The 55435-nt window shown below is 62.9% G+C and carries 56 protein-coding genes and 1 tRNA gene (2 of these 57 running past the window's edge); 24 read left to right on the forward strand and 33 right to left on the reverse strand.

Going from position 1 to position 55435, the window contains the following annotated elements; genetic code table 11:
• A protein-coding gene (groL, locus tag NKK50_RS20060; protein ID WP_023687238.1) for a chaperonin GroEL crosses the window boundary here: on the reverse strand, window positions 1-1088 show its 5' portion. The gene continues 541 nt to the left of window position 1, outside the view; only the first 1088 of its 1629 coding nucleotides appear in the window; the start codon lies at window positions 1086-1088; its stop codon lies beyond the left edge, outside the window.
• 64 nt (window positions 1089-1152) lie between these two features.
• Window positions 1153-1515 (reverse strand): co-chaperone GroES, encoded by a 363-nt coding sequence (locus NKK50_RS20065; RefSeq protein WP_023834437.1) that lies wholly within the window; start codon window positions 1513-1515, stop codon window positions 1153-1155.
• A 246-nt stretch (window positions 1516-1761) separates the two neighbouring features.
• Between NKK50_RS20065 and NKK50_RS20070 the strand changes: the two genes are divergently transcribed.
• Both NKK50_RS20070 and NKK50_RS20075 read left to right on the forward strand, forming a co-directional pair.
• On the forward strand, window positions 1762-2025 hold the full coding sequence (locus tag NKK50_RS20070; RefSeq protein ID WP_023670169.1) for a hypothetical protein: 264 nt from the start codon (window positions 1762-1764) through the stop codon (window positions 2023-2025).
• A complete protein-coding gene (locus NKK50_RS20075; protein ID WP_023670170.1) occupies window positions 2022-2288 on the forward strand; it encodes a DUF1488 family protein in 267 nt (88 codons plus the stop codon). The genes NKK50_RS20070 and NKK50_RS20075 overlap by 4 nt, the downstream gene beginning before the upstream one ends.
• 43 nt (window positions 2289-2331) lie before the next feature.
• On the opposite strand, the gene NKK50_RS20080 is transcribed toward NKK50_RS20075, so the two are convergent.
• Window positions 2332-2523 (reverse strand): hypothetical protein, encoded by a 192-nt coding sequence (locus NKK50_RS20080; RefSeq protein WP_023670171.1) that lies wholly within the window; start codon window positions 2521-2523, stop codon window positions 2332-2334.
• Between the two features lie 51 nt (window positions 2524-2574).
• Window positions 2575-2739 (reverse strand): hypothetical protein, encoded by a 165-nt coding sequence (locus NKK50_RS20085; RefSeq protein WP_245265722.1) that lies wholly within the window; start codon window positions 2737-2739, stop codon window positions 2575-2577.
• 217 nt (window positions 2740-2956) lie between these two features.
• On the opposite strand from NKK50_RS20085, the gene NKK50_RS20090 reads away from it, so the two are divergent.
• Window positions 2957-3364: a DUF3168 domain-containing protein gene (locus tag NKK50_RS20090; RefSeq protein ID WP_023670173.1), complete on the forward strand. Its 408-nt coding sequence runs from the start codon at window positions 2957-2959 to the stop codon at window positions 3362-3364.
• A gap of 6 nt (window positions 3365-3370) precedes the next feature.
• Here the strand turns inward: NKK50_RS20090 and NKK50_RS20095 are convergent, their stop codons facing one another.
• Entirely contained in the window at window positions 3371-3757 is a 387-nt protein-coding gene (locus NKK50_RS20095) for an ester cyclase (RefSeq protein WP_023743734.1), read from the reverse strand.
• A 279-nt stretch (window positions 3758-4036) separates the two neighbouring features.
• Between NKK50_RS20095 and NKK50_RS20100 the strand changes: the two genes are divergently transcribed.
• From NKK50_RS20100 to NKK50_RS20135, 8 genes are all read left to right on the forward strand, one after another.
• Window positions 4037-4297, forward strand: a complete 261-nt coding sequence (locus NKK50_RS20100; RefSeq protein ID WP_023670174.1) for a hypothetical protein — start codon at window positions 4037-4039, stop codon at window positions 4295-4297.
• Between the two features lie 81 nt (window positions 4298-4378).
• On the forward strand, window positions 4379-5044 hold the full coding sequence (locus tag NKK50_RS20105) for a response regulator transcription factor (protein ID WP_023670175.1): 666 nt from the start codon (window positions 4379-4381) through the stop codon (window positions 5042-5044).
• On the forward strand, window positions 5028-6446 hold the full coding sequence (locus tag NKK50_RS20110; protein ID WP_023754803.1) for an ATP-binding protein: 1419 nt from the start codon (window positions 5028-5030) through the stop codon (window positions 6444-6446). The genes NKK50_RS20105 and NKK50_RS20110 overlap by 17 nt, the downstream gene beginning before the upstream one ends.
• A 174-nt stretch (window positions 6447-6620) precedes the next feature.
• Entirely contained in the window at window positions 6621-7064 is a 444-nt protein-coding gene (locus tag NKK50_RS20115) for an RT0821/Lpp0805 family surface protein (RefSeq protein ID WP_023687241.1), read from the forward strand.
• A gap of 85 nt (window positions 7065-7149) precedes the next feature.
• On the forward strand, window positions 7150-8304 hold the full coding sequence (gene ccmI, locus NKK50_RS20120; RefSeq protein ID WP_352543806.1) for a c-type cytochrome biogenesis protein CcmI: 1155 nt from the start codon (window positions 7150-7152) through the stop codon (window positions 8302-8304).
• A 3-nt stretch (window positions 8305-8307) separates the two neighbouring features.
• Complete coding sequence (ccmE, locus tag NKK50_RS20125) at window positions 8308-8751, forward strand: cytochrome c maturation protein CcmE (RefSeq protein ID WP_023705431.1); 444 nt, start codon at window positions 8308-8310, stop codon at window positions 8749-8751.
• Window positions 8751-10742: a heme lyase CcmF/NrfE family subunit gene (locus NKK50_RS20130; protein WP_023705430.1), complete on the forward strand. Its 1992-nt coding sequence runs from the start codon at window positions 8751-8753 to the stop codon at window positions 10740-10742. Before ccmE ends, NKK50_RS20130 begins: the two co-directional genes overlap by 1 nt.
• Window positions 10739-11203, forward strand: a complete 465-nt coding sequence (locus NKK50_RS20135) for a cytochrome c-type biogenesis protein (protein ID WP_023670181.1) — start codon at window positions 10739-10741, stop codon at window positions 11201-11203. The genes NKK50_RS20130 and NKK50_RS20135 overlap by 4 nt, the downstream gene beginning before the upstream one ends.
• Here the strand turns inward: NKK50_RS20135 and NKK50_RS20140 are convergent.
• Together NKK50_RS20140 and NKK50_RS20145 are read right to left on the reverse strand one after the other, a co-directional pair.
• A complete protein-coding gene (locus tag NKK50_RS20140) occupies window positions 11200-11508 on the reverse strand; it encodes a type II toxin-antitoxin system RelE/ParE family toxin (RefSeq protein ID WP_023670182.1) in 309 nt (102 codons plus the stop codon). The two genes, NKK50_RS20135 and NKK50_RS20140, sit on opposite strands and share 4 nt — an antisense overlap.
• Entirely contained in the window at window positions 11505-11774 is a 270-nt protein-coding gene (locus NKK50_RS20145) for a CopG family ribbon-helix-helix protein (protein ID WP_023670183.1), read from the reverse strand. Before NKK50_RS20145 ends, NKK50_RS20140 begins: the two co-directional genes overlap by 4 nt.
• A gap of 191 nt (window positions 11775-11965) precedes the next feature.
• Between NKK50_RS20145 and NKK50_RS20150 the strand changes: the two genes are divergently transcribed.
• The 5 genes from NKK50_RS20150 to NKK50_RS20170 all read left to right on the forward strand — a co-directional run bounded on the left by NKK50_RS20150 (window position 11966) and on the right by NKK50_RS20170 (window position 19535).
• Window positions 11966-13519, forward strand: coding sequence for a Do family serine endopeptidase (locus tag NKK50_RS20150; RefSeq protein ID WP_023670184.1), 1554 nt, complete (start codon window positions 11966-11968; stop codon window positions 13517-13519).
• 254 nt (window positions 13520-13773) lie between these two features.
• The gene (locus NKK50_RS20155) at window positions 13774-14448 is read left to right on the forward strand and encodes a response regulator transcription factor (RefSeq protein WP_023670185.1); all 675 of its coding nucleotides are present in this window, start codon (window positions 13774-13776) and stop codon (window positions 14446-14448) included.
• 107 nt (window positions 14449-14555) lie between these two features.
• Window positions 14556-16031, forward strand: coding sequence for a sensor histidine kinase (locus NKK50_RS20160; protein ID WP_352543807.1), 1476 nt, complete (start codon window positions 14556-14558; stop codon window positions 16029-16031).
• An 11-nt stretch (window positions 16032-16042) separates the two neighbouring features.
• The gene (locus NKK50_RS20165; RefSeq protein ID WP_023816449.1) at window positions 16043-18997 is read left to right on the forward strand and encodes a bifunctional [glutamine synthetase] adenylyltransferase/[glutamine synthetase]-adenylyl-L-tyrosine phosphorylase; all 2955 of its coding nucleotides are present in this window, start codon (window positions 16043-16045) and stop codon (window positions 18995-18997) included.
• Between the two features lie 64 nt (window positions 18998-19061).
• Window positions 19062-19535, forward strand: a complete 474-nt coding sequence (locus NKK50_RS20170; protein ID WP_023754798.1) for an EF-hand domain-containing protein — start codon at window positions 19062-19064, stop codon at window positions 19533-19535.
• Between the two features lie 103 nt (window positions 19536-19638).
• Here NKK50_RS20170 and NKK50_RS20175 read toward each other — a convergent pair whose 3' ends face one another.
• Both NKK50_RS20175 and pepN read right to left on the reverse strand, forming a co-directional pair.
• Window positions 19639-21960, reverse strand: coding sequence for a PAS domain-containing sensor histidine kinase (locus NKK50_RS20175; RefSeq protein ID WP_023670189.1), 2322 nt, complete (start codon window positions 21958-21960; stop codon window positions 19639-19641).
• Window positions 21961-22270: 310 nt separating this feature from the next.
• Complete coding sequence (pepN, locus tag NKK50_RS20180; RefSeq protein ID WP_023834431.1) at window positions 22271-24910, reverse strand: aminopeptidase N; 2640 nt, start codon at window positions 24908-24910, stop codon at window positions 22271-22273.
• 37 nt (window positions 24911-24947) lie between these two features.
• Here pepN and NKK50_RS20185 point away from each other — a divergent pair, with 37 nt between their 5' ends.
• Together NKK50_RS20185 and NKK50_RS20190 are read left to right on the forward strand one after the other, a co-directional pair.
• A complete protein-coding gene (locus tag NKK50_RS20185; RefSeq protein ID WP_155922471.1) occupies window positions 24948-25160 on the forward strand; it encodes a hypothetical protein in 213 nt (70 codons plus the stop codon).
• A gap of 170 nt (window positions 25161-25330) precedes the next feature.
• The gene (locus NKK50_RS20190; RefSeq protein WP_245274179.1) at window positions 25331-26233 is read left to right on the forward strand and encodes a DMT family transporter; all 903 of its coding nucleotides are present in this window, start codon (window positions 25331-25333) and stop codon (window positions 26231-26233) included.
• 19 nt (window positions 26234-26252) lie between these two features.
• Here NKK50_RS20190 and NKK50_RS20195 read toward each other — a convergent pair whose 3' ends face one another.
• The 3 genes from NKK50_RS20195 to NKK50_RS20205 form a co-directional block, all read right to left on the reverse strand.
• On the reverse strand, window positions 26253-27065 hold the full coding sequence (locus NKK50_RS20195; RefSeq protein WP_023834429.1) for a helix-turn-helix domain-containing protein: 813 nt from the start codon (window positions 27063-27065) through the stop codon (window positions 26253-26255).
• Window positions 27066-27290: 225 nt separating this feature from the next.
• Window positions 27291-28169 carry a uracil-DNA glycosylase gene (locus NKK50_RS20200; RefSeq protein ID WP_023670194.1) on the reverse strand — a complete coding sequence of 293 codons (879 nt, stop codon included), beginning with the start codon at window positions 28167-28169 and terminating at the stop codon, window positions 27291-27293.
• A gap of 141 nt (window positions 28170-28310) precedes the next feature.
• Window positions 28311-28865 (reverse strand): hypothetical protein, encoded by a 555-nt coding sequence (locus NKK50_RS20205; RefSeq protein ID WP_032889263.1) that lies wholly within the window; start codon window positions 28863-28865, stop codon window positions 28311-28313.
• Between the two features lie 302 nt (window positions 28866-29167).
• On the opposite strand from NKK50_RS20205, the gene NKK50_RS20210 reads away from it, so the two are divergent.
• The gene (locus NKK50_RS20210; RefSeq protein WP_023727629.1) at window positions 29168-30847 is read left to right on the forward strand and encodes an electron transfer flavoprotein-ubiquinone oxidoreductase; all 1680 of its coding nucleotides are present in this window, start codon (window positions 29168-29170) and stop codon (window positions 30845-30847) included.
• 143 nt (window positions 30848-30990) lie between these two features.
• Entirely contained in the window at window positions 30991-31590 is a 600-nt protein-coding gene (locus tag NKK50_RS20215) for a DUF922 domain-containing protein (protein ID WP_023692824.1), read from the forward strand.
• 25 nt (window positions 31591-31615) lie between these two features.
• Here the strand turns inward: NKK50_RS20215 and NKK50_RS20220 are convergent, their stop codons facing one another.
• From NKK50_RS20220 to NKK50_RS20240, 5 genes are all read right to left on the reverse strand, one after another.
• Window positions 31616-32629: an endonuclease/exonuclease/phosphatase family protein gene (locus NKK50_RS20220; RefSeq protein WP_155923585.1), complete on the reverse strand. Its 1014-nt coding sequence runs from the start codon at window positions 32627-32629 to the stop codon at window positions 31616-31618.
• Window positions 32630-32768: 139 nt separating this feature from the next.
• The gene (locus NKK50_RS20225) at window positions 32769-34229 is read right to left on the reverse strand and encodes an AMP nucleosidase (protein WP_023731828.1); all 1461 of its coding nucleotides are present in this window, start codon (window positions 34227-34229) and stop codon (window positions 32769-32771) included.
• Window positions 34230-34506: 277 nt separating this feature from the next.
• Window positions 34507-34701, reverse strand: coding sequence for a hypothetical protein (locus NKK50_RS20230; protein WP_023670200.1), 195 nt, complete (start codon window positions 34699-34701; stop codon window positions 34507-34509).
• A 39-nt stretch (window positions 34702-34740) separates the two neighbouring features.
• Window positions 34741-34893 (reverse strand): hypothetical protein, encoded by a 153-nt coding sequence (locus NKK50_RS20235; protein ID WP_023670201.1) that lies wholly within the window; start codon window positions 34891-34893, stop codon window positions 34741-34743.
• Between the two features lie 226 nt (window positions 34894-35119).
• Complete coding sequence (locus NKK50_RS20240; protein ID WP_023731827.1) at window positions 35120-35461, reverse strand: DUF2147 domain-containing protein; 342 nt, start codon at window positions 35459-35461, stop codon at window positions 35120-35122.
• 437 nt (window positions 35462-35898) lie between these two features.
• Between NKK50_RS20240 and NKK50_RS20245 the strand changes: the two genes are divergently transcribed.
• Together NKK50_RS20245 and NKK50_RS20250 are read left to right on the forward strand one after the other, a co-directional pair.
• Window positions 35899-36165 (forward strand): SEL1-like repeat protein, encoded by a 267-nt coding sequence (locus NKK50_RS20245; RefSeq protein WP_023747480.1) that lies wholly within the window; start codon window positions 35899-35901, stop codon window positions 36163-36165.
• A 386-nt stretch (window positions 36166-36551) separates the two neighbouring features.
• Window positions 36552-37673, forward strand: a complete 1122-nt coding sequence (locus tag NKK50_RS20250; protein ID WP_023687260.1) for an ABC transporter substrate-binding protein — start codon at window positions 36552-36554, stop codon at window positions 37671-37673.
• Window positions 37674-37739: 66 nt separating this feature from the next.
• Here NKK50_RS20250 and NKK50_RS20255 read toward each other — a convergent pair whose 3' ends face one another.
• The 14 genes from NKK50_RS20255 to NKK50_RS20315 all read right to left on the reverse strand — a co-directional run bounded on the left by NKK50_RS20255 (window position 37740) and on the right by NKK50_RS20315 (window position 49258).
• On the reverse strand, window positions 37740-39701 hold the full coding sequence (locus NKK50_RS20255; protein WP_352543808.1) for an acetyl/propionyl/methylcrotonyl-CoA carboxylase subunit alpha: 1962 nt from the start codon (window positions 39699-39701) through the stop codon (window positions 37740-37742).
• A 49-nt stretch (window positions 39702-39750) separates the two neighbouring features.
• Window positions 39751-40128, reverse strand: a complete 378-nt coding sequence (locus tag NKK50_RS20260; protein ID WP_023834424.1) for a hypothetical protein — start codon at window positions 40126-40128, stop codon at window positions 39751-39753.
• Between the two features lie 45 nt (window positions 40129-40173).
• Window positions 40174-40548, reverse strand: a complete 375-nt coding sequence (locus NKK50_RS20265; protein WP_023670207.1) for a hypothetical protein — start codon at window positions 40546-40548, stop codon at window positions 40174-40176.
• Window positions 40549-40668: 120 nt separating this feature from the next.
• Window positions 40669-40857 carry a macro domain-containing protein gene (locus NKK50_RS31375; RefSeq protein ID WP_502902409.1) on the reverse strand — a complete coding sequence of 63 codons (189 nt, stop codon included), beginning with the start codon at window positions 40855-40857 and terminating at the stop codon, window positions 40669-40671.
• Complete coding sequence (locus NKK50_RS20270) at window positions 40808-41200, reverse strand: macro domain-containing protein (RefSeq protein WP_502902412.1); 393 nt, start codon at window positions 41198-41200, stop codon at window positions 40808-40810. The genes NKK50_RS31375 and NKK50_RS20270 overlap by 50 nt, the downstream gene beginning before the upstream one ends.
• The gene (locus NKK50_RS20275) at window positions 41201-42808 is read right to left on the reverse strand and encodes a carboxyl transferase domain-containing protein (RefSeq protein WP_023834423.1); all 1608 of its coding nucleotides are present in this window, start codon (window positions 42806-42808) and stop codon (window positions 41201-41203) included.
• A gap of 8 nt (window positions 42809-42816) precedes the next feature.
• The gene (locus NKK50_RS20280) at window positions 42817-43722 is read right to left on the reverse strand and encodes a hypothetical protein (protein ID WP_155922473.1); all 906 of its coding nucleotides are present in this window, start codon (window positions 43720-43722) and stop codon (window positions 42817-42819) included.
• Between the two features lie 9 nt (window positions 43723-43731).
• Entirely contained in the window at window positions 43732-44895 is a 1164-nt protein-coding gene (locus tag NKK50_RS20285; protein WP_023805711.1) for an isovaleryl-CoA dehydrogenase, read from the reverse strand.
• Complete coding sequence (locus tag NKK50_RS20290) at window positions 44864-45508, reverse strand: TetR/AcrR family transcriptional regulator (protein ID WP_023834422.1); 645 nt, start codon at window positions 45506-45508, stop codon at window positions 44864-44866. The genes NKK50_RS20285 and NKK50_RS20290 overlap by 32 nt, the downstream gene beginning before the upstream one ends.
• A 69-nt stretch (window positions 45509-45577) precedes the next feature.
• Window positions 45578-45868 (reverse strand): acylphosphatase, encoded by a 291-nt coding sequence (locus NKK50_RS20295; RefSeq protein ID WP_023709796.1) that lies wholly within the window; start codon window positions 45866-45868, stop codon window positions 45578-45580.
• 146 nt (window positions 45869-46014) lie between these two features.
• Window positions 46015-47127, reverse strand: coding sequence for a pyridoxal phosphate-dependent aminotransferase (locus tag NKK50_RS20300; protein WP_023834421.1), 1113 nt, complete (start codon window positions 47125-47127; stop codon window positions 46015-46017).
• Window positions 47128-47338: 211 nt separating this feature from the next.
• Entirely contained in the window at window positions 47339-48532 is a 1194-nt protein-coding gene (locus NKK50_RS20305; protein ID WP_352499560.1) for a porin, read from the reverse strand.
• A gap of 123 nt (window positions 48533-48655) precedes the next feature.
• Window positions 48656-49021 (reverse strand): GIY-YIG nuclease family protein, encoded by a 366-nt coding sequence (locus tag NKK50_RS31380; RefSeq protein WP_502896551.1) that lies wholly within the window; start codon window positions 49019-49021, stop codon window positions 48656-48658.
• Between the two features lie 146 nt (window positions 49022-49167).
• Window positions 49168-49258, reverse strand: a tRNA-Ser gene (locus tag NKK50_RS20315).
• Between the two features lie 464 nt (window positions 49259-49722).
• Here NKK50_RS20315 and NKK50_RS20320 point away from each other — a divergent pair.
• Window positions 49723-50916 (forward strand): porin, encoded by a 1194-nt coding sequence (locus NKK50_RS20320; RefSeq protein WP_352499559.1) that lies wholly within the window; start codon window positions 49723-49725, stop codon window positions 50914-50916.
• Window positions 50917-51156: 240 nt separating this feature from the next.
• Entirely contained in the window at window positions 51157-52233 is a 1077-nt protein-coding gene (locus NKK50_RS20325; protein WP_023835283.1) for a tyrosine-type recombinase/integrase, read from the forward strand.
• A gap of 59 nt (window positions 52234-52292) precedes the next feature.
• Here NKK50_RS20325 and NKK50_RS20330 read toward each other — a convergent pair whose 3' ends face one another.
• Both NKK50_RS20330 and NKK50_RS20335 read right to left on the reverse strand, forming a co-directional pair.
• Window positions 52293-53195 carry an alpha/beta fold hydrolase gene (locus NKK50_RS20330; protein ID WP_023743756.1) on the reverse strand — a complete coding sequence of 301 codons (903 nt, stop codon included), beginning with the start codon at window positions 53193-53195 and terminating at the stop codon, window positions 52293-52295.
• 310 nt (window positions 53196-53505) lie between these two features.
• Window positions 53506-55435: the 3' portion of a lytic transglycosylase domain-containing protein gene (locus NKK50_RS20335; protein ID WP_023743757.1), read on the reverse strand. 104 nt of this gene lie beyond the right edge of the window; the window shows 1930 of its 2034 coding nt (coding positions 105-2034); its start codon lies off the right edge, out of view; its stop codon occupies window positions 53506-53508.

Consider the following 55435-nt stretch of genomic DNA (forward strand, 5'->3'; position numbering starts at 1 on the left):
TCCTTATCGTAATCGGACGTGGTCTCCTCGATCTGGCCCTTGATCTGCGCGATGCGCGCCTGGATGGTCGCCTTGGTGCCGGCGCCGTCGATGATCGTGGTGGTGTCCTTCTCGATCAGTACGCGCTTGGCGCGGCCAAGCATCTCGATGGTGACGTTTTCGAGCTTGATGCCGAGATCCTCGGAAATCATCTGGCCCGATGTCAGCACGGCGATGTCTTCCAGCATCGCCTTGCGGCGATCGCCGAAGCCCGGCGCCTTGACGGCCGCGACCTTGAGGCCGCCGCGCAGCTTGTTGACGACCAGCGTCGCCAGTGCTTCGCCTTCGACGTCTTCCGAGATGATCAGCAACGGCCTGCCGCTCTGCACCACTGCTTCGAGGATCGGCAGCATCGCCTGCAGATTGCCGAGCTTCTTCTCGTGGATGAGCACGTAAGGCTCTTCCAGTTCGACGCGCATCTTGTCGGCATTGGTGACGAAATAGGGTGAGAGATAGCCGCGGTCGAACTGCATGCCTTCGACGACGTCGAGTTCGGTGTCGGCGGTCTTGGCCTCCTCGACGGTGATGACGCCGTCATTGCCGACCTTGTCCATCGCCTTGGCGATCATGGCGCCGACGCTGGCATCGCCATTGGCGGCGATGGTGCCGACCTGCGCGATCTCGGCCGACGACTTGACCTTCTTGGCCTTCGCCTTGATGTCCTTGACCACGGCGGCGACAGCCTGGTCGATGCCACGCTTGAGGTCCATCGGGTTCATGCCCGCGGCAACCAGCTTGGCGCCTTCGCGCAGGATCGATGCGGCCAGCACCGTGGCGGTGGTGGTGCCGTCACCGGCGAGGTCGTTGGTCTTCGAAGCCACTTCGCGCACCATCTGCGCGCCCATGTTCTCGAACTTGTCAGCAAGCTCGATTTCCTTGGCCACCGTCACACCGTCCTTGGTGATGCGCGGCGCGCCATAGGCCTTGTCGATGATGACGTTGCGGCCCTTGGGGCCGAGCGTGACCTTCACCGCATTGGTGAGGATCTCGACGCCGCGCAGCATGCGGTCGCGCGCGTCGGTGGCGAATTTGATTTCCTTGGCAGACATTTTTTTCAATCCCGTTGGTGTGGTGAAGCAAGCGGCTCGCCGGAGCCTGGCAAAGCCAGGCCGGTCAGGCGGCCTTCTTGGCTTTGACGCTCTTCTCGGTGACGACCGTCCCGCTCTTGCCGATATTGGCCGTCTCGCTCTTGTCGATGACGCCCATAATGTCGGCTTCCTTCATGATCAGCAGGTCCTCGCCGTCGATCTTGACCTCGGTGCCCGACCATTTGCCGAACAGGATGAAGTCGCCGGCCTTGACGTCGAGCGGAACAAGCGCGCCGTTTTCGTCGCGTGCGCCCGGCCCAACGGCGATGACTTCGCCTTCCTGCGGCTTTTCCTTGGCATTGTCGGGAATGATGATGCCGCCCTTGGATTTGACATCGCCTTCGGCGCGCCGGATGACGACGCGGTCGTGGAGTGGCCGAAACTTCATGAGAACTTCTTTCTGGGGCCGGCATAGGCGACCGCGCCGTTCTTATAGGCGTATTGGCACTCGATAGATAGGAGTGCCAAAAATTATTCGTGGCCAAAATTAAATATTAAAAAGTATTATGATGTCTGCCGGATTCGAAACGTCGCGAGGCGCCTAGATATTTCGAAAAATTGAATTTCGAGGCCAAAGCGACTATTTATATCGTAAGTTCGATTTCACCATTTCAGGCACGAGGAGATTTAGGCGATGGCCGAAGGCAATCAGAGCATCATGGAAAAAGCTGAAGCCCGCTTCATGGACAAGCAGAAGAAGACGGCCGAGCGCAACAAGGCAACCTCCGACTACATGTCCGAAGCGAGGGCCAGGGAGATCAAGACGGCAAGGCTCAGGGAATTGCGCCTGGCCAAGGAAGAGGCCGACCGCGTCGCGGAAGCCTTGAACCCGACACCGAAGAAGAAGCGGGCTACCGTCAAGAAAGCCGCCGCCGCGCCGAAGGGGGGCACGTCATGAGCCTGACATTCCCCAATCCAAGCCGCTTCTATGACGAGGCCGGCAAGCGCATCCGCTTTGTCGGCCATGACGGCATGTTCCAGATTTCCTTCTCTGTCGCCGCCGATGCCCTCTCGAAGGCGCCATCAGGGACGGCGACCGCGGAAGCCACCTATCTGGCGGCCTTCGATACCGCGTCCAGCTCCATCCATGACATTGCCAGCAAGGCCTACGCCCGCACCCGCAAGAGCATTTATGTGCTCACAGCCGCAGATTTCGGCTAGCGCGCGTTCGTCTTGCAATCAGAGCGGCTGAGATCAGCGTGCGTCAGGACTTGCGGTCGGCTTTTGCCCGCCGCTTGACGTCCCGGCTGTTCAGGCGGTCGGCCATCGCTTCCGCATCGCGCAAATTCATGGCCACCATTACCTGTTGCTTAAGCTCGACAGGCTGCCCGGTGAAGATGTCGAAGATAGTCCAGCTCTCGGGCTCGTCCATGCGCAACGCGTAGCGGTTTGCCATATCGGCATCAGGCCCTTGACATGAAAAATGCCGCCGCCAGGATCAGGATTGTCAGGCCACCACCGACAGCTTCAAGGCCAGGCCGCCATGCATTGAAAGTATCTCGCGCATGCGCAGGGCCACGGTGCTCTTCGACAGGGCGGGTGCTGCCGCAATCGCGACCGGGGGCTTGACGCCAAGCTTTCCAAAGGCCGGCAGCAGCGGTGGCGTTCGCATGAAATGACCTCGAATTGCCGGAGAAAACAGGGCTCCTCATAACACCCTTCTTGAAACTCCCCGCATGCCAAATAGAACCCGGTCCGTGAAAGGGCCATGCCGCCCGATTCGCCGCCTTCCATCAGGCGGATCGTCATCTGGCGCAATCCGTGCAACGCGGTTAGGTTGCGCGCGAAACTGAGGTTGTTCAAAGCGTGACAGGCGAACGGAGACGACGATGACGGCGCCCGGCGATTTGCTGCAAGCCTTGTTCATGAGATTGAAGAGCGATGCCTCGCTGACGGCGCTGCTCGGCGGCGCCGGGTTGCGCGAGCAGGCGGCCGACAGTGCCGCCTTCCCTTATGTGACCTATGGCAGGACCAGCGCATTCGATCTGGACACCGGCGCCGACAATGATGACGACCAGCTCATCACGCTGCATGTCTGGTCGAAGGCGCAAGGCGAGGCCGAGACGCGTCTGATCATGGACAGCATCCGGGCGCGCCTTGACGGCGCCGCTTTCGCCACCGGCTCGCGCGACCAGACCCGCCTGTCCCTGGAGTTCGCCGAGGCCCGCTACGACGAGGACCTGGCGCTCTACCACGGGGTGCTGCGGATACGCGCTCTCACCGAGCAAAGTGATTGAAGCAACCTAGATTTGCGCCTGGATCTCGGCCTTGTCGATGACTGACCACACCTCGAGGATGCGACCCTCTCCGAATTCGTAGAAAACATTCTCAGCGAACGACACGCGCTTGCCGTTCACCGGCAGGCCGAACAGCACGCCCTTGGGATGACAGTCGAAATGCAGGCGCGCCGCCACGCGCGGCGGCTGGCAGACCAGCAGTTCGATGTTGAAGCGGAGGTCGGGTATCGCCTCGAAATCGCCTTCGAGCATACGGCGATAACCCGACAGGCCGAGCATTTCGCCATTGTGCTGCACCTCGTCGCCGACAAAGTCTCCAAGTTTCGCCCAGTCCTGGGCATTCAGGCAAGCGATATAGCCCCGGTAAAGGTCGGCAAGGTGTTTATCCGTCATGGCGCACTCCGATGATTTGACGTTTTCCCGCGCTATTTAGGGCGGTCCCAGAATGGTCTCGCCTTGACCTGTTCCCAATCTGGCTGCGAATTGAGAACCTGCGCGCAAACACCATAGCCGCGCAGCCGGTTTTCCGGTTATGAATCCATTGCCCGGTCTGAGGGACTGGGCAGTAGGATCGCATTCATTCGTTGCGCGCGCAGGGGGTATTGCGGGGATGGATTTTCACCCGTTCACCGTTCATTTCACGTTCAGCACAGTTGCGTTACAACGCCGACCATGAAAACGCTTCGCTCTCATGTCAGAACCGCGATACTGGCGCTCACAGCGGCCGGCCTGTTGGCGTCGCAAGCGACGCCGGCAGCCGCGGCGGATTGCTACGCGATCGGCCAGCAGGTTGCCGAGCAGAATGGCGGCACGCTGGCCAAGGCTTCGCAGACGACGCGTGGCGGCCAGGAGGTCTGCGTCATCGTCGTGCTTGTGCCGGGCAAGGACGGCCAGCGTCCGCGCCGCTCCGAGATCGTCGTCCCGGCGAACTGATCCAATCTTCCCCCTTGCAGGGTCGTTTCCCAGACCACCGGAATCGGCCTATAGCTGACCCATCAACAGGCCTGACCGATCATGCGCGTACTCGTCGTCGAAGATGACAAGGATCTCAACCGGCAACTGGCCGACGCGCTGGTCGATGCCGGCTATGTCGTCGACCGCTCCTATGACGGCGAGGAGGGGCATTTCCTCGGCGACACCGAGCCCTACGATGCCGTCGTGCTCGACATAGGCCTGCCGCAGATGGACGGCATCAGCGTCGTCGAGCGCTGGCGCCGCAACGGCCGCAAGATGCCGGTGCTGATCCTGACAGCGCGCGACCGCTGGAGCGACAAGGTGTCGGGCATCGATGCCGGCGCCGACGACTATGTCACCAAGCCGTTCCACATCGAGGAGGTGCTGGCCAGGGTGAGGGCGCTGATCCGCCGCGCCGCCGGCCATGCCTCGTCCGAGCTCACTTGCGGGCCGCTGCGCCTCGACACCAAGGCCTCCAAGGCCGATGTCAACGGCGTGCCGCTGAAGCTGACCTCGCATGAGTTCCGCCTGCTGGCGTATCTGATGCACCATATGGGCGAGGTGGTGTCGCGCACCGAGCTGGTCGAGCATCTCTACGACCAGGATTTCGACCGCGATTCCAACACCATCGAGGTCTTTGTCGGCCGGCTGCGCAAGAAGATGGGCATCGACATGATCGAAACCGTGCGCGGCATGGGCTATCGCATGCGTGAGCCGGAGGCGTAAGGCGGAACCGCTCCCCATACCAGCAAGGAAGCCTTTTTCGGCGCGGCTCTGGCCGCGCTCGCTGGCCTTCCGCGTCATCGGCTTTTCCACGATCTGGGCGATCCTCACCCTGATCGTCATCTTCACTCTGATCACCACGCTCTACCGCCAGGCCAGCGAGCGCGGCTTCGACAGCCTGCTGTCGGCGCATCTGTTCAATCTGATCGGCTCGGTCGGCGTTTCCGAATCCGGCCAGCTCACCGGTGCTCCCGACCTTGGCGACCTGCGCTTCTCGGAGCCGAATTCGGGCTGGTACTGGTCGGTGGAGCCGGCTTCCGAAGGTGTGCACGGCAACCTTCATTCGTCCTCGATGACCACGACGATCCCGTCGCCGACCGTCGCCGAGGTGCCGTTCAATTCGAGCTTCCAGCGCAGCTACTCCACCGACGGTATCGGCGACGAGCAGCTCGAAGTGTTCGAGAGCGAATTCGTGCTCGACGCCAAGAACCGCGCCGCGCGCTTCCGCGTGATGGGCAACAAGACCGAGCTCGAACAGGAGATCGCCACCTTCCAGGGCCGATTGCTGACCTATCTCAGCCTGTTCGGCGTCGGCATGATCGCCATCAATGCGATCGCTATCCTGCTCGGCCTCCAGCCCTTGCGCCGGGTTCGCAACGCGCTTGCCCAGGTGCGCGAAGGCACGGCGCAGCGGCTCGATGGCCGGTTTCCCGCCGAGATCGAGCCGCTCGCCAACGAAACCAATGCGCTGATCGAAAACAACAAGCGCATCGTCGAGCGCTCGCGTACGCAGGTCGGCAACCTTGCCCATTCGCTGAAGACGCCGCTCGCCGTGCTGATCAATGAGGGCCGGGCTCTCGGCGGCGCCAAGGGCCAGCTCATCGCCGACCAGGCGGCGTCGATGCAGAAACAGGTCGACCACTACCTGCAGCGGGCTCGGGTCGCCGCGCAGCGCGACAGCGTCGTCTACCGCACGCCGGTGACCCCGCTGGTGCAGCGCATGGTGCGCGTGCTGCAAAAACTCAAGCCTGATGTCAGCCTGTCGCTTACGCTGCCGGCGGCCGACATCGTCTTTGCTGGCGAGCGCGAGGATTTGGAGGAACTGGTCGGCAACCTCCTCGACAATGCGATGAAATGGGCAAGGAGCACTGTTGCCGTATCCGTCACGCCGGCCGCAGCCGGCCTGTTCGAGCTATCGATCGAGGATGACGGTCCCGGCATCCCCGAGGACAAGGCCCGCGATGTCTTGAAACGCGGCCGGCGCCTCGACGAGACAAAGCCGGGAACCGGGCTCGGACTTGCCATCGTTGCCGACCTCGTCAACGAGTATGGCGGGGCGCTGGCGCTGGAACGCTCCACGATGGGCGGGCTGAAGGCGGTTGTGCGCTTGCGGAGCTTGCAATGATGTACTGCCCAGGGCCAATCGACACGGCCGAATGCCTGTGTTATGGCGGCCCCTCGATTGCGCAAAAGCCGTTAAGAACGGCCAAATTTCCGACAAATATCAATAGTATGATGTCCTGACGCCCCCGATGACGCGGCCCCCAGCGCATCCCGTTCAAGAAAACCGGTTGTTGGCATGAAGATTCGCGTTGCGCTCGTTTCCGCACTGCTCGCTCTTTCCGGCTGCGGAACGCTGGGCAAGGGCAGTGGCCCGGATATCTCCATCACCAACCCGCCCGCGTCGCCTCCTTCAGGGGCCAAAGTCGCGACGACGATCATCTCGGCCATGGCCGGCGGGCTCGTCGGCGGATCGATCGGCAGCGGCCTGAACAGCACCGAGAAGCGCAAGGCGCTCGAGGCGGAATACAAGGCGCTCGAATATACGGCGAGCGGCCAGAAGGTGACGTGGAAGAGCGACAGTTCGGCTCATTCCGGCGAAGTCGTCGCGGCCCAGCCCTACCGCGTCGGCTCGCAGGATTGCCGCCAGTACACCCATACGGTGTTTACCGGCACGGCCGGCCAGACCGCGCGGGGCACCGCATGCCGCAACGCCGACGGCAGCTGGACGCCGCTGACCTGAAGATTGGGCCGGGGCCGGAATCCCGTCAAAGCGTCGCAGCACCCTCATGTTGTGAGAGCAGGGCTCTCGCTCTATTGGAAGAACCATGCTGTTCTGGGTCATAGCCGCACTCCTCACGCTGGGCGCAAGCCTGGCGGTGCTGCGGCCGCTGACCAGCGGCGGCAAGGGCGCTCCGACCAGCAGCGACCATGATCTCGAAGTCTATCGCGACCAATTGGCCGAGCTTGAGCGTGACGCCGCGCGCGGCCTGATTCAGCCGGCCGAAGCCGAGGAGGCGCGCACTGAGATCGCCCGCCGCATCCTTCGCCTGGGAGATGTTGGTCAAGCCAATGTCGGTCAAGCCGATGCACCTGGCGCGCGGCAGCCGTCGAGGGCGGCCAGGTTGATGGCAACATCAGCGGTGCTGGTGGTCCCGCTGCTCAGCTGGGGCCTGTACAGCCAGCTCGGCTCGCCGGATCTGCCGTCGCAGCCGCTCGCCGAACGGCTGGCCAAGAATCCGGCCGATAGTTCGGTCGACGAGTTGGTGGCGCGCGCCGAGGCCCATCTTGCCGCCAACCCTGGCGATGGACGCGGCTGGGACGTGCTCGCCCCGATCTATCTGCGCCTGCAGCGCTTTCCCGATGCCGTGACCGCCTATCGCAATGCCATCCGCCTCGATGGCGACACGGCCGCCCGCGAGGCCGGCCTCGGCGAAGCGATTGCCAATGCGGCCGGCGGCATCGTTTCGGCCGATGCGCAATCCGCTTTCGAACAGGCGCTAAAACTCGACCCGGCAAACGCGAAAGCCTCGTTCTATTTGGCGATGGCGCTGGCCCAGGAAGGCCGCATACCCGAGGCAACCGCGGCGTGGCAGAAAATGCTCGATTCCCTGCCGCAGGATTCACCATGGCGCGGAGCTGTCCAACAGGCGTTAGCCGAGGCTGCCAACCGCAGCGTCGCCTCAGGAGAGCCGGCGAAAGGCCCCGATGCCGCGGCCGTCGACGCCGCCTCGTCGATGGCGCCGCAGGACAGGCAGGCCATGATCGAAACCATGGTCGCCGGCCTCGACGAAAAATTGCGGCAAAAACCGCGCGACACGGAAGGATGGATGCGGCTCATTCGTTCCTATGTTGTGCTGGGCAAGGCCGACCAGGCGCGCGACGCGCTGCATCGCGGTATCGCCGTGTTTGGCGCCGACAGTGAGGAAGCGAAGAAATTCACCGCCTTTGCCGCCTCGCTCGGCCTGACGGCGACGGAGTAGGACATGACGCGCAAGCAGAAGCGATTGTCGGTGATTGTCGGAGGTCTTGCCTTCCTCGGCGCCGCCACCGGGCTGACCTTCTATGCGTTGGGCCAGAAGGCCTCCTATTTCTATATGCCCGCCGATCTGACCACCGCCAGCTTGCAGCCGGGACAGCGCATCAGGCTCGGCGGCCTCGTCGAAAAGGGCACAGTCGTGCGCGGGCAGGGCGCGACGGTTGCGTTCTCGGTCACCGACGCGCACAAATCGGTCAAGGTCAGCTATACCGGCATCCTGCCCGATCTGTTCCGCGAGGAGCAGGGCGTCATCACCGAAGGCAGCTTTGGCGCCGACGGCGTTTTCGTCGCCGACAGCGTGCTGGCCAAGCATGACGAGCGCTACATGCCCAAGGAAGTCGCTGACGGGCTGAAGGCCAAGGGCGTGTGGCAAGAGAGCAAGAGCCAGTAATGGTTGAGACCGGACACTTCGCGCTCGTCCTCGCCTTTGTGCTGTCGCTGGTGCAGACGCTGGTGCCGCTGATCGGCGCCCGTACCGGCAACCAGAGGCTGATGGCTGTCGGCGGTCCCGTCACGGTCACAGGCTTCGCGCTCACGGCGCTATCGTTCGCAGCACTCGCCGGCGCCTATGCAAGTTCCGATTTCTCGGTGGCGAGCGTGTGGGAAAACTCGCATTCGCTGCAGCCGCTGATCTACAAGATCACCGGAACCTGGGGCAATCACGAAGGCTCGATGCTGCTCTGGGTGCTGATCCTGACCTTCTTCGGTGCGCTGGTCGCTGTCTTCGGCTCCAACCTTCCGGCGACGCTGCGCGCCAATGTGCTGGCCGTGCAGGGGGCTATCGGCGCCACCTTCTTCCTGTTCATCCTGGCGACATCCAATCCGTTCACCCGGCTCAATCCGGCGCCGATCGAGGGCCGCGATCTCAACCCGGTCCTGCAGGATCTTGGCCTCGCCATCCATCCGCCGCTGCTCTATCTCGGCTATGTCGGGTTCTCTATCTGCTTTTCCTTCTCGGTCGCCGCCCTCATCGAAGGCCGCATCGATGCCTCCTGGGCGCGCTGGGTGCGGCCGTGGACGCTGGTCGCCTGGATGTTCCTCACCGGCGGCATCGCGATGGGCTCCTACTGGGCCTATTACGAGCTCGGCTGGGGCGGCTTCTGGTTCTGGGATCCGGTCGAAAACGCCTCCTTTATGCCGTGGCTGGCCGGCACGGCTCTTCTGCATTCGGCGATCGTCATGGAGAAGCGTTCGGCGCTCAAGATCTGGACGCTGCTGCTTGCCATCCTCACCTTCTCGCTGTCGCTGCTCGGCACCTTCCTGGTGCGCTCCGGCGTGCTGACCTCGGTGCATGCTTTCGCCACCGATCCGACCCGCGGCATCTTCATCCTGTGCATTTTGACGCTGTTCATCGGCGGCTCGCTGGCCCTGTTTGCGCTGCGCGCCTCGCGGCTGACGGCCGGCGGCCTGTTCCACCCGATCTCGCGCGAAGGCGCGCTTGTCCTCAACAATCTGTTCCTGACCACGGCCACCGCCACCGTGCTGGTCGGCACGCTCTATCCGCTCGCGGTCGAGGCGCTTTCGGCCGGCAAGATCTCGGTCGGCGCCCCCTTCTTCAACCTGACATTCGGCCCGCTGATGGTGCCGCTGCTGGTCGTGGTTCCGTTCGGGCCGCTGCTAGCCTGGAAGCGCGGCGACCTCTATGCCGTCGCTCAGCGCCTGATGGCGGCTTTCGGCGCCGCTCTCCTGGCGATGCTGGTCACGGGGCTGTTTATCGACGGCGCGTCGGTGTTCGCCGCCCTTGGTGTCGGCCTCGCCTGCTGGCTGGTCTGCGGCGCGCTCACCGACCTCGCCGTCAAGTCCGGCTTTGGCAATGTGTCGCCCGCCATCATGCTGCGCCGTTTCGCCGGCCTGCCGCGTTCGGTGTTCGGCACTGCACTTGCCCATCTCGGCCTCGGGCTGACGACGCTCGGCATTGTCGGCACGCTGTGCTTCGGCACCGAAAGGATACTGCCGATGCATGCCGGCGAGAGCGTCGAACTCTCCGGCCACACGCTGCGTTTCGACGGCCTCTTCCCGGCGCAGGGTCCGAATTACAGCGAGCAGCGCGGCCGCTTTTCCGTGATCGGCGCCGGTGGCGGCGTTTCAGCCGAGATCACCTCGGCCAAGCGCTTCTTTCCGGTGCGGCAGACGACGACGACCGAATCCGGCATCGAGACGATCGGCTTCAGCCAACTCTATCTGTCGCTGGGCGATGAGGGCACCGATGGGTCGGTCGTGGTGCGCCTGTGGTGGAAGCCGCTGGTGACGCTGATCTGGGGCGGAGCTCTGGTGATGATGGCGGGAGCCGCAATGTCGCTGCTCGACCGGCGCCTGCGGGTTGGCGCACCCTCGCGCCGCCGCAAGCAGGCAGCCTCCATGCCGTCGGCAGGCGCGCCGTGAGCACCAGGTTCTCGTTGGCCTCGCTCACCCTGCTTCTGGCGCTGCTGTTTGCCGGCGCGGCGCAAGCGGTGAAACCGGACGAGGTTCTCACCGATCCGGCGCTCGAGGCGAGGGCGCGGCTACTGTCGGAAGGCCTGCGCTGCATGGTCTGCCAGAACCAGTCCATCGACGAATCCGATGCAGACCTCGCCCGCGACCTGCGCATCCTGGTGCGCCAGCGCCTGGTTGCCGGCGATACCGACCAGCAGGTGATGGACTATATCGTGTCGCGCTACGGCGAGTTCGTGCTGTTGAAGCCGCGCTTCAGCCCGCGCAACGCCTTGCTTTGGGGCACGCCGGTGCTTCTGCTTCTAGTCGGCGGCATTTTCATTGTGCTGACCACACGCTCCCGCCGCTCGTTGGCAACCAAGGCGCTGAGCGCCGAGGAACAGGCGGCGCTGGACAAGATGCTGAGCGACTAGCTCGGCCATTCCTCCAAAGGCCAGTCCCGCGACGTGTGGATGGCGCGCAGGATAACAATGCTCTGACGGCCGGCGATCAGGCGCAATTCATAGGCAATGATGTAGGGCAGGCGGCCGATGGGCTTCTCATAAGTGCCTGTTACCCGGCCAGGTCGGCCCGTCGCCATATCACCAAGGCCCCGGCCCATTTCACGGATACGGTCCGCGAGGCGTCGGGCGGCGGCAGGATTGTCCTGAGCGATAAAGGCAACTTGCTGCGTGAGATCGTCCAGCGCCTCTCGCGACCAGGTGACGAACCGCTTCACGCCTTGCCTGCGCGCCTGGCTTTCGCTGCTTCGATCACCGCGTCGACCTCCGCCATGGCGTCGTCGTGGGGCACGACGCGGCCAGCCTCTGCGTCGGCCATGCCACGTTTTATGCCTTCGATGATATCCAGCTCGCGATCGACATAGGCTGAGACCGCCTCGGCGGCGAGGAACGATTTACTACGCCTGGTATCGGTAGCGATCTGCTCCAGCTTCAGCTTGGTCTCGGACGAGACTCGAATGGTCATGGTGGTGCTTGCTGTCATTGTGAAAGCCTTGTGCTGAGTTGTGTACACCATAGCGCAGCAGGCGAGCGCAACCAAGCGATTTGTGCGTCCGCCCAACATTACAAAACTTTCATGCTTCGGAAATGGCGCGGTAATGTGCGCCTCTCTATTTCTCTTGTCCGAGGATGCTCTGCCTGAGCCGCATCCAGTGAAAAGAGGATATGAGACCCATGACTATCGCCCCCAACCCATATTCCCGGACCCGCAAGCGCCTGTTGGCCGCCGCCGCTTCGCTGGCCATTGCCGGCGGCATCGGTTTCGGCGCCGTTGCCACTGGTACAGCTCCCGTTCTGGCCGATGCCGTGCGGGTCGAAGCGCCGCAGGTACCGGGCTTTGCCGACGTCGTCGAGCGCGTTTCGCCGGCCGTGGTCAGCGTCAAGGTCAAGGCCAAGATCGAGCCTGCCGCCGATGACGGCTCCGACCAGTCCGACGATCCGGACGGCATGAACAACCTGCCCGACAATCCGCAGCTGCGCCAGTTCTTCAAGCAATTCCGGGGCTTTGGCGATCAGAACGGCCAGGGCGGCGGCAATCGTCGCTTCAGCCACCGCGACCATAACAACGACCAGCCGCGTCCGGTAGCCCAGGGTTCGGGCTTCTTCATCTCCGATGACGGTTATCTCGTCACCAACAACCATGTCGTCGAGGAAGGCTCCGCCTTCACAGTGGTAATGAATGACGGCAAGGAGCTTGACGCCAAGCTGATCGGCACCGATCCGCGCACCGATCTGGCGGTGCTCAAGGTCGATGGCGTCGGCAAGTTCACCTATGTCGATTTCGCCGACGATTCCAAGGTTCGCGTCGGCGACTGGGTGGTGGCCGTCGGCAATCCGTTCGGCCTCGGCGGCACCGTCACCGCCGGCATCGTCTCGGCCCGTGGCCGTGATATCGGCGCCGGTCCCTACGACGACTTCATCCAGATCGACGCCTCGGTCAACCGCGGCAATTCGGGCGGCCCGACCTTCAACCTCAACGGCCAGGTCGTCGGCATCAACACCGCGATCTTCTCGCCGTCGGGCGGAAGCGTCGGCATCGCCTTCGACATTCCGGCCTCCACCGCCAAGCAGGTGGTGCAGGATCTGATGAAGAGCGGCTCGGTGCAGCGTGGCTGGCTCGGCGTCGAAATCCAGCCGGTTACATCGGACATCGCCGAATCGCTGGGCCTGAAGTCGCAGAACGGGGCTCTGGTTTCGGGCGCCCAGGACGGTGGCCCCGGCAAGAAGGCCGGCATCACCGCCGGTGACGTGATCACCCAGGTCGAAGGCAAGGACGTCGCATCGCCGAAGGAACTGGCTCGTCTGATCGGCGCGTACCCACCCGGCAAGTCGGTCGACGTCACGGTGTGGCGCGACGGCAAGAGCCAGACCATCAAGGTCGATCTCGGCACGTTGCCATCCACTGACAAGCAGGCCTCGGCCGACCCGCAGCAGCCCGCGGCACCGGCAAAGCCCGCCGCGCTGGCCGATCTCGGCCTCACCGTCACCAAGTCGGAAAACGGCAAGGGCCTGGTGGTGACCGATGTCGATCCCGACAGCGATGCCGCCGACCGCGGCATCCAGCCCGGCGATGTCATCACCTCGGTCAATTCGACGGAGGTGAACGGCACCGAAGACGTCGCCAAGGCGATGGCCGATGCGGTCAAGTCCGGCCGCAAGGCGGTGCTGATGCAGATCACCCGCGACGATTCAAACCGCTTCGTCGCGCTGCCAGTCGCCAAAGGCTGACATCACACAGTTTCCAGTGCGGCGGTTTCAACACCCCCGAGCCGCCGCACGGGAAGCAAGGGGCCGAACGCGTTAGTCAGTCATCGTGTTCTGCCCCCGGCGGCAGCGGGCCCCCATCGCCCGCTGCCGCTCTAACATCGAAGCATGTCGCCCAAAAGTGCACGGCGGTTTTTGCAAAACGACATGCTTGAACGAAAGCTTTTGCGCTTATGGCGGCCCCTCAATCTTCCGGCGAAATCGCGTATAACGGCTCTATGAAGATTCTCGTCATAGAAGACGATCGCGAGGCGGCCGACTATATGCAGAAGGCCTTTGCCGAGGCTGGGCACACCGCCCATGTCGCCGGCGACGGCGAAACCGGCTTTGCGCTGGCCGATGCCGGCGACTATGACGTGATGGTCGTCGACCGCATGATGCCACGCCGCGACGGGCTCTCCGTCATTGCCGGCCTGCGCTCGCGCGGCAACACCACGCCGGTGCTGATCCTGTCGGCGCTGGGCGAAGTCGATGACCGCGTCACCGGTCTGCGCGCCGGCGGGGACGACTATCTGACCAAGCCCTATGCCTTTTCCGAATTGCTCGCCCGCGTCGAGGTGCTGAACCGCCGCGCCAGCGCCAGGGAGGCCGAAACCGTCTACCGGGTCGGCGATCTCGAGCTTGACCGGCTGTCCCATTCGGTCAAGCGCGCGGCGCGCGAGATCACGCTACAGCCGCGCGAATTCCGCCTGCTCGAATATCTGATGCGCCATGCCGGCCAGGTGGTGACGCGCACCATGCTGCTCGAAAATGTCTGGGACTATCATTTCGATCCGCAGACCAACGTGATCGACGTTCACGTCTCGCGCCTGCGTGGCAAGATCGAGAAGGGTTTCGACAAGCCGATCCTGCATACGGTTCGCGGCGCCGGCTATATGCTGAAGAGCGGCTAGAGCATGATCCCAAAAAGTAGGTACCGGTTTTTGGAGAAGATCATGCTCCAACAAAGGGGTAGGTCATGATGAGATTTCAGCCAAATCTCATCATGAGCTAGAACTCGATGGCCCTTTCCCTGCCGGCCATCATGAGGACGACGGCGGCGCGGCTTTCAGCGCTTTATTTCCTGCTTTTCGCGCTATGTGCCGTGTTGCTGGTCTTCTACATGACGTCGTTGTCGGCCCGCATGCTGACCGGCCAGACCCAGCAGACCATCAATGACGAGGTGCTCGGCCTCGCCCGTGCCTATCAGAGCGGCGGCCTGCCGCGGCTGGTGCGCGTCGTCGAGCAGCGCTCGCGCCAGCCCGGCGCCAACCTCTATCTCATTGCCGATGTCAACGGCCAGATCCTCACCGGCAACGTGCAGAGCCTGGCACCGGGGGTGCTCGAGACCGATGGCTGGACGACCGAACCCTTCTCCTATCGCCGTTTCGGCGAAGGTGAGCTTGAACGGCAGCGCAACCAGGCTTCTGACCCGAATGGCGCGCAGCCCGGCGAGACCGAAATTCAGTCCGAGGGCGAGAAGGGCCACAACGCCATCGCGCTGGTGCTGCGGCTGCCCAACCAGATGATCATGCTGGTCGGCCGCGATCTCGGCGAGCCCGAGCGCTTCCGCGCCGTCGTCCGCCGCGCCCTGATGCTGGCGCTGGGCATGATGGGCCTGGGCGGGCTGCTGATCTGGTTCCTTGTCGGCCGCGCCGCGCTGAAGCGCATCGACAGCGTCTCGGAGGCAAGCCGCCGCATCATGGGCGGCGATCTCACGGGACGGCTGCCGGTGACCGGCGCCGGCGATGAGTTCGACCGCCTGTCGGAAAACCTCAACACCATGCTGGCCAGGATAGCGACGCTCAACGAAGGGCTGAAGCAGGTCTCCGACAACATCGCCCATGATTTGAAGACGCCGCTGACCAGACTGCGCAACCGCGCTGAGGCGACACTTTCGGGCAAGCACAAGACCACCGACTACCGGCAGGCGCTGGAAGGCACCATCGCCGAATCCGACCAGCTGATAAAAACCTTCAACGCCATCCTGATGATCTCCAGGCTGGAGGCCGGCTATTCCTCGGAGAGCACCAGCAAGGTCGATCTCGCCGCCGCGGTGCATGACGTTGTCGAGCTTTATGAGCCGGTGGCGGAGGAGGCTGGCGTGGTGCTTGAAACTGCCGCGGACGGGATTTTTTCCGTCGATGGCAACCGCGAGCTGATCGGCCAGGCACTGTCGAACATCGTCGACAACGCCATCAAATACTCGACCGATGCGACGGAAAAGCCTGCCGTGCGCGTAGCCCTGCAGCGCGTCGGTCACGAAATCCGCCTTTCCGTTTCCGACAATGGCCATGGCATCCCCGATGCCGCCGACCGCGCCAGGGCGACCGAGCGCTTCGTGCGGCTGGAAAAGAGCCGCTCCCAGCCGGGATCAGGCCTTGGTCTCAGCCTCGCCAAGGCGATCATGACTTTTCACAATGGCCGGCTTGAACTTCTGCCTGCCAATCCCGGATTGTCCGTTATCATGAGCTTCCCGGCGCGGGAGGACCATTGATGGCGGTGAGGATGGCTGCGAAACGGATCGAGACCGAATGGCGCCTGCAACTGGCGGCGCAGCTCGCGCCGCTGGATGAGACCCGCGCCCGGCGTGAACTGTCGGAGATCGCTGGCGATGCCAAGGACGAGAACCTGCCGCGTCTGGCGAAATTCCTAGGGGGCAAGGGCGCCGCACAGGAGTTTCTCGCTGCCGTCTTCGATCTCTCGCCCTTCCTCCGCGATGTCGCGCGCCGCCGGCCGCAAATCCTCGACGCGCTGTTCGATGACGGTGTCGAGGCCAGGCTGACCAGCATTGCCGAAGCGATCGGCAAGGCCGCCTTTGCCGAGACCGTTTCCGAATCCAGCCTGATGATGGAACTCAGGCAGTGGAAGGGTGAAGCTCACTTCCTGATCGCACTTGCAGACCTCTCCGGCGAGGCCGATACCGCGCTGACGGTAAGGCGCCTCAGCAATCTCGCCGATGCCTGCACCTGTGCGGCGGTCGACTTCCTGCTGCGCGAGGCGCACAGCCAAGGCAAGCTCAAATTGCCCGATCCCGAAAATCCGTCACGGCAATCCGGCTGGATCGTGCTCGGCATGGGCAAGCTTGGCGCGCATGAACTGAATTTCTCCTCCGACATCGACCTCGTCGTCTTCTTCGATCCGGATGCGCCGGCAATCGTCGATCCGCTCGACGCCACAGAGCTGTTTGCGCGCCTGACCCGCAGGCTGGTCCGCATCCTGCAGGACCGCACCGGGCACGGCTATGTCTTCCGCACCGATTTGAGGCTTCGTCCCGATCCAGGCTCGACGCCGCTGGCGATCCCGGTCGAGGCAGCACTTCGCTACTATGAGGCGCGCGGCCAGAACTGGGAGCGCGCCGCCATGATCAAGGCGCGTCCCGTGGCCGGCGATCTCGATGCCGGGGATGCGTTCCTGCGGGAATTGCAGCCCTATGTCTGGCGCAAATACATGGACTATGCGGCGATCGCCGACGTTCATTCGATCAAGCGCCAGATCCATGCCCACAAGGGTCATGGCGAGATCGCGGTCAAAGGACACAACGTCAAGCTCGGCCGCGGCGGCATTCGCGAAATCGAGTTCTTCGTCCAGACCCAGCAACTGATCGCCGGCGGCCGTTTTCCGGAGCTGCGCGGCCGCGAGACGGTGCCGATGCTGGGTGCGCTGGCGGCGCGCAACTGGATCACCGCCGATGCACGCAACGCGCTCACGCAGCAATATTGGTTTCTGCGCGGCGTGGAACACGCCATCCAGATGGTCGCCGACGAGCAGACGCATATTCTGCCCGACGATGATGAAGGGCTGGAACGCATCGCCCATATGCTGGGCTTTGCCGATGCCGCCAGATTTGCCGAAACCTTTCGCGCGGCTTTGCATGAGGTCGAGCGCCATTACGCCGCGCTGTTCGAGACTGCGCCTGAATTGTCGGCCGGCGTCGGCAATCTGGTCTTCACCGGCGATGTCGACGATCCCGACACGCTGCAGACCTTGCATGGCCTTGGCTTCCAGCGGCCAAGCGACATCTGCCGCGTCATTCGGGGCTGGCATTTCGGCCGCTATCGCGCCACCCAGTCGGCGGAAGCGCGCGAGCGGCTGACCGAACTGACGCCGGCGCTGCTCAAAGCCTTCGGCCAGACGCGCCGGGCCGACGAGGCGCTGGTTCGCTTCGATGAACTCCTCGCCGGCCTGCCCGCCGGCATCCAGCTGTTTTCGCTGCTGCAGTCGAATCCCGCTCTGCTGAAGCTTATGGCGACGATCATGGGCGCCGCGCCTCGGCTGGCGGCAATCATCACAAGGCGCCCGCATGTCTTCGACGGTCTGCTCGACCCGGCGCTGCTCACCGAACTGCCCAACCGCGCCTATCTCTCAGCGCGGTTGGCCGCTTTCATCGATGGCGACAGGCCCTACGAGGATGTGCTTGACCGGCTGCGCATCTTTGCCTCCGAGCAGAAATTCCTGATCGGTGTCAGGCTGCTCGCCGGCTCGATCGACCCGGCGCGCGCCGGCCGCGCCTTTTCCGATCTCGCCGACCTCACCATCGACGCCGCATTGCAGGCGGTGACCACCGAATTCGCGCTGCGCCACGGCCGCATCGCCGGCGGCACCGTGTCGCTGCTCGGCATGGGCAAACTCGGCAGCCGCGAGCTCACCGCCGGCTCCGATGTCGACCTCATTCTGCTCTACGACCACGACGCGAATGCCGACGAGTCCGACGGCGACAAGCCGCTCGCACCATCGCACTACTATACCAGGATGACGCAGCGGCTGATCGCGGCTGTCTCGGCGCCGACCGCCGAAGGCGTTCTCTACGAGCTCGACCTGCGCTTGCGGCCATCCGGCAACAAGGGGCCGGTGGCCACCCACATCGATGCCTTCAAGAAATACCAGCGCCAGGAGGCCTGGACCTGGGAGCACATGGCGCTGGCCCGGGGGCGCGCCATCGGCGGCGACGCGGCCCTTTGCGCCGAGGTCGAGGCCGAGGTGGCGGCACTTCTGGCCTTGCCGCGCGACGCCGCCAAGGTGAGGGCGGAGGCATCCGAGATGCGCGCGCTGATCGAGAAGGAAAAATCGCCGCGCGATCTCTGGGACATCAAGCTCATCTCCGGCGGCCTCATCGACCTCGAATTCATCGCGCAGGTGGCGGTTATAACCGGGCAGGTCGAAGCCGGCCGCAGGGTGACCGCGACCGGCGAAATCCTGGCGCATCTGTCGCCGGATTTCGCCGAGGCTGACGTCAGGCAGCAGCTTTGCGAAGCCTACCAACTCTATCTGGCGCTGACCCAGATGACGCGGCTTTGCCTCACCGGTGCATTCGAACGCGATGACGTTCCGCCGGGATTGTCGGATCTGCTTCTGGCGGTGACTGACCTGCCGGATTTCGGTGTGCTGGAAGCACATCTCAAGGAAACGTCGCAAAAGGTCAGAAAGGATTTCGACCTTTTGCTTCGTACGAAACGGTTGTGAGGGCGTGAAGCGCTGGCGGCTGTTTCGGATCGCATCGGGGGTGACGATGCAACAGGAGATACCCATGAGAAAGACAACCGGACTTGCCCTTGCCTTCATCGCGCTTGCCGGCGCCGTCGGCACCACCGCCTATGCCGAGAACAATGCCAGCGCCAGAATGCGCGAGGGCACCATGATGCGCCTCGACAAGGCGATGAAGGATTCCAACGGCACCATCAGCTTCGACCAGTTTTCCGACGCCATGAACGCGCGGCTGAAGAAGCTGGTCGCCGATAATGGCGGCAAGCTGACAGTCGCCCAGCTCGCTGACGCGCTGGAGAAGGCGCGGTTCGAGGAAATGGCCAAGCGCATCGTTGCCCGCTACGACAGCAAGGGCGACGGCACGCTGACCACGGACGACATCACCGGGCGCGAGAAAAAGGTGTTCGCGATGCTCGACCGCAACAATGACGGCAAGATCGAGCGCAACGAACTACCGAAGAACGGCCGCATGGGCCGCCACCACCAATGGGACGGCGGCGACGACAGCATGGAGTGAGTGGCGATATGTCTCCGGCGGCGAAAGCCGCCGGAGCCCTTACATGACCGCGGCTACTCAGTCCTTGAACGCGGCGGAGAGCACCGCTGGCATTGGCGGGCCGTCAGGCCGCCGCCTTCACCGCCGGCTGCGCCTTCTTCACCGGGATGCGCACCGACACGATGGTGCCGACGCCTTCGGTCGAGCGGATTTTCAGCGCTCCTCCTTGCAACTCGGCCAGCGAGCGCGAGATGGCAAGGCCGAGGCCGGAACCGGCGTGGTTCTTCGAAAACTGGTTCTGCACCTGTTCGAAGGGGCGGCCAAGCTTGCTCAGTGCCTCCTTCGGAATGCCGCAGCCATTGTCCTCGATGGTCAGCACCAGCGCGCCTGACGTGTTGCGGGCGCGCACCGAGATATGGCCGCCCTGGCCGGTGAACTTCACCGCATTCGACAGCAGATTGATGGCGATCTGCTTGATCGCCCGGCGGTCGGCGAACAGCGTCATCGTATCGGCGATGCGGGTTTCGACCGTGATCGATTTCTCCGCCGCCTGCAGCGAGATCACCCGCACCGTCTCGCGGATCAGCGGGCAGAGATCGATTTCCTCGCGGTCCACCGAGAATTGGCCGGCTTCGATCTTCGACATATCGAGTATGTCGTTGATGACGCCGAGCAGATATTTGCCGCTGCCGTTGATGTCGTTGGCATATTCCTCGTAGCGCGGCGAACCGAGCGGCCCGAACAGGCCTTGTTCCATCAGTTCGGAGAACCCGATGATGGCGTTGAGCGGCGTGCGCAGCTCGTGCGACATGTTGGCTAGGAATTCGGATTTGGCCCGATTGGCGGCCTCGGCGCGCTCGGTTTCCTTCATATATTCGCGGTTGAGCTCGACCAGTTCCTTGGCGCGCTCTTCCTCGGCCCGGCGGGCGAGGCTGAGGTCGTGGATGGTCGCCATCAGCCGGCGCTCGCTGTCGACCAGCTTTTCCTGGTGCAGCTTGATCTGGGTGATGTCGGAGCCGACGGAGACCGTGCCGCCGTCCCGGGTCCTCAGTTCGTTGACCTGCAGCCAGCGGCCGTCGGAGAGCTGCCGCTCGAAGGTTGCGCCCCCTTGCGGCCCGTTGGTGTTGGCCAGCCGCCGTTCAGAGGCGAAGGCCAGCATGCGCTCTTCAAGCACGGCGCGCGCAGCGCCCGGCATGACGTCGCGGTCCGACAGGCCGTTGTCCTTCTGGTATTTGGAATTGCACATGATCAGGCGCTGGGCGGCATCCCACAGCACGAAGGATTCGTTGATGTTTTCGATCGCGGTCCGCAGGCGCAGGTCGGCCGCCTCCGAGCGCAGCGCCAGATGCCGCTGCTCGGTGACGTCGACGGCAATGCCGATCAGCTGGATCTCAGGCGCTTCCGGGTCGATCACCTGGGCCCTGGCGCGCATCCACACCCACTGGCCGTCGGCGTGACGCATCCGGAACACCTGGTCGATATGGTCGATCTCGCGCTCGACGATTTTGTTGGCGAGCTCGAACAGGTCGCCGTCCTCGGGGTGGATGATGTCGTCGACCTCGCCGAACGACAGCATCGAGTTGCAGGGCTCGTAGCCCAGCATGTCGTACATCGAGCGCGACCAGTACATCTTGCCGCGCACCATGTCCCAGTCCCACAGGCCGCAGCGACCGCGAACCAGCGCCATGTCGATGCGCTGATGGGCTTCGAGATAGATGCGGTCGGCTGTCTGGGCGCGCGATGCCTGGCCGAAATAGGCGTAGAGGATGATGATCAGCACGCCGGCTGTCAGCACAAACAGCGTGACGTTGAGCGAGACGGTCTTGCGCCAGTTGTCGAACACCGCTTCCTGCGGCACCAGCACGGCGGCGGCGTTCTTGCGGTCCCGGGTCAGGCTCACCGCCGCGTACCAGTCCTGGCCGCCGATGCTGACATCCATGACCCCGGCGCGGTCGCCGAACATGAACAGCGGCTGGCCGTCCAGCACCAGGCTGTCCAGCGATCGCCCTTGCCAGCCGGTCGACAGCGGCGACACGGCAATGATCTTGAAGGCGCTGTCGGTGATCACAAGCACATGGCTTCTGCCCATGGCGCCCTGGCGGCTCGTGCTTTCCAGAAGATCAATTGCACCGCTGGATGCCGCGGTCGGGTCGGCCGAGATTGCGTTCGCCATCTGGCCGGCGGCGAGACCTAGCACCGCCTTGCCGTCGCGCTCGGCCTCGTCGCGCTCGTTCATCAGCGACAGCACGCGCAGTGCGGCGATGACGATCAGGAAGATGATGATGAGAGCCGGTATCGAACGGCGCAGAAGGGGTTCGGCAGCCAGGAGCCGCCGGTAGGCTGGTTCAGCGATGAGCCGCGTATTGCCGGCGAGGCCGTCGCCTCGCGCCTTGCGCCGCTCAAAAGCCGTCCCTTCGGGCGCGCCCCACGCGTCCGCCTTGGCCATAAATGGCACTCCCCGAATTTCCGTACGCTTGACGATCCGGCAACACCGCACATCCGAATCGTCTGTAAAGAATCAAAGGTGATTCGCCTTGTCCAGAGGCGCGGCCGAAAAACATTAAAAATTGATTGAAATAACGCTGAAATCCCTCCCCTTGAGGGGAGGGTGGCCCGAAGGGCCGGGTGGGGTCCTCGGCGAAGCGCTCGACTCTCTCAATCACGGTCGAAGTTGGTCGAGGTCGCGCACTGCCGCAACGACCCCACCCGTCCATCCGCCTTCGGCGGCTGTCCACCGTCCCCTCAAGGGGGAGGGATCAGGCCAGCGTTCGCTCCACAATGTCCCGCAAATCCGCCGACAGGTTCTCGGCACCGGCGATGGCCAGCAGCGCTTCCCTGGCCTTGGCTTGCCTGCCCGGCTCCAGCGAGCGCCACGAGCGCAGCGCTGTCGCCAGCCTGGCCGCCACTTGCGGATTGCGTTTTTCAACCTCGAGTACGGTCTGGGTAAAAAACCGGTAGCCTTCGCCATCGGCGCGGTGGAAGCCGGTCTGGTTGGCGCTGGCGAATGTGCCGACCAGCGAGCGCACCCGGTTCGGATTGGCCATCGAGAAAGCTGCGTGACCAGTCAGCTCGCGTACCGTGTCGACTGTCCGGCGTCCCGGCACGCTGGCCTGGATCTGGAACCATTTGTCCATGACCAGCGGATCGGCGCCATAACGCGCCTCGAAATCGGCCAGCGCCTTGATCGCCTCCGGCGAACCGTCATGGCGGTGCGCAAGGACGGTCAGCGCTGCGGCGCGGTCGGTCATGTTGGTCGCGGTTTCGAAATGCCGGGCGGCGAGCGCAGCACCTTTCGGCAGCAGCGAGAGGTAGTCGAGCAGGATGTTGCGCAGCGCGCGGCGTCCCGCACTTGCCGCGTCGGGGCTGAACGGCCCGTCGCCGGCGAGGCGGCCGTATAGGTCGGTGAACGTTTGCTGATTGGCGCGCGCGATTGCCAGCGCCAACGCCTCGCGAGCGGCAAAGATGGCGTCGGGATCGATGTTCGTGCCGATGTCGCGGGCAATGTCGGCCTCGCCCGGAAGTGACAGCGCCAGCGCCCGGTAGGCAGGTTCCAGGGTCTCGTCGCCGGCGATCTTGCCGGCAAGTCCGGTCAGCCTGGCGGTGAAAGCCGGCTTCGCGCCGCCGAGGATCTGGCGGAAGGCCGCTATCAGCGCATCGGTGAGCAGCGTGTTGAACGCCTGCCAGCGCGCGAAGGCATCGCTGTCATGGCCGGCGAGGAAGAACTGGTCGTCGGCCTTCTGCTCGACCGAAAGTGTGATCGGCGCCGAAAAGCCGCGATTGAGCGACACCGCCGGCCGCTCGGCGACGCCTGAGAAGCGCACCATGTGACGGCGCTTGCGGATGTGGATAACGCCGTCCTCGACGGTGGCTCCCTCGACGCCATCATAGGCGACCGGCTCACCGCCCGCGCCGACCAGCCCGAAGGCGAGCGGAATGTGCATCAAGCGCTTGCGGCTCTCCGACGGTGTCGGCGGCACCGACTGCTCGATCTCAAGCGTAAACTCGCGCGTCGCCGGATTGTGCGTCGAACTGACGGTCAGGTTCGGCGTGCCCGCCTGGTGATACCAGAGCGCGAACTGCGACAGGTCGCGCCCGGAGGCGTCCTCGAACACCTTCAGGAAGTCCTCGATCGTCGCGGCCTCGCCATCATGGCGCTCGAAATAGAGGTCCATGCCGGCGCGGAAAGCCTCGGCCCCGAGGATAGTGCGGATCATGCGCACGACTTCCGAGCCTTTTTCGTAGACCGTCGCCGTGTAGAAATTGTTGATCTCGCGGTAGCGGCGCGGCCGCACCGGATGCGCCAGCGGTCCCTGGTCCTCGGGGAACTGGTGTGCCCTCAGCGTGCGCACTTCGGCGATGCGCTTGACCGCGCGCGAGCGCTGGTCGGCGGAGAATTCATGGTCGCGAAAGACCGTCAGCCCTTCCTTGAGGCAGAGCTGGAACCAGTCGCGGCAGGTGATCCTGTTGCCGGTCCAGTTGTGGAAATACTCATGCGCGATGATCGCCTCGATATTGGCGAAATCGGCATCGGTGGCGGTTTCCCGGTCGGCCAGCACATACTTGTCGTTGAAAATATTGAGGCCCTTGTTCTCCATGGCCCCCATGTTGAAGTCGGAAACGGCGACGATGTTGAAGACGTCGAGGTCGTATTCGCGGCCGAAGGCCTGCTCGTCCCATTGCATCGAGCGCTTCAGCGCATCCATGGCGTAGCCGGCAAGCCCCTCCTTGCCTGGCTCGACATAGATGCCGAGTTCGACCTCGCGCCCGGACATGGTGACGAAACTGTCCGCAACCTTGCCGAGATTGCCGGCCACGAGCGCAAACAGATAGGACGGCTTGGGGAAGGGGTCGTCCCAGACTGCAAAGTGCCAGCCGTCGGCAAGCGCGCCGCTTTCGACCGGATTGCCGTTGGAAAGCAACAGCGGCGCTTCGTCCAGCCTCGCCTCGATACGCACGGTATAGACCGACAGGATGTCGGGGCGGTCGAGGAAATAGGTGATGCGGCGAAAGCCCTCGGCCTCGCATTGCGTGCAATAGACATTGCTGGAGCGGTAGAGGCCCATCAGCGCCTCATTGCTGGCCGGCGCGATCTCGGTCTCGAGCAGCAGCTGGAAACGGGGCGGCGGCCTCAAAATGGTCAGCTGGTCCGGCGTGGCGAGATACTCGGCCGGGGCAAGCTCGCGACCGTCGATGGCAATGCGCTTGAGCACCAGGCCGTCGCCGTCCAGCACCAGCGACGTCGAGGCGGCGGCGCCATCGCGGCGTTCGATCGTCAGCACTGCGGTGACACGCGTTGCGTCTGGCGAAAGGCGGAAGGTGAGGCCGGTTTGCGGGATGGAAAAGTCGTTGGGGCGGTAGTCTTCGAGCTTGAAGACCTGGCCGGTATCGGTTCGCATTCCCTTGGGTTTCCCTGTCGCTATCGGAGCCGCTGACGTGTCCTGGCCCATTAAATCTAAAGTTGCGCGCTCTTTACACGAAACGGTCACTCGACAAAACTGCGCCAATGCCTATTTCGGGGCGTTCCCCTTCCGCCATTATCGTGAGGCCTTGATGACCGTCGTCACATCGAAGTTCGGCATGGGCGCCTGTGTACCGCGTCGTTCGACGCGCATCTCAGCGGAGATCCGGGAAGCAACAAAACAGTGAAAGCCGGGCCTGGAGACGAAGCGGGCGGGAAACTGTCCGATCATCCCGGCGCGCATCGGCCCAAAAATCAATGTCGATTTTTGGAAAGCACGATGCGCAGATTCAAAGTGTCAGAGCGTCCTTTGCGCGTCGAAGACGACGCGCGGCGCTCTAATGTTCTCACCGGGATCATGCTCAAGATCATGTCGGTGGCGGTCTTTGTCAGCATGCAAACCTGCATCAAGGCCGCCGGCACTTTGCCGGCCGGCCAGATCGTCTTCTTCCGCTCCTTCTTCGCCATCTTCCCGATCATCGTCTTCCTGGCCTTCACGAGAAAACTGGGCACGGCGTTTGCCACCAAACGCCCGCTGAACCACATCGCACGTGGTGTCGTCGGCGTCTGCGCCATGGGGCTCGGCTTCTTTGCGCTGACCCGGCTGCCGCTGCCGGAAGCGATCACGCTGAACTATGCCCAGCCTTTGCTGGTGGTGGTGTTCTCCTCGCTATTCCTCGGCGAAGCCATTCGCGTCTATCGCTGGAGCGCGGTTGCGGTCGGTCTGGTCGGCGTGCTGATCATCTCCTGGCCGGAGCTGACGCTGCTCACGTCGGGCGCCGCGCTCGGCGACCAGGAGGTGCTGGGCGTCATCGCTGCTCTTGTTTCTGCGGCAATCTCCGCCAATGCCATCCTGCTCGTGCGCAATCTGGTTCAGACCGAACGGACAGCGACCATTGTGTTGTGGTTTTCGGCGACGGCGAGCGTCATGGCGCTGTTTTCGCTGCCTTTCGGCTGGCAGGCGCTGACGCTATTGCAGACCGGCCTTCTGGTCGCCGCAGGCTTCTGCGGCGGGCTGGCGCAGATCCTGATGACGGCAGCCTATCGCCACGCCGAGGCCTCGGTGGTGGCGCCGTTCGAATACACCTCGATGATCCTCGGTGTCGTCGTCGGCTATTTCGCCTTTGGCGATATCGCCACCTTCAACACGCTCGTCGGCGGTGTGATCGTCGTTGCCGCCGGCATGTTCATCATCTGGCGCGAGCGCCAACTCGGCCTGGAACGCACCCGAACGCGCAAGGCAGCGCCACCACAGGGGTGAGGAGGTCCGCGGGGTTGGCTCAGTTAGCTTCCGCACGTTCCTTCGCCAGCCGCACCAGCACCGCTCGCGTCTGCTCGTCGGCCGGGAAGAAAGACTCGATCGCCAGTTCCGACAGCGTCACGTCAAGCGGCGTGCCGAAGACGGTGATGGTGCTGATGAAGGACAGCACCTGGTCGCCATGCGCCAGCCGCAGCGGATGGACGATGCCGTTGGGCTCGACCGGCACCGGCCGCGCACCCTTGAGCCCGGACGGATAGGTTCGCAATTCGCGCTCCAGCTCGACCAGGACGGGACCGCCGGCGGCATCGTTCTGGTGTTTCAGCCGCTCCAGCAGATGCGCCCGCCATTCCGCGAGATTGACGATGCGCGGTGCGATGCCGTTCGGGTGCAGGCTGAGGCGCAGCACATTGACCGGCGGCTGGAGCAGCGACGGCTCGGCAACATCGGCCAGAAACGGGCCGATGGCGGCATTGGCGGAAATCAGGTTCCAGTGCCGGTCGACGGCCAGGGCGGGGAACGGCTCATGCCCTTTGAGCACGCTCTCGACCGCGGCAAGCGCCGGCGCCAGCGTCGTATCTGTGAGTGGCCGCTCGCTGAAGCTCGGGGCAAAGCCGGCAGCCAGCAACAGCTGATTACGCTGCCGCAGCGGAATCTCAAGCTGCTCGGCCAGATGCAGCACCATCTCGCGCGAGGGCGCGGCGCGGCCGCTTTCGACGAAGGAGAGATGACGCTGGGAAATCTCAGCCTCCATTGCGAGATCAAGCTGGCTCATGCGCCGGCGCGTGCGCCATTCGCGGATCAGGCTGCCGGCGGAGGTTTGGACTGTTGTCATGGGAGGATGAGTAGGCCGGGGCGGGCGGTATTTCAATTACCTCTGAGGTCATTGGCGCGGTTCTCCCTTCTCCCCCTGTGGGAGAAGGTGGCCGAGCGAAGCTCGGTCGGATGAGGGGTGTTCCAGGGAACGCCAACGTCTCACTCCGCTGGAACACCCCTCATCCGTCTCGGCGCTGCGCGCCGATCCACCTTCCCCCACAAGGGTGGAAGGAAGAGGCGCGCCTCACCCCACCTCCCGCAACTTCGCCTTCACCTCGAGAAAGTCCCGCCAGGCTAGCTTCTTGTGCGCAGGGGTCCGCAAGAGATAGGCCGGGTGCAACGTCGGCATGGCCGGAATGGCAGTGCCCGACACCGTCGTGTGCACCTGCCAATTGCCGCGCAGGCGCAGGATGCCCTCGGTAGTGTTGAGCAGGGTTTTGGCCGAAGGGCCGCCGAGATTGACCAGCACCTTCGGATTGACCAGCTCTATCTGCCGCTCAATGAAGGGACGGCAGATTTCGGTCTCGTGCGGCGTCGGCGTGCGGTTGCCGGGTGGCCGCCAGGGAATGACGTTGGCGATATAGACCGAAGTCCGGTCAAGCCCGATCGCCGCCAGCATGCGGTCGAGCAGCCGGCCCGAGCGGCCGACGAAGGGCAGGCCCTCAATATCCTCGTCGCGGCCGGGCGCCTCGCCGACCAACATCACCGAACCTTCCGGATTGCCGTCGGCAAAGACCAGGTTCTTGGCGGTGAATTTGAGGTTGCAGCCATCGAACGACGCCATGTGCTGGCGCAGTTCGTCGAGCGTCGAGGCACTTGCCGCCATTTGCCGGGCCAGGGCCGCCTGTGCCTCGTCGGGCACCGTCGCCATGGCCGGAACGGAACGCGCCGGCGCGTCCGGCACCCGGCTTGCGTCCAGCCCGGGGCTGGCGGCGGCTTGTTCCGGAAACTTGTTTTCGCGAGGCGGCGCGGCAGGCGCCGTTGTGCGCTCGGGGCGCTTCGGTGCTGCCCCGGCAAACCGGTTCACCGGCGCGTCCTCCAACGCTTCGTCGACACCGGCAGAGGCGTAGAAGGCGAGCAACTCGGCCAGGTCGGATCGGTTGTTGGGGGAGGCGGCAGTCATGCCGGGCACATTCGTCCGCCGAGAGACGATTTGCAAGGTTGGGCGGTTAGTAATCTCCCCCTCAAGGAGGGAGATTACGCGCTCGTCGGCTTTCGCCAATCACGAAGGGCATTTCGTGGCGATTTTCACGGCGTCTGCCGCTTACCCCGTCGGTATCCGCGGATCCTGCACCAGATAGAACGTCCAGCGCGGCGTGTAGTCGGTGATCAGAAACTGGAAGCGTCCCCTCTTCAGCGGGTCGATCTGTCCACTCTTGAACAAGAGCCGGTCATAGGGTTCGAAATCGCGGTCGAAATCGGCGTACGCGCTCGACAGGATGTTGTCGGGCGTCTTGTTGCGCTGGTCGAAGGACAGGCCGTCGCCGAACACGCTCGGCTGGTTGAGTATCTCCTGCAGCTCGAACTGGAATTCGACCCAGGCCTGGCCGCTGTTGTTGAGCACCTCGATACGCATGTACAGGATGCCGTTGGCGAATTCGCCGTTGGTGCTGAACGGCTGGATCGGTTTGGTGGTGCGGATGGTGAGCGTCACCGGCGTCGACGAATTCAGCTCCTCGGAGATGACCAACGGATCTTCCTTGGTGCCGGTGCCCGAGGCGCCGGTGATGTGGAAACCGCCAAGCTCGTCGGAAAAGGAATAGGCGCCGGTCGCCCACACCTTCACCGGCTCGGCCTGAGCGCGAACCGGCGTAAGCATTGAAAGGGCGAGAAGGATCGCTCGGCAGGTCCGGCCGGGCGGAAGGGGGAAGCGCGTCAATGAATAGCCGGACGGCGTGCGCATGGAAATAAGTATGGCCGATAAGAGAGCCGTCGAACAATTAAAATATGGGACGCTGAGCGCGGCCGCGCGCAAAACGCTTGCGGCAGAGTTGTTATCCGCGACTTTTTGTCGAAATCGGCATTGTCACGTCAGCGCCGGTTTCCTGTCGCGGATTGATGCGCTATGCAGCGCAGGAGCCAGCAAAATGCCGGAAACGGTTGGCCAGAGCGGAGGGGTTGATGAGCGAGATCGAACGCGAGAGCATGGAATTCGACGTGGTCATCGTCGGGGCCGGCCCGGCGGGCCTTGCCGCAGCGATCCGTCTCAAGCAGGTCAATCCCGAGCTTTCCGTCGTGGTGTTGGAAAAGGGCGGCGAGGTTGGTGCCCACATTCTGTCAGGCGCCGTCGTCGATCCCATAGGCATCGACCGCCTGTTGCCGGGCTGGCGCGAGGAAGATGGCCACCCCTTCAAGACGCCGGTTACGGCCGACGATTTCCTGGTGCTCGGCCCCGCCGGCTCGTTCCGTCTGCCCAATATCCTGATGCCGCCGCTGATGAACAATCACGGCAACTACATCGTCTCGCTCGGCAATGTCTGCCGCTGGCTGGCAACCAAGGCTGAAGCGCTAGGCGTCGAAATCTATCCGGGCTTTGCTGCCGCCAGCCTCGTCTACAACGATGCCGGCGCGGTCACGGGCGTCGTCACCGGCGACATGGGCGTCGAAAAAGACGGCACACATGGCCCGGGCTTTGCGCCGGGCATGGCGCTGATGGGCAAATACGTGCTGATCGGCGAGGGCGCGCGCGGTTCGCTGTCCAAGCAGCTGATCGCAAAATACAAACTGTCCGACGGCCGTGAGCCCGGCAAGTACGGCATCGGCCTCAAGGAGCTGTGGCAGGTCAAGCCCGAGAACCACCGGCCGGGCCTGGTGCAGCACTCCTTCGGCTGGCCGCTCGACCTGAAGACAGGCGGCGGCTCCTTCCTCTACCACCTCGAGGATAACCAGGTCGCGGTCGGCTTCGTCCTGCATCTCAACTACAAGAACCCCTGGCTGTCGCCCTTCGAGGAATTCCAACGGTTCAAGACGCATCCGGCGATATCGCGCACCTTCGAGGGCGCCAAGCGCATCGGCTATGGCGCGCGCGCCATTACCGAAGGCGGCTGGCAGTCGGTGCCGAAACTCTCCTTCCCCGGCGGCGCGCTGATGGGGTGTGCGGCGGGCTTCGTCAACGTGCCGCGCATCAAGGGTTCGCACAATGCGGTGCTGTCCGGCATGCTGGCGGCCGAGCATGTCGCGCAAGCGATCGGCTCCGGCCGCGCCAATGACGAACTGTCGTCTTATGAGGACGCCTGGCGCGCGACCGATATCGGCAAGGATTTGAAGAAGGTCCGCAACGTCAAGCCGCTCTGGTCGCGCTTCGGCACCATTATCGGCGTCGGCCTCGGTGGTCTCGACATGTGGCTGAACACGCTGTTCGGCTTCTCGCCCTTCGGCACGCTGAAACATGGCAAGGCCGATTATGCCACGCTTGAGCCCGCGGCCAAGCACAAGAAGATCGCCTATCCCAAAGCGGACGGCGTGCTGACCTTCGACCGCCTGTCCTCGGTGTTCCTGTCCAACACCAATCACGAGGAAAACGAGCCGGTGCATCTCATCGTCGGCGACATGGAGTTGCAGAAGCGTTCCGAGCATGATGTCTTTGCCGGGCCTTCGACCCGCTATTGCCCGGCCGGTGTTTACGAATGGGTCGACAAGGACGGCAACGCCGCCGCCGATCCGTCTGCCAAGGATGTGCGCTTCGTCATCAACGCGCAGAACTGCGTGCACTGCAAGACCTGCGACATCAAGGATCCCAACCAGAACATCAACTGGGTGCCGCCACAAGGCGGCGAAGGCCCGGTCTATCAGGGCATGTGAGCCCCACCGACCGGGGCCGTCTCGACCAGCAAAAATGGCGGCGATGGCCGGGTTTACCAAGGCATGTAAGGCGCTCGGCGCCAAAGATTGTTGAAACCGTCGTCTGCTTGTGGTCTCATTGCCGCGTCCATGGGGAAAATGGCATGCGCGTGTTGGTCTTGTTTTGCGTCGCCGTCATAAGCGCGGCCTGCGGCGTCGTCGGGACGGCGTCGGCGGGGGTGAAAACCGTCGTCAAGACGCGAACCTATGACATCACCGGCACGACAGGTGCCGGTCTGGTTATCGCCATGAACCGCAGGGGCCCCAAGCACGGTTTCATGACCCACGCCATCGCGCAGACAAGCTACACCGCCGACTGGAGCCTGGACGTGGGTCAGGTCAACGGCGTCTGCCGCCTGCGCCAGGCCAATGGAACGCTCAACATCGCCTACACCTACCCGCGCGTCGCCTCGGCCGTCACGCCGGCGCTGCGCAAACGCTGGAACCGGTTTTTCACAGGCGTTCTCGCTCATGAAGGAACCCATGGCCGTATCGCCGGGCAGATGATGCAGGCTGCCGAGCGGTCGGTTCGCGGCCTGAAATTTGCCAACGATCCGCAATGCAACAAAACGCGCGTCGAAGCCACGCGGCGCTTGCAAGCCACTTCCAAGCTCTATGAGGCAAAACAGATCGCGTTCGACGCGCGCGAGCACAGTGAAGGCGGCCATGTCGAGCGCATCATCGAGGCCTTGGTAGGCTTGTGAAACCGTAAGCCCCGTGGCGTACGATCTAGCCGCCCATGTTGGGCTGGATCAGCGACACAGTCGCGGTAGAATCCTCGTCGACCGGCTTGGTCTCGTCGCGCATCAATGAAAATTCCACCATCACCGGCAGATGGTCGGAGCCGGTCTCTTCCATCTGCGTCGACGACAGGATGGTCACCCCGCCCTTCGAAAACACCTGGTCGATCGGCAGGCCCGCATAGCGCCGCAGGAAATCGGGCAGGGTCCGGTGGATCCAGGTCGGTCCGGCCGACGGCATCACGGTCAGTCCGCCGAGCGAGGCAACGCGCCGTACCGCGGCGCTCCACGGCACGGCATTGCAGTCGCCGGCCATGATCGCCGTCTCGCCGAGCGAGGTGAGCGTCTCGGTCAACTCGCCGATCTGCCAGTATTGTTCCTTCGGCCACGGCCAGCTCAAATGGATCGCCGCGACATCGACCGGAGTGCCGCCGAAATCGACGGTGGCGGCCGCCATCGCGCCGCGCGGTTCGCAATGCGGCTCGGTGCCGGCCGCAAAGGGTCGCCGGGACAAAAGCGCCACGCCCCACACGCCCTCGGGATGGGCGCACAGGATGCGATAGGGATAGGCGTTCTGGATATAGCCGAGTTCGGTCGCCCACATGGCCGATACTTCGTCGAGCGTGATCACGTCTGGGTTGGTCCTGGCGATCAGCGAAAGAACCTTCTTGGGTGTCGGATTGTTGAAACGCAGGTTCATCTGCAGCAGCCGGTAGACCGGTTCGTTGCCGGGCGCGGCGTCATTGGCGGCCTGCACCGGCCACAGGCGCGGCAAGGTGCTCAACGTGCTGGCGAAGGCGGCCACGGCCAGCAGCAGGCCCACGCCCGCCTGCAGGCGAAACGAGGTGGCGAGCAGCGGCAGCGCAATCAGCCCCATCAGCACGGCAAAATGGATGCGGAAATGGGCGAAGGAATCGAAGGCCGGATGCAGTGCGCCAAAGAACCCGGCTACAAGCGCGGCCGAGAGGCCGAGCATTGCCAGGAACGCCATTGAAGCCATCATCTTTCGCACGCGTGCCATCAGACCGGGTTTGCCCATAGACCGGGTAATACATTGCCGAGGTATCAGGCCTTTATCGGCTGAAATGCGGCCCAATCAAGATGACGAAACGCCTCGCGGCAAACATTTACGGCAAGCCGGTCTACTGAAAGGCCGTCTCCGAAAAGCTTCTCAGCTTGCGCGAATGCAACCGTTCCATCGGCATTTCCGCCAGCTTCTCCATCGCCTTGATGCCGATGGTCAGATGCTGCGCCACTTGCCGCTTGTAGAATTCGGTCGCCATGCCGGGCAGCTTCAACTCGCCATGCAGCGGCTTGTCGGAGACGCAAAGCAGCGTGCCGTAGGGCACGCGGAAGCGGAAGCCATTGGCGGCGATCGTGGCCGATTCCATATCGAGCGCTATGGCGCGCGACTGCGACAGCCGCTGCACCGGTCCGCGCTGGTCGCGCAGTTCCCAGTTGCGGTTGTCGATGGTGGCGACGGTGCCGGTGCGCATGATGCGCTTGAGATCGTAACCGGAAAGTCCGGTGACTTCGGCGACCGCCTCCTGCAGCGCCACCTGGATCTCGGCCAGCGGCGGTATCGGCACCCACACCGGCAGGTCATCGTCCAGCACATGGTCTTCCCGGACATAGGCATGCGCCAGCACATAGTCGCCCAGCGCCTGAGTGTTGCGCAGGCCGGCGCAATGGCCGAGCATCAGCCATGCATGTGGCCGCAGCACCGCGACATGGTCGGTGATCGTCTTGGCGTTGGACGGGCCGACGCCGATGTTGACCATGGTGATGCCGCCATGGTTCGGCTTCTTCAGATGATAGGCTGGCATCTGAGGCAGGCGCGGCGCCGCCACGCCTTCGCTGGGCGCGTTTTGCCCTGCCTTGGTGATGACATTGCCCGGTTCGACGAATTCGGTATAGCCGTGGCCGCCTTCAGCCATCTGGGCCCGCGCGCGGGCGACGAACTCGTCGATGTAGAACTGGTAGTTGGTGAACAGCACGAAGTTCTGGAAATGCTGCGGGCTGGTCGCCGTGTAGTGCGTCATGCGGTGCAGCGAATAGTCGATGCGCTGCGCCGTGAACGGCGCCAGCGGCCTTGGTTCGCCGAACGCGACCTCGAAGGTGCCGTTGGCGATCTGGTCGTCGGTGCCGTCGAGATCCGGCACGTCGAACAGGTCGCGGATCGGCCGTTTGATGCGGTCGGCGGCGGCGCCATCGACATGGGTTCCTTCAAGGAACGCGAAATGCAGCGGGATCGGCGTGGTCGATTCCGAAACCGTTACCGGCACGCCGTGATTGCGCATGATCAGGCGAAGCTGCTCTACGAGATAGCGTTCGAACAGCACCGGCTGGGTGATGGTGGTCGAGAAATGCCCGGGGGTCGGCATGTGGCCGTAGGCCTGGCGCGAGTCGATCTGGGTGAACGAATTGGTGGTGACGCCGATCTCCGGGTAGAAGGCGCGGTAGCGCTTGCTTTCGTCGCCGCCGGCGGCAAGCGTGGCAAAGGAGTCGCGCAGAAACTTGGTGTTGCGGTCGTAGAGCACCTGCAAGGCGGCCACGGCCTTTTTGGCGTCGTCGAAGCTCTGCTTGCCGAAAGGCTCCGGCATGACGACCGATTCGATAGCTTGTGGGTAGATTCGCTTTTCCATGGCTCAATATAGAGACTTGAGGCCGCACTTGGGAGGGGAGGGTGGCCGCCAAGTGGTCGATTTATTCGTCCACGCCCAAGGTGTGCTGAGATTCAGGTAAGGCTGAGCCGGAGTCGAGGACGGGCGCGAAGCGACCAAACTGGTTGGCTTCGAGAACCGGAGCGGAGCGTACTCGAAGCATGTGAGCACCAAGGCCGCCACTTGCAGGCCGGCATCACCTTAATACCGGCACACCTTACCCGCGCTGCAGACTGACCAGCAAGACAAAGCCGACGCCATGCTTCTTCGTCGCCGGCGCGTCGATCGTCGTGTCGGCATTGGCCCGCATCATTGGCATGGCCAGGACCGGCGCCGACAGCACGACCAGGACGAGCGCCGCCCGCGGCAGGAGCCGAAGGGTCTGGAGGGCGTTGATGGCGATGCGGTTCATGGCTTTTGCTTTTCTGTTTGGATCTATGTCTTTGTCGTCTCAGGGGCGAAAATGGTTCATGCAATCGAATTGGCAGGAACTGGCTGCATCCCAGGAACGGGCCGGACGGCCGGATTCGGCCACGAGGATGGCGAAGAGCATCCCGAACAGGCTCATCAACAGGCAGACGATGGTGAAGCGGCGAGCGAGCATTTGCGGAGTGTCTCCTTGAACACGCCATCAAAATGCCCTGATGCGACTGAACCGGCGCTGATGCCGACGTTCATCTGCGGTTCAAAGTGATTGACGATGTTTTAGGGAGAGCATCGGTTCGGGTTTGCGCCGCCGCAAACGGCACGGTCGTCGCTATGGCGCGGACCGTCCTGCAAAAGAAAACGGGGCCTGTGAAGGCCCCGTTGGTCAACTCAAAGCAGCAAGATCAGAGCTTGTGCCAGGTCTGGCTCTTGCAGATCAGCCCGCCGAGCACGCAGCCGCTCATCTTGAGCGAGGTGCCCGACAGTGTTGCCTTGCCCGAATAGGTCTTGTCGTTTGCCGGATCGGTGATGTTGCCGGCATATTTGTTGCCCCCGGCCGCCTTGAGCGAACCGATGGTCTTCCCGGCATATTTGCCGGTCTTCAGCGTGATGGAGAATGAACCGCTGCCGCCGATTACTGCTGTGTCGCCGGCTTGTGTCTTCCAATTGCCTTCGATCGGATCGGCCCAAGCCGCACCAGCCATCATCACGGCGGCCGCCAGGGCCAAGCTCACTTTGCGAAACATGTCTGTCCTCCCTGGTTTAGATGGGGCAGCCGCCTCTCTGCCGCTTACGCAAACGTAAGCTAATCCAGCTCCCGGCAAAACAAAAGCGTGCCGCGACGGAAGGTTTCGCAATTTTCATGCGGGGTCGGGAGAGCGCAGCCCGTGAAAATGAAACGATCGAGGCGTTGGCTTTGGTTTGCGTGGTTAGCAGAGTGTTGATCGGCGCCTTGCAAATTTTCGTCAAATCGATCGAAAAACGGCGGGATTGCTGACTTTGTATCCTTAACGAATTTCCGCGTTTACCTCTTGTTTTAGCTTTGTTTTCTCCAAATTAAGCACGCCATTTAACGACGGATTCAAGGCTCGGCCTCATTCTCGGAAGCATCGAAAGAGCGGCTCCCCAGGGAACACCGGGGGACAGAAGAGGCCCGCTCTCGGGAGCCAGACAGGGGACTAAAATGGCACGTTTTGAAATGCTTGAAGCCGGCTTCGGCGCCATGGGGGCAACTGCCCAGGCCGACATTCTTTTCGAACTGGGCATGATGTATGCGACCGGCCGCGATTGCGAGATCGATGTCGTTGCCGCCCACAAATGGTTCAACATCGCCGCCATCAAGGGCTCGGTCCGCGCCGCGGAACTGCGCTCGGAATTGTCGGCCGCAATGTCCAAGGTCGAGATCGCCAAGGCGCTGCGCGAAGCCCGCGAATGGATGACGATGCACTGAGATCGCGAGCAGATTATCGCAGGCAGATTATCGAAAACAGGGAAGCCCCGGGATCAAGACCGCAAAGACGGTCGGAACCGGTGAAACGACAAGGCCGCGACAAGACGGCCGACCATGAAAGAACAAGAACGCGGCAGGCCGGCACGGTCCAGTCGTGCACAATGGGGACGGCGGGCAGGTTTTCGTGGCGCGGGGGCGCATGGGGACTGCTACGAGCAAAAAGCCACGACCGGCCGGAACAGGCTGGCGTGGCTTTTTGCGTTGATGAGGCCCAATCGAGCGGCGCCGATGCGCCTAGACAGGCCCAATGAAGGATGAAATTGTCCCGCCTTCGGAAAGAAGCGCGGCCAGAGCGGCTGCGCGAGTGTGGGAGGAGTTCTATCACCATGAAAAAAACGGGTATTTTGAGCGCGGCCGTATTTGGCCTGATGATGAGCGCTCCGGTTGCCTTTGCCGATGACATCACCATTTCGGTGGTCGGCCCGATGACCGGACAACTCGCCACGATCGGCGACCAGTTCAAGCAGGGCGCAACGGCAGCCGCCGACGCGATCAACGCCGCCGGCGGTGTCAACGGCTCGATGATCAAGCTCGACATCGAGGACGACCAGTGCGATCCCAAGCAGGCGGTTTCGGTGGCCAACCGGATCGTTGCCAACAGCGTCAAGTTTATTGACGGCCATGCCTGTTCAGGTTCGAGCATCCCGGCTTCCGCCGTCTACGCCGAGGCCGGCGCGCTGATGATGAGCCCGGCCTCTTCAAATCCCGAGCTGACCGATGCCGCCGCCAAGGCCGGCTGGCCGACGATCATGCGTCTCTATACGCGTGACGACGCGCAGGGCGCCTTCATTGGCCCGTGGATCGCCAAGAAATATGCCGGCAAGAATGTCGTTATCCTGCATGACAAGAGCGCCTACGGTCAGGGCGTTGCCGATGCCGTGAAGGCGACGATGAATGCCGGTGGCCTAAAGGAGATCGACTATGAAGGCATCAATGCCGGCGAGAAGGATTATTCGGCTCTCGTCACCAAGCTGAAGGACCTCAAGGCCGACGTTGTCTATTTCGGCGGCTATCACCCGGAAGCCGGGCTTATCCTGCGTCAGTCGGCTGAGCAGAGCGTCAAGTTCCAGCTGATCATGCCGGATTCGATCGCCTCGCCAGAATTCTGGCAGGTCGCCGGCCCCGCCGGTGAAGGCACCCTGTTCGTCTTCCCGTCGGACCCGCAGGCCAAGCCGGAAGCCAAGGAGGCCATCGCCAAGATCAAGGCGGGCGGCTTCGTGCCGGAAGGCTTTACGCTGTTCTCCTACGCCGTCGTTCAGGCGTTTGCAGAGGGCGTCAAGCGCGCCGGAACGGACGATCCGGTCAAGGTAGCCGAAGCGCTGAAGAACGGCACGCCGTTCAGCACCGTGGTCGGCGACGTGACCTTCGACGAGAAGGGCGATCTGAAGAACGCCAGCTACGACATCAACCAGTGGCACGACGGCAAATACGCACCGATCGCGCAGTAAGCGGCCGCGTACTCATGGCAATGGCCGGGCTTGTCCCGGCCATTTTTCATTCAAGCCTCCAGCCGGCTATGAAGCCTCTTCAACGAAGCGCACCAGCACCGTTCCGTCGGTGACCTGCGCGCCCTCGGTGGCGATTTCCGCGATCACGCCGTCATGGCTGGCCGCGATCGTGTGCTCCATCTTCATCGCTTCCAGGATCAGTAGCGGCTGGCCCTTGATCACCCTTTCGCCCTTTGCCGCGCGCACCAGCTTGACCACGCCTGGCATCGGCGCGCGCAGGCTGCCGGAAGCGGCGGCCGCCCCGTCGGTGCGCGCCAGCGGATCCGGGACGAGGAAACTGTAGCCGACCGCGCCTTCGAATACGGTGACGTGGCCTGGCCAGCGGGCAAGGCGAGGGGCGGCGCGAAGATCATGCGAATTGACGCTGTCATAGGGCGCGTCCAGCGCCACCTGGAAGCGCCCGTCCGGCCGCACTGAAACACGCGCCAGTATATCGTCCTCGCCATGGCGCAGGCGCGTGCGGCGCGCAATGCTGTGGAAATGCGCATAGCCGGCAAGCGACGACCACGGATCGTTCGACGGCGGCAAGGCACCGGCGCCCGCCGCGGCAAGGGCCGCCGCGGCAACGATCTCGCTGCGCGGCGGGGCGACCGCGGTCAGCGCTTCCTGATGCCTGCCGATCAGGCCGGTATCGACATCACCGGCCGAAAAATCGGCGTCCGCGGCAAGTGCCGCGAGAAACGCGGTGTTGACGGTCGAGCCGGCAATCTCGGTCTGCGACAACGCAGTCCCGAGCGCATCGAGCGCCGCCTGCCTGTCCTTGGCGTGGACGACCAGCTTGGCGATCATCGGATCGTAGAAGGGCGAGATCGCATCGCCGGCCCGCACGCCGGTCTCGACGCGCATGCTGGCGCCTTCGGGCGCGTTGTCGGGAAACGCCAGGTGATGCAGCCTGCCGGTCGCCGGCAGAAACCCTTTCGCCGCGTCCTCGGCATAGATACGCGCCTCGAAGGCGTGGCCGGAAAGCGTGATTTCGCTCTGCGTCTTTGGCAGCTTTTCGCCGGCGGCTACGCGCAACTGCCATTCGACGAGGTCGGTGCAGGTGACCATTTCGGTGACGGGATGCTCGACCTGCAGGCGGGTGTTCATTTCCATGAACCAGAAACGGTCGGCCTTCAGCCCTTGCGAGGCATCGACGATGAATTCGATGGTGCCGGCGCCGGAATAGCTGATCGCCTTGGCGGCTTTGACCGCCGCTTCCGTCATCGCCTTGCGCAGCGCCGGCGTCATGCCGGGCGCCGGCGCTTCCTCGATCACCTTCTGGTGGCGGCGCTGCGCAGAGCAGTCGCGCTCATAGAGATGCACGGCATTGCCAAAATTGTCGCCGAACACCTGGACCTCGATGTGGCGCGGCTTGTCGACATATTTTTCGACCAGCACGCGGTCGTCGCCGAACGCGGCCTTGGCCTCGCGCCGTGCGCCCGACAGCGCCTCGGAGAAATCGTCGGGATGTTCGACCCGGCGCATGCCCTTGCCGCCACCGCCGGCGCGCGCCTTGATCAGAACGGGATAGCCGATCTCACGCGCCTTGGACGCCAGCAGCACGATCTCCTGCGCCTCGCCATGATAGCCCGGCACCACCGGCACGCCGGCCTTTTCCATCAGCCGCTTGGCCGCGTCCTTCAGCCCCATGGCGCGGATCGAGGCGGCCGACGGGCCGATGAAGGTGAGCCCTGCCGCCACCACCTGGTCGACGAAATCGGGGTTTTCCGAGAGGAAGCCGTAGCCGGGGTGAATTGCTTCGGCGCCGGTCGCCAGCGCCGCCGCAACAATCCTGTCGCCGCGCAGATAGCTTTCACCGACGGGCGAAGCGCCGATATGCACCGCCTCGTCAGCCATTTCGACGTGCAGAGCCTTGGCGTCCGCGTCGGAATAGACGGCAACGGTGCGCACCCCCATCTTCCTGGCCGTGCGTACCACCCGGCAGGCGATCTCGCCGCGATTGGCGATCAGGATCTTGGCGAACATGGAGCCTCCCGGGTTTGTCTCGGGCGGCGCCGGTCTGGCAGGAATGAGCCTATTTCGAAGCCGCGATTTTGCAGCCGCCGCTCGCGGTCTGAACCTTCCACTTTTTCAGGCCAACCTGACAGCTTCGCAACGCCAACTCTTCCGCGACCTTCTGAGATGGCGCGTTCAGCCGCGCACCGCAGATGATGTAAAGATCGTCGACGCGCGAGTAGAATGTGGTCGCGTAGGCCGAGTGGCCACTCGCCGCGACATAGGCGTTGTACGACTTCGTGCAGGGCTCCTTTGGATTCAGTGACAACGGAGGCCAGAATCGGGTGTCTCCCTTGCTGCCCGCCAGCGATCCAGCCGCTCCGATACCGGGTGCCGTAAATACGAGCAGGCCGGCAAGCATCGATACAGTAATTCGTTTGATGCGTGTCGATTTCATCTTGCGCCGCCCATTTGAAAAATGCCCAAGCCGATGCTTGTCGGCCTACTTCGATGCCGCAACTTCGCAGCCAGCCCCTGTAATGACCTTGTAATGGCTGCGGGCGGACTCGCAGGATTTCATCGCCCGTTCTTCGGCAGCCTTCTGTGACGGTGCATTCAAGCCCGAGCCGCAGATGATGTACAACGAACGGATCCGGGCATAGGGCGTGGTCGCATAGGCCGAATGGCCGCCGGCGGCCACATAGGCGTTGTAAGCCATGGTGCACTGGTCTTTCGGGCTTTTCGGCAAATACGGATAGAAATGGATGTCGCCTTTGCTTCCCGCCAGCGATGCCGCGGCGCCAACGCCGGGTACCGCAAATATAAGCAAGACTGCAAGTACCGACGCAGTCGTTTTTCCCGAATATTTCGGCCTCATCTTTACCCCATCCCCGTTGCCCAATGCGGGATGAACAATAGCGTCTATTCTCCAGTGCCGCCAGCCTGCTCACCGAAAATTTCTTTTGCGTAGGTGGATGAACCATCTTATCCATGCAGACTAGCATCCTTCAATGGCAGCAACGGCTTGTCGGTATAGTTGAGCTGTTGGCTCGTCGAAGCAGCAGAAAATAACTGTTTCGGGCGTTGAGTTCTGTCCGACGAAGGTACCTGCGATGCCAACGGCAATCTGCGTCGCCTCATTTTTCGGATAACGGTAGATGCCGGTGGAGATCGCCGGAAATGCCACGGTCCGGCAATCCCTGGCGGCGGCGATTTCGAGCGACCTGATAATAGCAGGAGGCGAGCAGCCCGGCTTCGCCTTTTCCGCCGCCTTGCCAGACAGGTCCGACCGTGTGGATGATGTAACGTGCCGGCAGGTGATAGCCCTTGGTAAGCTTTGCTTCGCCGACCTTGCAGCCGTTCAGCATCCGGCATTCGAATTCGAGCTCCGGGCCTGCGGCGCGGTGAATGGCGCCGTCGACGCCGCCGCCGCCCAGCAGCGAGGAATTGGCGGCGTTGACGATGGCATCGACCGCAAGCCTGGTGATGTCGCCGGTGTGGACATGTATCCGTTCGCCGAACTTGCTCATCTACATCCTGAACACGCCGAACTTCGTTTCTTCGATGTCGGCGTTGAGCGCTGCCGAAAGGCTGAGCGCGAGCACTTCGCGCGTTTTCCCCGGATCGATGATGCCGTCGTCCCACAGCCGCGCCGAGGAGTAGAGCGGGTGGCCCTCATGCTCGTATTTCATCAGGATCGGCTTCTTGAATTTCGCTTCCTCGTCCGCGCTCCACTCACCGCCCTTGCGCTCGATGCCCTCGCGCTTGACCACCGCCAGCACGGTCGCCGCCTGTTCGCCGCCCATCACCGAAATGCGCGCGTTCGGCCACATCCACAGGAAGCGCGGCGAGTAGGCGCGGCCGCACATGCCGTAATTGCCGGCGCCGAACGACCCGCCGATGATCATCGTCACCTTCGGCACCTTGGCGGTGGCAACCGCCATCACCAGCTTGGCGCCGTCCTTGGCGATGCCGCCGGCCTCGTACTTTCGCCCGACCATGAAGCCGGTGATGTTCTGCAGGAAGATCAGCGGGATCTTGCGCTGGCAGCACAGTTCGATGAAATGCGCGCCCTTCACAGCACTTTCGGAAAACAGCACGCCATTGTTGGCGATGATGCCGACCGGCATGCCCTGAAGATGGGCAAAGCCGGTGACCAGCGTGGTGCCGTAATTCTGCTTGAACTCGTCGAACTCGGAGCCGTCGACGACGCGCGCGATCACCTCGCGCACATCATAGGGCTGGCGCAGATCCGTCGGCACGATGCCGTAGAGTTCCTGCGCGTCATGAAGCGGCGGCATGGGTTTCTGTAAGGTCAAGCTTACAGTCTTGCGCCGGTTGAGGTTTTTGACGATGCGCCGGCAGATGGCCAGCGCATGTTCGTCGTCCAGCGCATAGTGGTCGGCGACACCGGACAGCCTGGTGTGCACGTCGGCGCCGCCAAGCTCCTCGGCGCTGACATCTTCGCCCGTAGCCGCCTTCACCAGCGGCGGGCCGCCGAGAAAAATGGTCGCCTGGTTGCGCACCATGATCGTCTCGTCCGACATTGCCGGCACATAGGCGCCGCCCGCAGTACATGAGCCCATGACGCAGGCGATCTGCGGAATGCCGGCCGCCGACATGTTGGCCTGGTTGTAGAAGATGCGGCCGAAATGCTCGCGGTCGGGAAACACCTCGTCCTGGTTGGGCAGGTTGGCGCCGCCGCTGTCGACCAGATAGACGCAAGGCAGATTGTTTTGCAGCGCGATCTCCTGTGCGCGCAAATGCTTCTTCACCGTGAGCGGATAATAGGTGCCGCCCTTCACCGTGGCGTCGTTGACCACGACCATCACCTCGGTGCCTTCGACACGGCCGACGCCGGCGATGAGGCCGGCCGAGGAAATCTCCTCGCCATACATGGACCATGCCGCGAACTGGCCGATCTCGAGGAAAGGCGAGCCGGTGTCGAGCAACTGCGCCAGCCGCTCGCGCGGCAACAGTTTCCCGCGCGAAACATGACGCTCGCGCGCCTCCTCCGAGCCACCGCGCTCGACGGTTGCCGCCTTGTCCGCAATGTCGGCAACCAGCGCCCGCATGCGCTCGGCATTGGCGAGGTAGGTTTCGGAGGAGGGCGAGATCTGGGTTTGGAGTACGGCCACATCGGTTCCTATTGCTCTGCCACGACTTGCAGCTTGCCGTCACGGCGCTCGAAAATGTACTCGGAGAGAAGATCAGGTTCGGTCTTGAAAACCTTGTCAATAAATGAGCGAGCAAACTGAACCGCATTGGGAAGCCGCTTGTCTACAACGACGATGGCATCGCGTTTTGGAATGGCTATGAAAACGCCGTTGGGGAATTGCGGTCCAAGCGTGGCCCAGAATTTTTCGGTCAGGAGGAGAGCGGGTGAGATGGCCTCATCCCCTTCGACGGTGAAGATCGATATCCCGTCGAGGATACGCTCCTGCTTGACCTTCGTAATCTGCTTGTTGATGTTTTCCAGAGCAAGCTGGCGAAGCTGTGCGAGTGAGCGGTCTCCAACATCGTCAAGCCGGACGCTGGCGAGCGAGTCCTCATTGTCGATCTGGTAAAGGATCACGACGTCACCCGCCAAGGTTTCAAACGCCGGTCCTTTGTCGGGCTCTGTGCCATCGCCTTTGAAAGCGTCGAGATGTTCGCGCGGTCGAATGTTGGCAATCAGTAGATCGGCCTGGAAGCCGCTTTCGCTATCGCTGAGCACGAGCGTGGTTAGAAAACGTTCGATTTCGGTTTCCGCCTCTCCCGCCGGCAGGTCGCGAATGCGGCCTAGCAGGTTCGTAACGTCCACCTGAAGATGAATATCCTTGCCGGTAGAACCGACCCTGGTTACGTCAAGACGCGCCGGATCGGCGGGGTTGGGAATTGCTTGCTTGACTCGGCTGTCAGCCTTCAGGCGGGAAATGACTTCAACCCGCAGTGCTGCAACGTCTCGAAATTGCGGCATATCTGAAGAGGCGGCATTCGCAAATCCCGACAATGGGATCAATGCGACGATAGTCCGTGCTAATACTCCAAGGTATTTTGGCAAACCAGGCATTGAAATCGCTCACACCCCTTCCGCCATGATCTCGCGCCCGATCAGCCAGCGTCGAATCTCGCTGGTGCCGGCGCCGATTTCGTAGAGCTTGGCGTCGCGCAACAGCCGGCCGGTCGGATACTCGTTGGTATAGCCGTTGCCGCCAAGCAGCTGGATGGCGTCGAGCGCCATCAGCGTCGCTTTTTCGGCGGCAAACAGCACGCAGCCGGCGGCATCCTTGCGTGTCGTCTGGCCGCGATCGCAGGCAGCCGCGACAGCATAAACGTAAGCGCGCGCGGCGTTCATCGTCGAATACATGTCGGCAAGTTTGCCCTGCACGAGTTGGAACTCGCCGATCGGCTGGCCGAACTGCTTGCGCTCATGCACATAGGGGATCGCCACGTCGAGACAGGCCGCCATGAGCCCGAGCGGGCCGCCGGCGAGCACGGTGCGCTCGTAGTCGAGGCCCGACATCAGCACCTCGACGCCGCGGCCCTCCTCATGCAGCACATTGTCATAGGGCACCTCGACATTGTCGAACACCAGTTCGCCGGTGTTGGAGCCGCGCATGCCGAGCTTGTCGAGCTTTGGCGATGCCGAGAAGCCGGCCATGGTCTTTTCGACGATGAAGGCGGTGATGCCGCGCGATTTCCGCTCCGGATCGGTCTTGGCGTAGACCACCAGCGTTTCGGCGTCGGGGCCGTTGGTGATCCACATTTTCGAGCCTTTGAGCACATAGCGATCGTTGCGCTTTTCGGCGCGCAGCTTGAGCGAGACGACGTCGGAGCCGGCGCCCGATTCCGACATGGCCAGCGCACCTGCCCTTTCGCCCGAGCACAATGCCGGCAGGAATTTCTCCTTCTGCGCCGGCGTCGCCCAGCGGTTGATTTGGTTGACGCAGAGGTTCGAATGGGCGCCGTAGGAAAGGCCGACCGAGCCCGAGGCGCGCGAAATCTCTTCCACCGCAATGACATGGGCGAGATAGCCCATGCCGCTGCCGCCGAAATCGGGATCGGCGGTGATGCCGAGAAGGCCGAGCGCGCCGAGCTCTTTCCACAGATGCGTGGGGAATTGATTGCTGCGGTCGATCTCGGCAGCAATCGGCGCTATTTTCTCCTGGGCAAAGCGGCGCACCAGATCGCGCAGCGCCTCGATGTCTTCGTCATGCCCGAAGCTGAGTGTGTTCGTGTACATGCCGTTCCTCCCCGATTTCGATCTTCGCGCCAACCAGGCGCATTGTCATTGAAAGATATGTCGCCGTGACTTCAGCCATCGACAGCCGCTCGCCCGGCCGGAACCAGACGATGACGCCGGTCATCATCTGGATCAGGGCCATGGCAGTGAGCCCGGTGTCATCGACACTGAAGGCGCCGGCCTCCGCGCCGTCGCGCAGGATGGCGCGCAACTCCTTCTCATAGGCGGTGCGCATGCGAAGGATCTGCGTCAGCCGGTCATGCGACAGGCTGCGCAATTCCATGTTCGAGACATGGGTGGAGTGGCGGCGCTCGATGTGGAAAGCGATGTGGTTTTCGACATAGGCGGCAAGCCGCATTGCCGGATCGGCTGCGTCGGGGCGTGCGGCGTCCCACGCTTCGATCAGCCCTTCCATATGTTCGCGCATCAGCGTGAACAGCAGGTCTTCCTTCGTCGGAAAATAGCGGTAGAGCGCGGCCGCCTGGACGCCGACCTCGGCGGCAAGCTGTCGCATCGACGTCGCCTCATAGCCGAAGCGGGCGATCAGGCTGACCGCCGCCTCGCGGACGGCCGCTTCAGTTTTTTCGCCATCGGATCCCGTTGTGCGTGCCATGATCGCCTCCCGGTATTTAGTAATAAAACGAACGTTCGATTAATTCAAGCGGCAATAAAGTGGTTCCGTCTAGACAATGATCCGAAAGTCGATGGGCGCGTCGAGGAGTTCGAATTCTTCGATCTCGACCTTCGAAACCGAAGCACCCCGTGGCCCTTGCCGGAGCCGTTCGATCATTGTGGAAACCGCAGCATCGGCACCGGCAATCGAGGCCGTCACCGTGCCGTCTCGTTCATTGCGTACCCAACCTACGAGGCCAAGCCCTATCGCTTCGCGTCGCGCCCACATCCGATAGCCGACGCCTTGCACCTTACCATGCACGCGCGCCTGCACCGCCTTTTGCCGGTCGTTATCTCCCATGCTCAAGAACTGGCGCGGGATCGGACGAAAGCAACAGCCTTGAACGGTTGGATTGTTGTTGGATCGACGGAAGCCGGGGACCCGGCTGATTCTGTCTTGGCCTTTGGCGGCATTGGCAGGCCGTGTCGCGACGGCAATCGGCCGGGCTAATTTCCCCGCGCAGCGGCGAGCGCGCCGGGCAGTTCCTCGGCAAAGATGTCGAGCTCATGATCGAGGCCGACGCTGACCCTTATGCAACGGTCGAGCCCTGGCGCCATCGGTTTGCGAATGAACACGTCGCGCGACAAAAGATTTTGCAGCACTTTCAGCGCGAAGGCGCCGTCCTTGCCGCAATCGATGGTGACGAAATTGGTCGCCGATGGCAGCGGCTTCAGCCCGTTCGTCTCGGCAATCCCGGCTATACGTGCGCGTCCGGCAGCGACTCGCGCCACCACGCTGTGCAGCCAGTCCTGGTCGGCCAGCGCCTCGACGCCGGCGATCTGCGCCATGCGGCTGACGCCGTAATGGTTGCGGATCTTCTCGAAATCGCGGATCACCTCAGCTTCGGCCACCGCATAGCCGCAGCGAATGCCGGCCAGCCCGTATGCCTTGGAGAAGGTGCGCATGCGGATGACGTTGGGCCGCGCGACATCGATCGGCGGCAGCGCCGAGGCCGGCCCCAATTCGCCATAGGCCTCGTCGAGCACCAGCATGGTGGTTTCCGGCAACGCTTCGACGAAGCGGGTGATATCTCCTGCTTCCCACCAGCTGCCCATCGGATTGTCCGGATTGGAGAGATAGACCAGCGGCGCCTTCTCCTTGATAATTGCCTTGAGCAGTCCATCCAGACTTTCCTTGTCGTTCTCGTAAGGCACCGTGACCAGCCGGCCGCCGACGCCGGCAATGTGGAAATTGAACGTCGGATAGGCGCCGAGCGAGGTGACCACCGCGTCGCCAGGCGCGACATACATGCGCGCCACCAGGCTAAGCAGCCCGTCTATGCCTTCGCCGACCACGACGTTTTCGGCGCCGATGCCGAGATGGGCGGCCGCAGCCTGCTTCAGCTCGTAATTGTCGGGATCGCAATACATCCACTGGTCACGCGCGACGCTCTCCATGCGCTCGATAACGCGCGGCGAAGGCCCGAAACTGCTCTCATTGGCGCCGATGCGAGCGCGAAACGCACGTCCGCGCTCGCGCTCCTGCGCTTCCGGTCCGACAAACGGCACCGTGGAGGGAAGCGCGCCGACAAGCGGCGTGAGGGCAGGGCGCTGGCGCATGGCAAAAGCTCACGAGAAAATGGCTCTTCTTGCTAGCGTGCCCGATAGGACGGCGCAAGTTCTGGCGAGGCGCAAGGCGGCGCCTTTGCCGATCTGCCGGTTGAGCCAGAAAACCCCTCGAGATCCGCACGGCGACCGATCAGTCCGGACGCCTCACAAGAAAAACCCGGCGGTTGCCCGCCGGGTTCGATTTTCAGCCAGGTTCTGCCTGTTAGAACGAGCGCTGGAAGCGGAGGAGACCGCCGATGCTGCTCTTCTTGTCGGCATTGGTAAAGTTGGAGAAGTTGGCGTCGTCGAACTTGCCTGCGTTGAGGTAGTCGACTTCGGCCGTGACCGTGAAGCCGGGAACAACGTCGTAGGCGATGTTCGCGGCGACGCCGAGGTTCTTCCACTCGTCATACGAGACCTGGGCATTAAACGAGGTCTTCTCGTTTATGGTGTAGGTGCCGCCACCCCAGAATGCCCAGTTGCCGCCCCACTGCTTGTAGAAACCGCGGCCACCGGCGTTGATCGCGTTGCCGTTGTGAATCAAGGTCGTGTCGTCATTCAGGTTGTCGTCGGTGCCGTAGCCGCCCATGATGAACAGCGACAGGTTCTGCATCGGGGTGATGTCTAGGCGAACCTTGCCGGCGACTTCTTCATAGTTGCTGTCATAAGCGACGACGCCGGTGATGGCGCCCCAGCCCTGCGTGTACTTCACGCCGCCGACGACATGCGGAACGTAGCTGTCGATCGTGCCGACGACGCCCGAGCCTTCTTCAAGAGAGACGACGGCCGAGAAGCCGTTGCCCGCATCGAAGTAGTACTGGACCACGTTGGTGTCGAAATCGCCGTAGGGAACGAGCGTATCCTGGAGGACGTTGCCGGCGTAGCCGATGAACGTGTCGAAGGCCGATTCGTCCTTACCGACGCGCAGGCCACCGAGCTGGATCCAGGCGAAGTTCAGCGAAACGTTCTTGTTGCCGGCAGGGTTGGAGTTGAACTCGTCTGCTTCCGTGGTCGGATCGTCTGCCGACGGGTAGCCGTTACGATTGCCGAAGTTGAAGCGGGTCTCGGTGTAGGTCTTCAAGGTGCCGAGTTCGGTTTCCTGGCCGGTCCAGGTCTTCAGCGTGAAACGGGCATTCTTGTAGAAGGTGTCCTGCTCGTCGCCATCCTTATGGTCGAAGGACCTCGCACCGTCGAACGAGCCGACGTCGCCCACGCCGATGTCGTAGCGGACATAGCCGCCGATGCGCAGGCAGGTTTCGGTGCCGGGGATGTAGAAGTAGCCGGCGCCGTAGACGTCGCAGATCTTGACGTATTCAGCCGGTTCCGGCTCGGCGACGACGACGGCGTCGGCGGCGCGCGCACCGGAAACTGCGATCAAGGCCGCAGCGGAGCCGAGGAGAAGGCTCTTAATGTTCATTTTCTGACCTCCAGTCAGAATCGAACAAGATAGTGAAGCCGGCGACAAGCGTTTTCGCTGTAACCAATTGTTATTGTTGAAGTTTATTGAAAAGATGGACCTTTGCGGCAGGTGATGCGGCCATCACCACAGGGGCTTGTTGGCGAAAGCATGCCCTGAACCGGATTTGAGATAGCGCTCGAATGAAGCTGCCTTGGCCTGGTTCGAAAAGGCCATATAGCTGACGATCCGCCACGGCAGAAACTTGGATGTATGGCTGGATTTCCCCGCATTGTGCTCGACAAGCCGCCGTTTCAGGTCTGTCGTTATGCCGATATAGCGTTCGCCTTCCGCAGCCGTACTCTCCAGAAGATACACATACCACGTGAGCTGCTCTCCTACGCCAAGGCTTCGGAGGGCATCCTCTCCGCCATCCTGCTTCGCGCTGAGGGTTGGGCTTGTCCTGCGAAGCTCGAAGAGCGAAGCAGGACTGCCAATCGAATTTTGCAAGGGATTTTCTGGGCCTACGCTGTGCGGCACGTAGCACACCACACGGTCCGGCCCTCCTACGCCAAGGCTTCGGAGGGCATCCTCTCCGCCATTGCTTCGCGCTGAGGGTTGGGCTTGTCCTGCGAAGCTCGAAGAGCGAAGCAGGATGGCGGAGAGGATGGGATTCGAACCCACGAGAAGCTTTTGACCTCTACTCCCTTAGCAGGGGAGCGCCTTCGACCACTCGGCCACCTCTCCGTTGCGCCGCTGGATAAAGAAAAGCGCGGGCACAATCAACAAGCCGGCGCCATTATCTATGAAAATTCCGGATTCGGCTGCGGCGTCGCCTTTTGCATGCGGCGAATCTGCGGCGGCTCCCTGGCCGGCGAGTCGGCAGCAGCGCCGCAATTCCGGCCGGCGATCGCCGGATTATGCCGCTATGCGGCGCGCTGGACAAGGCTTCCGGGCCCCTCGATAGTTAATGAGAGCTTTCTGACTGAGGCCAAATCGTGTCATTTGTGCAACAACGCCGGGGGATAGCACCCGCACAGCCCTTTTGCCGGTACGATCGTGGTTGAACGCCGCCGCCTCATGGGTAATGTCGATTTCGAAGGAGCGGCGCGGTGCGCATCTTTTTCGGTAGTGGGGATGGGGCAGGGAACGCTGTCCTTCAGCAAAGAATACCCAGACCCGTTTTTTAACTTTTGACTGGAGGTCAGAAAATGAACATTAAGAGCCTTCTCCTCGGCTCCGCTGCGGCCTTGATCGCAGTTTCCGGTGCGCGCGCCGCCGACGCCGTCGTCGTCGCCGAGCCGGAACCGGCTGAATACGTCAAGATTTGCGACGTTTACGGCTCGGGCTACTTCTACATCCCCGGCACCGAGACCTGCCTGCGCATCGGCGGCTATGTCCGTTACGACATCGGCGTCGGCGACGTCGGTTCGTTCGACGGTGCGACGTCCGCCGACGTTGAGGACGGCGGCAGCAACGACACCTACTACAAAAAGGCCCGCTTCTCGCTGAAGACCTGGACCGGCCAGGAAACCGAGCTCGGCACCTTGAAGACCTACACTGAGACCCGCTTCAACTTCCAGAACAACAACCGTGATGCGGGCGCGCTTGGTGACGTCAATCCTGCCGGCAACACCGGTGCTTCGCTGAACTTCGCCTGGATCCAGCTTGGTGGCCTCCGTGTCGGTAAGGACGAATCGGCCTTCAACACGTTCATCGGCTACGCCGGCAACGTCATCCAGGATACGCTCGTTCCCTACGGCGATTTCGACACCAACGTCATCCAGTACTACTTCGACGCGGGCAACGGCTTCTCGGCCGTGATCTCTCTCGAAGAAGGCTCGGGCGCGGGCGGCTCCACGGTCGGTTCCTACGGCGTCGGCACGATCGACAGCTACGTTCCGCATGTCGTCGGCGGCCTGAAGTACACGCAGGGCTGGGGCGCCATCACCGGCGTGCTCGCTTACGACAGCAACTATGAAGAAGTCGCTGGCAAGGTTCGTTTGGACATCACCCCGATGCAGAACCTGTCGCTCTTCATCATGGCCGGCTATGGCACCGACGACAATTACACGGACCCGCTCTATGCGTTCCCGGCCGGCGGTCGCGGCTTCTACAAGCAGTGGGACGGCAACTGGGCAGTCTGGGGTGGTGGCACCTACACCATCAACGAGAAGACCTCGTTCAACGCCCAGGTCTCGTATGACGAAGGTGAGAACCTCGGCATCGCCGCGAACATCGCCTACGACGTGGTTCCCGGCTTCACGGTCACGGCCGAAGTCGATTACGTCAATGCAGGCAAGATCGACGAGGTCGATACCCTTGGCTCGAACCACAACTGGACCGGTATCACTGATGGCGACGACGCCATCGGCGGCATGCTCCGCTTCCAGCGCTCGTTCTAAGGGTTGGCTTTAGACAAATGAATACCAGCCCGGGCGCGTCAACGCCCGGGCTGTTTTGTTTCGTGACTGGGTCAAGGCAAGCAGAAGGAACAGGGGGAATCGGCAGCTGAACAGTCCGTAGGGTGAGTTCGTGGGATCCGCTGATGGGCGGATGAATTCACAACTGCGTGATTAAATCTCTTGAAAGGACGCTTCCAAGCGGGTAGGTCTGACTCTATCCACTCGGGGGTGTGGCAATTTATGACCATCGAAGCGATACAAGAGGGCGACCCCTCCGAACATTTCTCAATGTTCTCTTCTCAAAATGCGAAGATAAAATACAGCTACAACAAGATCAGAGAAGTAAAGTCGCACCGGGTCGGAGAGCTTTTTTCAGCGTACCGAGACATACTCTGGGATGATGGGCGACATAAGTACAATGTCAGCTCCTTCATCGGCGAAATAGACGAGATTCTCCTCGGAGAACGGTTCAGCGCCTTCGACCAGAGCACCCTTGACAACCTTATCGGCACCTTGCGCCAGCGCGGCAACAGCAACGCAACCATCAATCGAAAGATGGCTGCCCTCAGCAAACTGCTGCGCAAGGCTTACAAGATGGGGGATATCCACAGCCTGCCCGAGTTCCGCCGCCAGAAGGAGCGGGCGGGACGGATACGTTTCCTCGAAAGGGACGAAGAAGCAAGGCTGTTCGCCGCCATCAGGACCCGCAGCGAGGATGCCTACCGTCTCTCGGTCTTTCTCGTCGACAGCGGTTGCCGCCTTGGCGAAGCGCTCGGACTGATCTGGAACGACATCCAGGAACATCGCGTCTCGTTCTGGATCACCAAATCCGGCCGCAGCCGCACCATCCCGATGACCGAGCGGGTCAAGGAGGTGATCAAACTGCCCCCGTCAGAGGGCCGCCGGCCCAAGGGTCCGTTCACCAAACTCAGCCAGGCACAGTTTCGCGCCATCTGGAACGATGCCAAGGTCGAAGTCGGTCTCGGCGCCGACGACCAGGTGGTTCCGCACATCTTGCGTCACACCTGTGCCTCGCGTCTGGTCCAGGGCGGCATCGACATCCGCCGCGTGCAGATGTGGCTCGGCCACCAGACGCTTTCGATGACCATGCGCTATGCGCATCTGGCCACCAACGATCTCGACGGCTGCGTTGTCGTGCTGGAAACGCCCCGCGGCGAGGGGTTATCCGGCGATGGAAAAAGCTCGGCCTTCGCATCGCCGCTGACCACGGCCTCAGTGCCAGCGCCTGCTCAAAAAAGTAAAGCGGCAGCGGCGAAGGCACCCAAGGCGCCCCGGAAAAGCTCGAAAGCCAAATAGTTACCCAAGGCTTTCATATACTGCCTCGGCAACCCCAGGATCATCTTTGATCTTGGGGTTTACTTTTTCTGGGCCGCATTTGGTACTCCATCCAGGAAAGCCGCGATAGCGCCCGGCAGATTGCCTGTCTCCAGGAAGGGCGCATGGCCCTGGCCCTCGACGGTGATCGCTTCCATGCCGGAATGACGCTTTTGCATCTCGTCGAGTGTGTCGGCCGACAGGAGTTTCGAGTTGGCGCCGCGAATGGCAAGCAAAGGTATGGCCGCCAGCGCCTCGAACTGCGGCCACAGATCCGGCAACGGCTTGCTGAGGTCGAGGCCCGCCACCGTCTCGACCAGCTGCGTGTCGAAATCCGGCAGCAGGAGGCTTTCGTCCGTCTCGCGGTAGAGGGCCGACACCATCCGCTCCCAATCCGCTGCGGTCAGAGCGGGAAAATCCGCGCCGTGAGCGACGCGTTGGGCATCGATCGCCTCAGCGCGGCTCTTCGGTTTCGGTGCCGGGTCGAGATAGGTTTGGATATAGGCGAGCCCCGCGGCCTCGATCACCGGTCCGATGTCGTTCAGCACGATGGCTTTCAGCGCGGCCGGCCGCAGCGCGCCGAGCACGTGGATGATCAGCCCGCCGCGCGAGGTGCCGATAAAGGCCGCTTCCTCGACGTTCAGAGCGGCCAGTCCGGCGAGGACATCGCCGGCTTCGATGCCGACATTGTAGTGGCCGATATCAGGATCGTAAGCGGACTGGCCGCGGCCACGGTAGTCGAAGGCGATGACCTTGCGCGGATTGTCGGTTCGCTGCGACAGATAAAGCGCCAGCTCATGGAAATCGCGCGCGTTGCGGGTCAGGCCGGGCAGGCAAACGACCTGCCAGTCTGCCGAATTGGTCTCGCCATAGACGCGGGCGTGAAGCTTGAGCCCGTCCGGCGCGGTGTAGAAAAAGTCGGAGAAGCCGTCGGTGCTCGACATATTAAAAGGACTCCCTGGCCGGATTGTCTCCGTCTGCTACAGGCGAGGGTGGGAGCGGTCAAATCGAGGGTTGTCGGCAAGCTGACACTCTTGGAAATGTCGGAGGGACAGCGCCCCCCTCTGTCCTGCTGGACATCTCCCCCACGAGGGGGGAGATTGGCGGTTCCGGCGCTACGCCCTTCCTTCGACGTTGGAGATTGGCGAAATCGGCAACGAAGCTGATCTCCCCACTCGTGGGGGAGATGGCCGGCAGGCCAGAGGGGGGCGCGAAGGATCCCCAACGTTTGCCCATGGCGACAGCTCTGCCGCCTCAGCCCCTTCCGTTCACCAAATCCCCAACGATATCGTACTTCCCCGAAATACGCATCTTGTAGACCTCGTAATTCTCCATCACGCGCTGCACGTAACTTCTTGTTTCCGTGTAGGGAATCCGCTCGATCCAGTCGACGACGGCGTCGATGCCATTGCCGCGCGGGTCGCCGTACTTGGCCACCCATTGCCTGGCCCGGTTGGGGCCGGCATTGTAGCCGGCGAAGGTCAGCACATAGGAGCCGCCGAAGCGGTCGAGCTGCTCGCCGAGGAAGGCAGCCCCCAACGTCGCATTGTAGCCGGCGTCGCTGGTCAGCCGATCCTGCGAGAAGGTCACGCCGGCCTTCTTCGCCAATTGCTTGGCGGTGCCCGGCATCAGCTGCAGCAGGCCGCGCGCGCCGGCGCTGGAGACGGCGCCGACATTGAATTCGCTTTCCTGGCGGGCGATCGCATAGGCCAGCGCCTTGCCCGAGCCGGATATGTCGGCGGTGTCGGGAATGACGCCCAGCGGATGCGACAGCGCGCCGACATCGATGCCGCGCGCGCCGGCGATCTTGCCGATCTTCAGCGCCATGAAATGATTGCCCTGCTTTTCCGCCAGCACCGCAAGCAGCGCCAGCTCGCCGGGGCTGGTCAACTGCCCGGCGAGGTCGCGGTAAAGCGTCTCGGCATAGCGGTCGTAGCCCGCCTCCTGCAGCCGCTTGATGGCGCTGACGGCTTCGCGGCCGTCAAAGCTTTGGCGGTCGGCAGTGCTTGGCTCGGGATAGACAATGTTCAGCGTGTGCAAGCCAACCCGTTCCGCCGCCAACTGGCCGTAGAAAGTGGTGCCATAGGCCGCCGCCTTGGTGAAATAATCCTTCGCATCGCCTGGACCGCCGACTTCCGCCGCGCGGCCAAGCCAATAATAGGCGCGTGACAGCGACATCGGTCCCTGCGCGAGATCGGCGATGCGGGCAAAATGGGTCGAGGCCGTCGCAGGATCGTTGAGGCCGCGCAACGCATACCAGCCGGCGTGGAATTCGGCCTCGGCGGCGCTGGCGGGGCTTTCGGCGGCATGCGCGGCAACGACCTTGTAGGCGGTCTTCCAGTCGCCCTGGTCGACCAGTGCGCGCGACAGCACGCGGCGCTCGACCCACCAGGCATCGGGATCGACCAGCGCGTCGCGGTTCGTTGGCGCTTTCATCATCACCGCGGCGGCGTCCGCAAACTTCCGCTGCTTGCGCAGATATTCGGCTTGCGCGAAGAAATAGCCGGCCGATTGCTGCGCGGCAGGCACCGCTTTCAACAGCTTGGCCGCGTTCTTGTCGCCACGCGAGGCGGCGGCCCAGGCATCGGCCAGCGGTTGCGCGCCGGCAAGTGCTGCGACCCGCAGTGCCGAATTCTCCCGGTCGGCATAAAACATCCGTTCCATGCGGAAACGATGGTCGGCAGCCGGAATGATGGCGCCAAACTCCTTGCTGACGGCCGCCTCGTCCCTGGCTTCCAGCTTCTCGGTGCGCCAGAATGGCGACAGCACGGAAAGCGCAGCCTTGGTGTTGCCAAGAGCTACATAAGAACGGGCAAGGATGACCACGCCTTGAAAGGTCAGCGGTTGGCTGCCGTCAAAGGCTTTCACCACGGTCTGCGGCGACGGGCTTTCGCGGTAGAGCGCGCGCTCGCTGTTCTTGCGCAGAGCGATGGTGCCCGGCCAATTCGGCAACATCTTTGCGGTATCGGCAATCTCGCTGCTCGGCACACGGTCGCCGCCATAGAGCGCGATCGCCCAGGCCAGGATATGGCGGTCCAGCGAACTGGCCGGCAATGTTTCGCGCACCGCTCGTGCCGCGGCGATATCGCCGGTCGCCAACGCGTCGAGACTGCCTTTCAACACGGCGATATTGGCGGAGGGCGCATCGGTCTGCGCTCCATCTTGCATGTCAGGCATCGGGATC

The sequence above is a fragment of the Mesorhizobium sp. M0001 genome, from assembly GCF_040324255.1.
Taxonomy (GTDB): domain Bacteria; phylum Pseudomonadota; class Alphaproteobacteria; order Rhizobiales; family Rhizobiaceae; genus Mesorhizobium.

Excerpts from the sequence above, each read along its gene's own strand:
- NKK50_RS20065 (WP_023834437.1), bottom strand. The coding sequence starts at position 1,515 with ATGAAGTTTCGGCCACTCCACGACCGCGTCGTCATCCGGCGCGCCGAA.
- NKK50_RS20070 (WP_023670169.1), top strand. The coding sequence starts at position 1,762 with ATGGCCGAAGGCAATCAGAGCATCATGGAAAAAGCTGAAGCCCGCTTC.
- NKK50_RS20075 (WP_023670170.1), top strand. The coding sequence starts at position 2,022 with ATGAGCCTGACATTCCCCAATCCAAGCCGCTTCTATGACGAGGCCGGC.
- NKK50_RS20080 (WP_023670171.1), bottom strand. The coding sequence starts at position 2,523 with ATGGCAAACCGCTACGCGTTGCGCATGGACGAGCCCGAGAGCTGGACT.
- NKK50_RS20085 (WP_245265722.1), bottom strand. The coding sequence starts at position 2,739 with ATGCGAACGCCACCGCTGCTGCCGGCCTTTGGAAAGCTTGGCGTCAAG.
- NKK50_RS20090 (WP_023670173.1), top strand. The coding sequence starts at position 2,957 with ATGACGGCGCCCGGCGATTTGCTGCAAGCCTTGTTCATGAGATTGAAG.
- NKK50_RS20095 (WP_023743734.1), bottom strand. The coding sequence starts at position 3,757 with ATGACGGATAAACACCTTGCCGACCTTTACCGGGGCTATATCGCTTGC.
- NKK50_RS20100 (WP_023670174.1), top strand. The coding sequence starts at position 4,037 with ATGAAAACGCTTCGCTCTCATGTCAGAACCGCGATACTGGCGCTCACA.
- NKK50_RS20105 (WP_023670175.1), top strand. The coding sequence starts at position 4,379 with ATGCGCGTACTCGTCGTCGAAGATGACAAGGATCTCAACCGGCAACTG.
- NKK50_RS20115 (WP_023687241.1), top strand. The coding sequence starts at position 6,621 with ATGAAGATTCGCGTTGCGCTCGTTTCCGCACTGCTCGCTCTTTCCGGC.
- ccmI (WP_352543806.1), top strand. The coding sequence starts at position 7,150 with ATGCTGTTCTGGGTCATAGCCGCACTCCTCACGCTGGGCGCAAGCCTG.
- ccmE (WP_023705431.1), top strand. The coding sequence starts at position 8,308 with ATGACGCGCAAGCAGAAGCGATTGTCGGTGATTGTCGGAGGTCTTGCC.
- NKK50_RS20130 (WP_023705430.1), top strand. The coding sequence starts at position 8,751 with ATGGTTGAGACCGGACACTTCGCGCTCGTCCTCGCCTTTGTGCTGTCG.
- NKK50_RS20145 (WP_023670183.1), bottom strand. The coding sequence starts at position 11,774 with ATGACAGCAAGCACCACCATGACCATTCGAGTCTCGTCCGAGACCAAG.
- NKK50_RS20150 (WP_023670184.1), top strand. The coding sequence starts at position 11,966 with ATGACTATCGCCCCCAACCCATATTCCCGGACCCGCAAGCGCCTGTTG.
- NKK50_RS20155 (WP_023670185.1), top strand. The coding sequence starts at position 13,774 with ATGAAGATTCTCGTCATAGAAGACGATCGCGAGGCGGCCGACTATATG.
- NKK50_RS20160 (WP_352543807.1), top strand. The coding sequence starts at position 14,556 with ATGGCCCTTTCCCTGCCGGCCATCATGAGGACGACGGCGGCGCGGCTT.
- NKK50_RS20165 (WP_023816449.1), top strand. The coding sequence starts at position 16,043 with ATGGCTGCGAAACGGATCGAGACCGAATGGCGCCTGCAACTGGCGGCG.
- NKK50_RS20170 (WP_023754798.1), top strand. The coding sequence starts at position 19,062 with ATGAGAAAGACAACCGGACTTGCCCTTGCCTTCATCGCGCTTGCCGGC.
- NKK50_RS20175 (WP_023670189.1), bottom strand. The coding sequence starts at position 21,960 with ATGGCCAAGGCGGACGCGTGGGGCGCGCCCGAAGGGACGGCTTTTGAG.
- pepN (WP_023834431.1), bottom strand. The coding sequence starts at position 24,910 with ATGCGAACCGATACCGGCCAGGTCTTCAAGCTCGAAGACTACCGCCCC.
- NKK50_RS20190 (WP_245274179.1), top strand. The coding sequence starts at position 25,331 with ATGCTCAAGATCATGTCGGTGGCGGTCTTTGTCAGCATGCAAACCTGC.
- NKK50_RS20195 (WP_023834429.1), bottom strand. The coding sequence starts at position 27,065 with ATGACAACAGTCCAAACCTCCGCCGGCAGCCTGATCCGCGAATGGCGC.
- NKK50_RS20200 (WP_023670194.1), bottom strand. The coding sequence starts at position 28,169 with ATGACTGCCGCCTCCCCCAACAACCGATCCGACCTGGCCGAGTTGCTC.
- NKK50_RS20205 (WP_032889263.1), bottom strand. The coding sequence starts at position 28,865 with ATGCTTACGCCGGTTCGCGCTCAGGCCGAGCCGGTGAAGGTGTGGGCG.
- NKK50_RS20210 (WP_023727629.1), top strand. The coding sequence starts at position 29,168 with ATGAGCGAGATCGAACGCGAGAGCATGGAATTCGACGTGGTCATCGTC.
- NKK50_RS20215 (WP_023692824.1), top strand. The coding sequence starts at position 30,991 with ATGCGCGTGTTGGTCTTGTTTTGCGTCGCCGTCATAAGCGCGGCCTGC.
- NKK50_RS20220 (WP_155923585.1), bottom strand. The coding sequence starts at position 32,629 with ATGATGGCTTCAATGGCGTTCCTGGCAATGCTCGGCCTCTCGGCCGCG.
- NKK50_RS20225 (WP_023731828.1), bottom strand. The coding sequence starts at position 34,229 with ATGCCGGAGCCTTTCGGCAAGCAGAGCTTCGACGACGCCAAAAAGGCC.
- NKK50_RS20230 (WP_023670200.1), bottom strand. The coding sequence starts at position 34,701 with ATGAACCGCATCGCCATCAACGCCCTCCAGACCCTTCGGCTCCTGCCG.
- NKK50_RS20235 (WP_023670201.1), bottom strand. The coding sequence starts at position 34,893 with ATGCTCGCTCGCCGCTTCACCATCGTCTGCCTGTTGATGAGCCTGTTC.
- NKK50_RS20240 (WP_023731827.1), bottom strand. The coding sequence starts at position 35,461 with ATGTTTCGCAAAGTGAGCTTGGCCCTGGCGGCCGCCGTGATGATGGCT.
- NKK50_RS20245 (WP_023747480.1), top strand. The coding sequence starts at position 35,899 with ATGGCACGTTTTGAAATGCTTGAAGCCGGCTTCGGCGCCATGGGGGCA.
- NKK50_RS20250 (WP_023687260.1), top strand. The coding sequence starts at position 36,552 with ATGAAAAAAACGGGTATTTTGAGCGCGGCCGTATTTGGCCTGATGATG.
- NKK50_RS20255 (WP_352543808.1), bottom strand. The coding sequence starts at position 39,701 with ATGTTCGCCAAGATCCTGATCGCCAATCGCGGCGAGATCGCCTGCCGG.
- NKK50_RS20260 (WP_023834424.1), bottom strand. The coding sequence starts at position 40,128 with ATGAAATCGACACGCATCAAACGAATTACTGTATCGATGCTTGCCGGC.
- NKK50_RS20265 (WP_023670207.1), bottom strand. The coding sequence starts at position 40,548 with ATGAGGCCGAAATATTCGGGAAAAACGACTGCGTCGGTACTTGCAGTC.
- NKK50_RS20270 (WP_502902412.1), bottom strand. The coding sequence starts at position 41,200 with ATGAGCAAGTTCGGCGAACGGATACATGTCCACACCGGCGACATCACC.
- NKK50_RS20280 (WP_155922473.1), bottom strand. The coding sequence starts at position 43,722 with ATGCCTGGTTTGCCAAAATACCTTGGAGTATTAGCACGGACTATCGTC.
- NKK50_RS20285 (WP_023805711.1), bottom strand. The coding sequence starts at position 44,895 with ATGTACACGAACACACTCAGCTTCGGGCATGACGAAGACATCGAGGCG.
- NKK50_RS20290 (WP_023834422.1), bottom strand. The coding sequence starts at position 45,508 with ATGGCACGCACAACGGGATCCGATGGCGAAAAAACTGAAGCGGCCGTC.
- NKK50_RS20295 (WP_023709796.1), bottom strand. The coding sequence starts at position 45,868 with ATGGGAGATAACGACCGGCAAAAGGCGGTGCAGGCGCGCGTGCATGGT.
- NKK50_RS20300 (WP_023834421.1), bottom strand. The coding sequence starts at position 47,127 with ATGCGCCAGCGCCCTGCCCTCACGCCGCTTGTCGGCGCGCTTCCCTCC.
- NKK50_RS20305 (WP_352499560.1), bottom strand. The coding sequence starts at position 48,532 with ATGAACATTAAGAGCCTTCTCCTCGGCTCCGCTGCGGCCTTGATCGCA.
- NKK50_RS20320 (WP_352499559.1), top strand. The coding sequence starts at position 49,723 with ATGAACATTAAGAGCCTTCTCCTCGGCTCCGCTGCGGCCTTGATCGCA.
- NKK50_RS20325 (WP_023835283.1), top strand. The coding sequence starts at position 51,157 with ATGACCATCGAAGCGATACAAGAGGGCGACCCCTCCGAACATTTCTCA.
- NKK50_RS20330 (WP_023743756.1), bottom strand. The coding sequence starts at position 53,195 with ATGTCGAGCACCGACGGCTTCTCCGACTTTTTCTACACCGCGCCGGAC.